Source organism: Thalassobacillus sp. C254 (assembly GCF_001310615.1).
The window spans coordinates 57672-113824 of record NZ_BAXQ01000008.1 but is presented as its reverse complement, the minus strand read 5'-3'; the positions used below and the strand labels follow the sequence as shown (position 1 = coordinate 113824).

Below are 56153 nucleotides of genomic sequence, written 5' to 3'. Positions count from 1 at the left end.
AATTAACGAAACATATCCATTATGTGTTCTGCCTAACTGCTCTAGCACTACGGCCTTCCCGCATGTATCAAGCCGATTCCCCCGTACTCTTCTGGAATGCTGAGGCCAAAAAGCCCTAATTCTTTCGCTTTCTCTACAAGATGCTGAGGTATTTTATCTTCTTCTTCTATTTGCTGAGCATAAGGTTCTACTTCATTTTCCACAAAGTTTCGAATCATCGTTTTCATTTGAGACACTTCGCTAGCTGTAGCTACCATTTTGACACGCTCCTTATCTTCTTTTTCATACACCTTATATATAAGCAAGATTCGTGCCAAATAAAAAAGCGCTATATAACAGCGCTTTCATATTTCAGGTAAAATACAAAGATTCATTTTTGAATTATTTTCTGAATTCACTCTATTTTCTGTAATTCATTTTTGTATTATGAACCAAAATTGAATTACAGAGTTTCCGTATCAATAGAAAGGCCATATTTTTTCAGTTTTCTTACAACTGTTGCCTGGCTGGTTTCCAGGTGTTCTGCAATTTCATAAGTTGTAGACCATTTTTTTACCGCTGTAGATAATACCTTTTTTTCTGCTTCTTCCACACTTTTCTTTAAAGGGAGTAATGTACTCTCGGGGACGTATTCATATCCTTCTTTATATTCGTCTGGAAGGTCGCCAAAGGATAAACTCTTTGCGGGGCAGGTTATCATCATACGTTCAACCAGATTAGATAATTCTCTGACGTTCCCAGGCCAGTGATACCTTAGGAAAAATTCTGTTAATGTACGGTCTGCTGTTTTATTCATTTCATATTTTTTATTGTACTTATTAACTAAGGACTGCACCAAAGGCAGAATATCTTCTTTTCGCTCCCTGAGTGGCGGCACAAAAACCGGCACTACGTGCAGACGGTAATATAGATCTTCTCGGAACGTCCCTTCCTTTACCATCTTTTTTAAATCCTTATTTGTGGCTGCGATTACTCTGACATCTACTTTTTTTGTTTTTGTTCCACCGATTCGCTGAATCTCCTTTTCTTGAAGTACCCTGAGAAACTTCACCTGCAGCGGTTCGGGCATTTCTCCTACTTCATCCATAAATAAAAAACCTCTATCTGCCATTTCAAACAACCCTGGTTTTCCTGAGCGGCTGGCTCCTGAAAAGGCCCCGGCCTCATATCCAAATAATTCAGATTCTAATAGATCTTTAGGAAGAGCACCGCAATTAATTTTAATAAAGTTTCCACTGTCATAGCGATTGCTCACGCGATACAAGTGCCTGGCTAATACATCTTTCCCTACACCTGTTTCTCCTAAAATCAGCACCGTCGTATCTACCTGAGCTAATCTTTCTGCGGTGTTAAAAAGGTCCAGCATCTTTTCGCTTTTAATTACCACCTCAGGATCTTCCTTTGTATAGGCTTTAAGTCTTTCAAGCTGCTGTTCGTATTTTTTATTTAATTGCTGTACTTCGTTTAGTTGTTCATGCAGCTCATTTAGTTCTGACAAGTCTCGAATGTTGGTTACAATTTTCTCAATTTCCCCATTTTCATTAAAAATAGGGCTGCCCGTCATTACCGTTTTTTTCTGATTAAAATTCTTTTGAACGACATTCACCGTTTTTTTTGCTTTCAATACTTTTGTTGTGACAGATTCTTTTAATATCCCTCTTTTCATAAGATCATGGACGTTTTTTCCTATGTAGTAATGCTTGGGGATGCCTGATATTCTTTCTATGGCTGAATTTGTTTTTAATGTATTTCCTTCATGATCTGTGATGTATATCCCATCATAGGAGCTTTCAATGATGGCATCGAGCTCACGGTTTGACTTATTAAGTTCCTTAATCTTCTCCTTCATTCCAGCGTATTCTTCCCCTTGCACTGCTATATAGTTGAAAATACCATGACTAGAAGGATCGTTTGTTTTTCGCATAAAAAATAGAAAACATCGGTCTTGCAGTTTCCCTAAAAATGTTTCTTGGTCCGTGCGAAAATCAGAAAAGACAGAATCAGCTTTGTCACCCGCTGCGACTTTCCCCTGGAAAAGTTCAAATGCAGCATCGTTTAAGGACTGTATGGTAGTTTCGTGATCAGTAGTGAATGAAGCAAACGGGAAATGTAATATACTCATGGGAGCCATCAGCCTTTCCTTACATCTATAAAGGTCAATAAAGAGTAAAGCGTTTCCAAAACAGGCGTATCCACTTCTAACCTTCTTGCCTTTTTAACGAAATATCCGCATAATGCTTCAACCTCCATGGGCTTTCCCTTTTCTCTATCCTGAAGCATAGAGGTTTTGTGATGTCGTACTAAGGCGGCATCAGAGAAAACTTGGTCTATTGCTTTTTTAGTCACTTTAATATTTGCTTTCTTTGCTACTTCTACGATTTCCTTTAATACAAGCTCTGCTGTTTTATTTAATTCAGGAGAATCTAATATCTCGCCTACAGCAGCTCCAGTTACAGCAGACAGAGGATTAAAAGTGACATTCCAAAGAGACTTCGCCATTTTCTTTCAATGATGCGGTCGCTTGACCTTGCATTGATCCCGCTGTTTTCAAACAACTGTACAACCTCTTTTGCCTTTTGGCAGTTATCATCTGATAGGCTTCCAATAAAAAATAAATGGTTTCCTTCTTGTTTCACTGCGCCTGGGGCGGCTACCTGAGCAGAAATATGTGCAGCACCAGATAACACCTGCTTCTCTCCATAAAGATCAGCTAACACTTCTTCGTTGCTCACTCCATTTTGAAAGGTTAGGATTGATGCTTCCTTTTTGACAAAAGGCATCATTTCCCTGGCTGTCTTTAACGTATCCGGTGATTTAACCGTAAACAAAATAAGGTCTGCCCCTTTTATGGCATCCATAGAATCAGTAAACGTTGCTTTTATGGTTTTTTCGTGGTTGTTTGTTTTTAAAGTCAGACCATTTTTCTTCATTTGCTTAAGATGTTCTCCTCTGGCAATCAATGAAACGTTCATGCTTTCATTGCTCAACATGCCGCCAAGATAACTTCCAATAGCTCCTGCCCCAACTACTGCAATATTCATAGCATCCTCCTTACGACTAAAAATGTCATTTACCTTTCTTCTATATGGGAGAAACCATTTCCTTTTATCTATCTTTGTAAAATCTTCGTCTGGCGTTCTCTGCTTTGAACCCAAAGGCTCAAGTGGACAATCCATCCCAGCCTTTCTCTCGCATTCCCGGTGAGATGAGACAACGCTGGTGTGGCACCTGCAGATTCTGCCATAAAACATATCCCTTTATCTGTTACAGAGCCATAAATAAAAGCATACCAGAAGCTTCCAGCATGCTTTCCTTCAGTATTTACTTACTTTAAGAACCGGCCTCGCTGGCGAAGCAGCTCTCTGTGAAGCTGAACATTTTTCTCAAAAGCAGCTCTGCCATGCAGCCAGAATAAATTATTCAGCATAACCAGATTCCCTGTTGGAAGTTTTAACTCAATGACATTTTCATCTTCCTCCATAGAAGAAGAAAGATCTCGTAAATACTTCGCCTGTTGAATAGATTCAGGATAAGCAAATTGGTCGATAAAGCAAATGCATGGGTTGTTATTTTTCAGGAAGAAGGTTTTGCGCTTTACTTCTTCTTGTACATTTTTACTTGCAGGAGCTTTGTAAGTAAATTCATAAGAAGCTAAAGGATCTTTAGTAAAACGATCAAGCTCCTTCCAATCATCCAGGTGCAGAAGCCTTGATTCTCCACCAACGCATGTTCTTCAGCCATTTTCATCATTAGCAGCCAGTCAGTTGGCTCATCTACAAATGTCCCGTCAGTGTGCAAGGTAAACCGCCTATAAGCCTGCCTTAAATAAGAATCACTGTTATCAGTATCCTTCACTGTAAACCTTGCATAGTACTTTCCTGACATAGCATCGAAGTTGGGCTCTCCTATTAAATGACTTAAAGCAGTAGAGAATAGGATATATTCACCTATGTCATTCGTTTGTTCTTTCACCCCAATCGTAAATCCTCCTGATGCCCGGTCATGGAGAATACTGTTAATCGTTTGGGAAAAAGAGGTCCCTGCAATTTCTTCAAGCTTTGCCGCTGCGATAAATCGGTTGTAAGGCACATATTCCAGTCTTTCTGTGCTCATATCCTTTAGCTCGGAAAAGAATTGTCTTATCACAGCATCACTGATTTCAATATGATACAGTCGGTTGCTTTGCGGATGCTTCCTTACTCGAAACGTGTTCTCTTCCTTTACAAAATCTCTTTTTACATCCTGTTCAAGCATACTCATGGTTCATTCCTCCTCTGAAATTAAACATAAAAAGCCAGCTATACTGTGGGGTTGCACAGTACAACTGGCTTTAGATTACTGGTCATGCTCTACGGAAATAGAGTCATAGTAACTAAACAGCTGAAGAGTTATATAGGTGAATTCGCGTATTCCTTCATTCACGATTCTTCAGGTTCTACCCTGAGAAGGTGAGTGGGTAACTGATTACAGTGTAAAACAGCTTAAGCCTATTGTCAACATATATTCAAAATATTCTATCACTTATTATGATTGACTGGTGAGAGCATTTTCTTTCTTCATGCCTATCAACCTTGTCACTTCTTCACCGATTTGGATGGAAGCTGTGGCTGCTGGTGAAGGAGCGTTACAAATGTGAAAGCTGTTTTTCCCAGTCACAATATGAAAATCATCGACAAGGCTTCCATCTGCCTTTAAAGCTTGTGCTCTTACTCCAGCCGGTGCAGGCTCCAAGTCATCTCCGGTTATTTCAGGAATCAGCTTTTGGAGGCTTTCCACAAACTTAGCTTTGCTGAATGAGCGAATCATTTCTTCTGATCCTTCTTTTACATAATTTCTTGCCAGTTTCCAAAAGCCGCTGTACCCCATGACTTCCATGAAATCTTTAAGTAAAAAGTCAGTCTTTCTGTATCCTTCTCGTTTAAAGCTAAGAACTGCATTGGGTCCCGCTTCTACTTCTCCATCTATCATTCTGGTAAAGTGGACTCCTAGAAATGGGAAGTCTGGGTTAGGCACAGGATAGACAAGATTTTTAACAAGTCCCTTTTTTCCTCTTTAAGAGTATAATACTCTCCTCGAAACGGGATCACTTTCATGTCTGTATGATAGCCCGTTTTTCTTGCTATTCGATCACTGTGAAGGCCGGCACAATTAATTAACGTTTTGGCTTGATAGGTGCTGTGCTGTGTCTCTATGGTTACCTGGGACTCCTCTTCTGTAATATTTTGAACCTCAGTATTAAGAAGCATTGTCCCTCCGCCCTTTTCAATCAGCGAAGCAAAAGTCTCACTGACCTGCTTGAAATTAACAATTCCTGCTGAAGGAACATGAATCGCCGCAAGGCCGTTCACGTTAGGTTCCTTTTCCTTCAGCTCTTCCCTGCTTATTTTTCTAATGTTTAAGCCGTTCTCCAACCCACGTTTGTAGAGGTTATCTAAACGTGGCAGCTCCTGGTCATTAGTGGCAACAATAACCTTTCCGCAGACATCATGGTCAATGTTATGCTCTTGGCAAAACTCTACCATCGATTGATTGCCCGCCTTTGCGAACCTTGCTTTGTAGCTTCCCGGTTTGTAATAAATTCCAGAGTGAATAACACCACTGTTATGTCCAGTTTGGTGAGAGGCCCAGCTTTCTTCTTTTTCAATCATTAAAATGGAGGCCCCAGGGAACCTTTTTGTTAGGGAGTGCCCTACAGAAAGGCCAACAATTCCACCACCTATAATCGCATAATCGTACATTAGCTTCCTCCTATTCCCTGATTAAAATGCAAAAAAGCCAGTCTTCTCCCTTTTCAGGCGGGGTGACTGGCTATAACCTATTTGTAAATGCTCTTCACGCTTCTGAAGAATCATAGGCTACTCAGTATGATTCAAAAAATTTTGCCTTTCCCTTCTCTGGCCCTGTCAGGGGCTGCCTGACTAGAAGAGAAGGAGTATCCACCTAATACTGTATACTCCTTTTTAAATTATGTCAATGTTCAGACTTGTTCACTTATTTCTTAGAAAGTGTGTATGAAACTGAATATGTAAATCTTTAATGGCTGCTAAAATTGCGTTCTTTGCTTTTCCATGATAGTGGGTTTCCACCGCTTTTAGTATAATTTCTACACTGTCCTTGAGACTGTATCCTCTTAACAAATGATGAATATATTCCCTTCCATGTTCTGTCGCCAGAGTACAGGAGGCTTGAAGTATCACTCCATACTTTCTGTCTACTTCTGCTGTGACTGTCAACGTATTAAACACACTTTGCGCCGCCATGCCTTCAGGAAGTCTTGCATGGCCGGCAATAAATGCAATGTTGCCATTTTCCATGTACTTTTACTCCTCTCCGCACTTTTATTCTATATTATTACAAATAGAGGAGAGAACCAACTCTACTCTGCCTGCTATGAATCGTTTAATAGAGAGTTTCTCTTTTTGCTGTTAGATAGCTTTCTTTGAATCTACTTCCATGCCGCTCTCCTTATCCTTGCCTTCTGGAAGAACATATGAAAAAGAATCTTTATATTCCTTTAGTTCTACGCTGACATCTATTGATTGAATCCCCTCTAATTGTGATAATTGATGATTCACAAAATGAACGAGGGATTCATTGTTTCTAAAATAAGCCTGTATAATTAAATCATGCATGCCGGAAAAAGCTCCGACAAAACGAACTTCCTGAAAGCTCTTAAGCTTTTTGGCAATATCCTCTTGCTTCCCCAGCTGTGTTGAGAAACCGATAATTGCCTGAACATGCAGGCCCACCTTGTCAGGATTCGTATGAACCACAAATTCAAAGACCCCATTGTCGAGCATTTTTTTAACGCGAGAACGGACTGTCCCTTCACTAACCCCTAGTAAATCAGCAATATTACTGTAAGGGCGTTTCCCATTTTCCTGTAAAAATCCCAGGATAGAAAAATCCACTTTATCCAGCTGTTGCATTTTCCCCACTCCTCATCTCAAGGATGTAATATTTACAATTATAGGTAATCATTTTATGTCTTACAAGGTATTATCCAGCACACTCTTTGAAGCTTTTATTACATACCATACACTATTGAAAAATGTCGAACTTTCTTAGCAACAGACTGACTAAAAAAGCAGACATGAATTCAGCAGAAAGGTACCTTTTTTCCATGTGAACAGTCTCCAGCCTGTCATTCTCTTCTTTCACAATTAAAAAACCTTTCTTCTTCCAGAAAGTTAGTCCCCCCGGCAAAAACTCATGTGTATGAAGATACATTGTTTGATAGCCGGTTTCGCTACAAAACTGGACAGCTCTCTCATATAATCTTGAACCAATGCCTTGCTTGCGGCTATCACTTTTTACGTAACATTTAATCAGTTCACAGGTGTCCGGTAAGCAATACCGACCTTGTAAAGCGGTAATTCTGTCGTCATAGGACCGGACAGCAATTGTTCCCAAAACATTCCCTTCGGAAAAAGCGGCTAAAAAAATGGCTTTATCCCTAGTAATAAACAGCTTTTCCATCTCGGTAATATCTTTTTTAGCATTATCGCTTAAAGGAAAAGGATAAACTTCTGCCATGGTGGGGAGCAAAAATGCGGCTACATTATCAATTTCCTCTGGTTTCACCTCTCGTATTTCAATCATGAGTTCCTCCTGTGCTATGTACTAAAATTCAAGCAAAGTAACCTTTATTCAGTAAAGTAAAAATTACAGCTGACTAACCATTGGCATTATTCCACGTACCTGGTGGATTTCTTGGTTGCCTAGGGATGGCCTTTTTTGTAAGCAGCAATATCTATTACCCTGCAGCTCTCTTCCTATATGAAGCAAACAGATATGGGCATGTGCCGGCAGGACACTTTCAGGTACGATACTAACTCCTGTTTTTTTCTACCATTGAAACAATAGCATGATCATCAGCTAATTCATAAATAATTTTGCTTTTATATGAAATTTTATTTTATCAGTTAAGAAGATGGAGCCGTAGAACGGGCTTAAAGAATTATTATAACAAAAAGATATGTTGTTTCTCTTAATTTTTTAAAGGTATCGTCCCTTCATATTGCAAGTCAAGCGAGTGAGGTTTAGGTATGAGAACTGAAAGGAATTACCATTAATACCTTGAAAAAAAACTTATGTTTGATTAGGAACGTAAAGAGCATTGTCTCACCCTTACATTTACGTTGATACGCTCACGTTCGTTTTTTAATAGCTCACGTTCGTTTTTTAATAGCTCACTCAAAAATACGTTTGATTACTTACCTTCAGGAGGCACACGATGAGATTTGCAGGTGTAGGCTTAGTTATCCTGGCCGCTATATGCTGGGGCATTAGTGGGGGAATTGGAGATATCTTAATGAACAAGGGCTGGGACCTATCGTCATTTCCTTTTACCGAGGGGCTGTTGCTTTTATATGTTTTTTAGCTTGGTTTCTCTTTCGCTTTAGAAAAAATTGGATCTTTTCTACTCGTTTATACATATGGTCCCTGTTGGCAGGGCTTGGTGTTGCCGGAAATTTCACATTTTATTTTCTCAGTATCCAGGCATCAAGCGTCGCTGTTGCTGCTACTTTAATGTACACCGCACCTGTGTTCGTCCTTTTAATTTCCTTTTTATTTCGGCTGGAGCGTTCGACCTGGTTTAAATGGGGATGCATTACCGGTGTGCTTGTGGGGATTATCCTGCTTACAGGTGCCTACAGTACCGATTCGATATCAGTGAGTGTTCTAGGGGCGGCAGCGGGGCTTGCTGCGGGGCTTTTCTATGCATTGTTTATATTCGGGTTTAAAAATGCCTCTTCTACCGGAAATCCGCAAATCACGTTAACCATTGCATTTTTTTCCTTTTGTATCATCCTTTTTCTTTTTGCGGACAATGCAGAAGCCGCTAGTGTGGTGACGTCAAGCGACATAGGATGGTTCCTTCTCTTAGGGATCTTGGGGGCTGGACTTTCATTTATATTTTATGTAATTGGAATTCGGCGGACTACCCCGACAACTGCTTCGATGGTCGCTATGGTAGAGCCGGTAACAGCTTCATTATTTGGCGTTATGCTTCTTGGAGATCATTTGACAACCATTCAACTTTTTGGAATGGTAATCATCCTGCTTACAATCACCGTACTTAGTGTGAAGCAGTCCAATTGAGTATGTTTCCAGTACTTTACATTAACACAGGTCCTCTGTAGTTTCATTAATATAATGGTCGTTCTTCTGCGTCTGGCTTTGTCTTCTCAAGACATGTAAATAGTTTACTTCCCTTCTTGAACGGTATTATTCTTCTTGTCTAGTTTGAGAAAGGAGGATTTTATGCCGCAAATTCAAGAAGGAAAAGAGTATCTAGATGTAAAAGCAGGACGCTTTCGGCTGTATTTTTATAGAAGATATAAGGTCATTACTGTCATTAACGACCTGCTCATTGGCATCTTATTTGTTATTGGAAGTTTGCTGAACTTTTCTTCTCAAACAGAAATATTTGGCATGGTGGCTTATTTACTAGGAAGTATTTTCTTGTTTATCCGCCCTCTTCTTAGACTGATTCGCAATACTTCTTTAAGAAGAGATATAACCGACAAAGACACGTATACCACAGACGGTTAGTTTCGTTTTGAAGGATCCTGCTTTTATGTTTTATCTGCCTTACCCCTCCCAGCTTCCTCCTTCTGAATCTCTTCTTTCTTCTTTATCACCTTTTATAGTACAGTGAGTTGAACTCTTCCTTATCACAGGATTCTCTACACCTGGTGGTTACCATAAAGGTTGTTTCGCAGGAAACGAGGCGTATCAAATTATTGGTGAAGGAGAGGAAACTTCTCCTACATATTAAAGACACTTGCACTGCGTATTGAGGGATAAAATTACAAAAAGAAGAGCGGTGACATAGAAAATGCAGCCGCTCTTCTTAGTTCTGTATAATTATCTTTTTAAGAATACTCTCTCATCAACCGTTCATTTCCCCCACAACGATCGTTAGGTATCTTTCAGCTTATTCTCTTGTTGTTTCACTTGCCATAGTCTATGGAGATGGGTGACAAATACCTTGCTGACGGCATACGTGGGAACGGCAAGGAGCATCCCGACAATACCCAAAAATTGTCCCGCTACAAGCACTAAAATCAATACAGTCACCGGGTGCATTGAAAGCTTTTTGCCCATTACCTGTGGTTGAAGCAGAATGCTTTCAATTTGTTGAATGATCACAATGATAATAATCACAAGCAGAGCCATAAATGGAGATTGCAAGATCCCGACTATTACGGCAGGCACCGCACCAAGCCAAGGACCAACGTATGGAATTACATTGGTCATCATGGCAAAGAGCGCAAGAATTAATGCATAGTCCAACCCAATAAGCGTAAATGCAATGTAACAAAGAATTCCTATAAAGGAACAAACGATAAGAATTCCTTGAATATAATTACTTAACATCTTATCCATACCACTAAGAATACGGCTCGCTTCTTTTTTATTATCTTTCTCCTGAATAAAATGGAGAATACTATTTGGAAACTTTTCTCCTTCTTTTAACAAGTAAAAAAGAATAAAAGGAATAACAAACAGGGCGATTAATACATTAAACACGGCACCGACAAAGCTTAAAGTGTTAGGTACAATATTCGACATAATGTTGTTAATAACAGACCCAGCTTGCTCTATCTGCTCTTCAACTTGAAATAGTTCCGTTAAATCAAATCGTTGTACCAGTTCATGCTGTTGAATCTGTATAAGCAGCTGCTGCATTTCAGAAATAATTACTGGCATGCTGTTGACTAGACTATTCATTTGATTTTCAATCTCGGGAACAATAAGTGAAAGGAGAGCTACAATTAAAGCGGCAAAACCGAAAAACAATAGTAAAATCGCAAGTGTTCTTGGCATTTTCTTACTCAGCCTGTGAACAATAGGTCTAAATATGTAAAATAGTATTCCTGCTATTACAATGGGAAAAAAGACTGTTTGGAAAAATACAAGCAGAGGGATAAAAATCCAGTCAATGAGCGTCCCTAAATAGATAATTAAAAAAATAATAATAATTGCCGACCCAGTTTTTAAAAACTTATTATACATGTAACCACTCCTGCAAAATAAATAGGACAGTATTCAAAGAAACTAAAAAAGCAGGATACCCTTAAAGTCAGGACTCATTTTAGATAAGTCTTGTGCATCTTTTACTAAATATATGACAAATCGGATCAGGAAATCAATGAAACCACGTTCTGCAAAGGAATCTATTTATTAACATACCCCTTAAAGTAACGAATATAGATGTCAAGGATGGAACGAAAAAGGATAGAATGAGTAAAAAGAACAAAAAAACGTAACCTCGACGGTTACGTTGTGATTATGTATGGTGGAGCATAGCGGGCTCGAACCGCTGACCTCTACACTGCCAGTGTAGCGCTCTCCCAGCTGAGCTAATGCCCCATTTCCTATTATTCAGACATGTTTAATTATATAATGTTTCCTGGCAGTTGTCAATTTATAAAATGAAGTCAAGAATCAGCCAGCCAATAGCCCCAAATACAGCCGTAACCGCCGCTTCTCTTACTTTTTCTTTTCTCAGCTTCTTTTCCTTCACCCAATCGAGAAGGATCCACCCTAAAAATACAGCAATCCCAAAAATCAGTGCTTGAATCATTCTCTATCACCCGCTTCCTCTCTGTCCGTTCCTAACTATAGCAGATGAAGGTTGAATGAACAAGAGGTTGGCTATACTGAAGCTACTACTCTTTTTTGGTCTGGAGGATGTATGAAAATGCTTCCTTTTCATAAGCTTACTCAGCAATTTGCTAAGTCTCACTTGCTAACGAGACTATTTTTAGTAATTGGGATTATTATTATTAGTATAAGCTGGCTGATGCACCGGCTGGAACCACATACCTTTCCCACTTACTTTGATGCCGTCTGGTGGGCCATAGTCAGTGCTTCTACAGTGGGGTACGGCGATCTTGTACCTGATAGCACGATTGGGCGCGTTATTGCTATTATCCTTATTTTATTTGGAATTGGATTTGTCACCTTTTTTTGTTACATCCTTGGCTGCCACTACCGTTACAGAGGAAACACAATGGCGCCAGGGCAAGCTTTCCTGCCGTTATGAGAACCACTGCATTGTCATTGGCTGGAATGAAAAAAGCAGGCAGGTGATTAAAGAGCTGCAGAGGCAACATTCCCAAAGAGAAATTGTCCTCATTGACGAAACTCTTCAGCAGCCTCCCTTTCCCCGTCACTCAAGTGTTCACTTTATTCAAGGGAACCCTAACATAGATGAAACCTTGCAGAAGGCGAATATCTCCAAAGCTGCAAGTGTACTCATAACCGCAGGAAGATCAATGAATGAACAAGACAGCGATGCACGGACGATCTTAACTCTTCTGGCAGTGAAAAGCAATAGCGATAAGGCAATGGTAACTGTTGAAATATTAACTCCTGAACTTCTCGCCAACGCAAAAAGAGCCGGTGCAGATGAAGTCATAGAATCGACTTATGTGACCAGCCTTTTGATGAGCGGAAGTACGATTTATCCTGGAGTAGCAAGTATCATAACCGATTTACTTGAGCATGAGGACCAGTATAACCTCAAGATGACTGAAATAAAAGATGAATGGGTGGGGCTTTCCTTTGAAGAGCTTTTACACGAATTCAGAAAAGAAGGCAAGCTGCCTCTCGGTGTAAAAAGACAGGGGAAAATGCTGTTAAATCCTAATGCTCCTTTTTTTGTGTCCCATGAAGACTCCATTCTCTTTGTAGACCATTAGGTTAACAATGTGGCTTCCAGCTCTTCTATTAACAAACGGCCTGTTTCTAAGTACTTGTTAGGAACGGCCGCATCGTTTACAACTGGCTTTTGGAACTGGTTGAATAAGGCATTATAGTTGTAGACGACATCATCAATCCCTTCCTCATATTGATGAGTTAATAAAAACGGGCGTCCAAGCTCCACGGTTACACCTTTTGTTTCAACCTCTCCATCAATAGTCCGAAATGGCAGCCTCAGGAAATGGTATCCATGGTCATCGTCTATTTTATAGTCAAAGTAACCATGATCATAATCCCAATTTCCTCCAATTCCATACCCTAAAGGCTGCAATTTCTCCTTTAATGTTTCCATTTTGAATTTATGTTCTTCAATTCTTGACTGAAGTTGGATCATTGTCGATTACCCCCTTTACCTGGTTAGCTTCGACATTTCTATCCTTTTTCATACATCAAGAAGAACGGGACGTATCAACAGTAAAAAACCCGGTCCTGATCAATCAGAACCGGGCTGGCTGTTATTTTTTCAAGCGGTTTTCAAGCTCTTGCTTCTGCTCTTCAAATCCAGGTTTTCCAAGCAAAGCAAACATGTTTTTCTTATAATCCTCTACTCCTGGCTGGTCAAACGGGTTTACACCTAAAAGATAGCCGCTGATCGCGCAAGCTTTTTCAAAGAAGTAAACCAGGTAACCAAAATGGTACTCATTCATTTCTGGAATCGTAACAATCAAATTAGGTACCTTTCCATCGGTGTGAGCTAAAAGAGTACCTTCAAACGCTTTTTTATTTACAAAGTTCATTGTTTCGCCGGAAAGATAGTTTAAGCCGTCTAAGTCGCTTTTATTTTCTTTTAAGGTAATGTCATTGCCCGGCTCTTCAATTTGCAGGACAGTCTCGAACAGGTGACGGCGGCCATCCTGCACGTATTGTCCCATGGAATGAAGGTCTGTAGAAAAATTAACCGAAGCCGGGAACAATCCTTTTCCATCTTTTCCTTCACTTTCGCCAAATAGCTGCTTCCACCACTCAGAAACATACTGAAGCCTTGGCTCATAATTAACAAGAAGCTCGATCATATTACCTTTTTGGTAAAGAGCATGGCGTAAGGCCGCATATTGGTACGCCTCATTTTTTTCCAGGCTGTCTGTGGAAAGAGCTTCTCGTGCATCTGCTGCTCCTTTCATCATGCTTTCGATGTCAAGGCCGGACGCAGCAATCGGCAGAAGTCCCACAGCCGTTAAGACAGAATAACGACCGCCTACATCATCTGGCACGACAAATGATTCAAACCCTTCTTCAGAAGCAAGCGTTTTTAAAGCTCCTTTTTCTTTGTCGGTCGTCGCATAAATCCTTGACGCCGCTTCTTCTTTCCCATACTTATTTTCCATCCACTCACGGAAAATGCGAAAAGCAATGGCAGGCTCGGTCGTAGTCCTGATTTAGATATTACGTTCAGTGATACATCCTTCCCTTCAATGATGTGAAGCAAATCGTTTACATAAGAAGGACTAATATGATGTCCGGCAAAGTAAATTTCAGGGCCTTTACGCTGTTCTTTTGGAAGCTGATTTCTAAACGTATGGTGTAAGCTCTCCAATGCTGCTTTGGCTCCTAAGTATGAACCGCCAATACCTATCACTATAAGTACATCAGAGTCCCCGCTAATTTTGTCGGCGGCTTGCTGGATGCGTGAAAATTCCTCTTTATCATAATCTGCCGGCAGATCCACCCATCCCAAAAAGTCATTTCCTGCACCTGTTTTATTATGAAGAGCCTCGTGAGCCTGGGTAACGGCTCCTTGCAGCTGACTGATTTCTTCTTCTCTCACAAAATCCAAAGCATTACTGTAATCCAAGTTTAGTTGATTGCCCATAGCATTTTTCCCTCCTATTTCTAACACGTCTTCTATCAATGTAAAGAAGCCAAACTGACAAATCAAGACGTTTTCCAATTGTAATCGTCTTCAGCTGCAAATATATTTTATTTCTCTATAATGAGTCTCTGAGAATTTTTTCGACAACCTCTCTGTCCTGTGTTAAAAACGAACCATACGAGCCATTGACTAAGGCTTATCTGCTATGGTTCCCAAACTGTCTTCTCCAATATTATAATCTTTCAGGCGGCTTGGAGCGCCCAGATTACCCCAGAACTCCTGGAGCTTATCGATTCCTTCCAATGCAGCCTCTCTTTCACTTTTATTGCTCTTATCTACATTAAAAACCTGCTCTGCCAAACGAGACATACGCGTGATTCCTACCTCTTTTTCAATGGTCTGCTTAAGCCAGTTTGGAAATAAAACAGCGAGTCCTCCGGCGTGGGGTATATCATGCACAGCTGAAACAGCATGCTCCAGGTTATGTGTTCCCCAGTCACCGCGGCTCCCATTTGAAGGACGCCATTTAAAGCCATGGTTCCACAGTACATAATTGTTTCCCGGTATTCATAATTTTCTGGTTCAGCCATTAATTTAGGGCCTGTCTCAACGCAAACCCTAAGCAGAGATTCTGCCAATTGGTCTTGCACCGGTGTGTTGGTTTCCACATGGAAATAGGTTTCAATTACGTGGCTCATCATATCAATAATTCCAAATGCTGTTTGATCAGCAGGCACAGAATAAGTATAAACAGGATCCAGTATGGAAAAAGCAGGATAAACAAGAGGATGGGCCACCCATGTTTTTCATTCGTCTCCCAGTTTGTAATTACTGAATTAGCATTCATTTCTGAACCGGTTGCAGCCAAGGTGAGCACTGTGCCCAGCGGCAAAGCTTTGTCCGGCTTTGCTTTTTTCGTGACGACATCCCATACGTCAACATCGCTTGCGGCTCCTACAGCAATAGCCTTGGTGCAATCAATAACACTTCCGCCGCCTACTGCCAGAAGAAGGTCGATATTATTTTCTTTTGCAAGCTGCACTCCTTTATTTACCGTAGAAAGTCTTGGATTTGGCTCAACTCCAGAAAGCTCTGTCACCTTTATATTCTGGCCCTTTAATTCGCTCAGCACTTCATCGTAAATTCCATTTTTCTTAATGCTTCCTCCTCCATATACAAGGAGAACATTGTCACCAAATGATTTCGCTTCTTTTCCCAGGTTGGCAATCATTCCTTTTCCAAAATGCAGTTTCGTCGTGTTTTGAAAAGTAAATTCTTTCATTGCAGCCTCCAGTAAATAGACATATTGATTGTGCCTGTCTTACATTTAATCGAAAAAGCAATCCCTGAACAATGCTATCTTATATAAAATCACAGGGTAAAAAAATAAGATACTCAAAAAAATGAAGGTTACATGCATAAAGTACTTCTCTTTATTTCATTCTATACCTACAGACCCTATTCCCTGCTTATGGGGGAAGTTTTCGTCCTATTTTCTTTAAGATGAAGGGTGGAAAAAGTAAAGGGAGGTGAAGAATAATGAGCGGAATACAACGTACAGCTTTGGTTCTCGCCATGATCGGAGCAATTAATTGGGGACTTATTGGTTTTTTTGGTTTTGACCTTGTCGCAGCAATCTTCGGTGGTCAAGCAGCAGCCATTTCCCGTGTAATCTATGCAATTGTAGGGATTGCAGGGATCTATTGTATCTCTATCTTATTTAAACCTGATAGCGAGCTTCAAAGAAGCCCAGAAACACAACGCTAACACCTGTCAATTGTTCATGGCTTCTTAATTATGTACAGGCCGCCCGGAGCTATCGCTTCGGGCTTTTATGCTTTTTCTTCCTCGTCTGCATAGCTGAGAGCTGAAATGTGCCGGGGGGATTTGAATAAAATTCAATCCTTTCTTCAACTCTGCCCCCTCTCCTGTATCACTGGCTATAAAATAAAAAAGTCCGAGCTTTTACCCCGGACGTTTTTATATTGCTTATTTACGAACTCTTTTGTTCAGGTCTGCTTGAATCTCATTTGATTGCTTCAACCAGTCCTTAAGCTTGTCTTCAAGAGTATTAAAACCCTGACTTTTCTGTTGAGTTCCGGCTGCGGCGCCACTTCGGTTGTTTGGCTTATTGCCGCCTTCGCGACGTGGAGCTCCTTTTCCTTCTGGGGCTGGCTGAGTATCTTTAATAGAAAGGGAAATCTTTCCTGACTCATTATCAATGGATTTGATTTTTACTTGCACTTCATCTCCTACGGATAACACATCATTAATATCTTTCACGAAGCCGTGAGTCACTTCTGAAATGTGTACAAGTCCTTGTTTCTGGTCATCAAGAGCCACAAAAGCACCAAACGGTTTAATCCCAGTTACTTTTCCTTCAACGATACTACCTACTTCATATTGCTGTACCGACATGAAAACATCTCCTAACTATTTTTTAACCTATAAAGTATATCACAGGTGGCTTAACACAGCAATTTGGATATAATACTTATTCCATCAATACAAGTAGTGTAAACACCTTTTGAAAAAGGCCTGCGCTGTGCCTTCCCGGAAAAATATAAAAGTTGACAAACAGTCTCTACATAGCTATTGTGAACCATGTTGAGAATTCAAAAGGAGAGAATATTTTATGGCTAATCGAGGAGAACAATGGTCTTCTAAGATCGGTTTTATTTTAGCTGCTGCTGGTTCGGCCATAGGGCTTGGAGCTATTTGGCGACTTCCTTATGTAGCTGGAACCAACGGTGGCGGGGCATTTTTTGTTATTTTTCTACTTTTCACCTTATTATTAGGGACTACGTTATTACTGGCTGAGTTTGTCATTGGCCGGCGTACCAACAAGAATGCGATCCAAGCGTATAAGGAAATTGCTCCCAACAGCTTGTGGCACGGAATTGGGATACTTGGAGTGGTAACCTCCTTTCTTCTCCTTTCCTTTTACTCAGTGGTCGGCGGCTGGATTCTTACTTACTTTATCCGGAGCTTAACTGGGGGATTGACTGATCCGGCAACCGGAGATTTCGGTGAGTTATTTGGGAGCATTATCTCAAATCACTGGGAAGTTGGTGCTGCCCATCTTGGATTTATGCTTATCACGATCTTAATTGTCCAAGGGGGAATCCAAAAAGGAATTGAGCGGGCAAGCACCTGATGATGCCACTGTTGTTTATCCTGTTTCTTATCCTTGTGATTCGTTCCGTAACCTTGGAAGGCGCAATGGAAGGAGTAACGTTTTTCCTTCAGCCAGATTGGAGCGAAGTGACAAGCGAAACGATTCTTTTTGCACTGGGACAGGCTTTCTTTTCCTTAAGCCTTGGGGTCTCTATTATGGTAACATACAGCTCCTACTTGTCTAAAAAAGACGATCTGGTCCGTTCTGCTACATCCATAGTAGGTCTCAGTGTATTCATCGCTGTTCTTGCCGGCTTGGCGATATTCCCGGGGGTTTTTGCATTTGGACTTGAACCAGATGAAGGGCCTAGTCTCATTTTCACTGTTCTGCCTGCTGTGTTTAGTGAAATGGCTTTTGGCTCTGTGTTTTTATCCATGTTTCTTGCTTTATTATTATTCGCTACTTTGACCTCAGCCTTTTCACTGTTAGAAATTGTTGTAGCTACAACATCAAAAAGCGATCCGGCAAAACGAAAGAAAATGGCTTGGAGCATGGGTCTCATTATTTTCCTCATCGGAATTCCATCTAATTTGTCATTTGGACTTCTTGGTGAATGGCTTATTTTTGGGGATACTTTTTTTAATCAATTAGACTTTCTAGTTTCCAATATTCTGCTGCCTCTTGGCGCATTGCTGATTTCAATATTTGTTCCGTTAAAAATGAGTAAGTCAGCCTTGCAGGAGGAGCTTTTACGCAGTTCTAATTTAGGGTCCGGCTTTTTCAAAGTGTGGTTTATAACGATTCGTTACATTGCTCCAATTGCAATTGCCATTGCTTTCTTAAATGTGCTTGGAATACTTTAAACTGAAAGTGCCAGAGATATTTGGAGCTGTAATCTCCATCATCGCCTGATTGTAAGAGGAAAAGCACCCGCTGAAAAAATTATATTACAGCCAATTTTGGTGCCAGGCACCTTTTTTTAAAAATAGTGGATTATTTTATAGAATTCCGGGAATACTATTAATGCTATTCCCCCTCTTTCATGAGGCAAAGCCCGCTGCTTTGTTTTCTCTGTTGAAGAGGCTGTGAATCCAGTAATCTTTTTCTCCCCTTTCTCCGGTAGTACACTTTAAAAGCTTCCCCCAGCTTTAAAGAAGTAACCGGAAAAAAACCGAAGGCCTGCTGCGTGCAAATGCAGTGAAGCCTTCGTTTTTTTCTTTTTATCAATTTTTCATAAAAAATAGGCCGCTTTATTGTGCGGCCTTTCTTACTAACACTATTTAATTTATTTTGTGACGCTCCAGGAAAGCACCCATTCGTTCGATAGCTGTCCGCAAAGAATCCAGTGAAGTAGCATAAGAGCAGCGGATGTGAGTTTCACCGCCTTCTCCAAATACATCCCCAGGCACCACGGCTACTTGTTCTTCTACTAAAAGCTGCTCAGCAAATTCCTCAGCGTTCATTCCTGTCGGGCTAATATCCGGAAAAGCATAAAATGCCCCTCCAGGAAAATGACAAGGAAGTCCAATCTCATCGAAAGCTTTCACTAAATAGTTCCTTCTTTGTCTATAGCTGGTAACCATGCGACTTACATCTTCCTGTCCGTTTTGAAGAGCCTCAATGGCTCCATGCTGAGCCAGTGTAGATGCACACATCATTGTATACTGATGGATTTTCAGCATAGCTGAAACGATATCTTCTGGTCCACAGATAAACCCAAGACGCCACCCTGTCATAGCGAAGGCTTTGGAAAACCCAGATATCAAGATCGTCCGGTCCCACATTCCCTCACAGCGCGGGAAACTATAATGGGCTCATCATAGCTGAGTTCCGCGTAAATTTCATCAGATAAAACGAGAAGGTCATGCTTTTCCACCAGGTAAGCAATCTCTTTTAACTCATTCTCAGTCATAGTGGCCCCGGTTGGATTATTAGGGAAACAGAGAATGATTGCTTTCGTTCTCGCTGTAATTGCCTCTTCCAATTGGGAAGGTGTCAGCTTGAAATCGTTCTCTTTTTTTGTACCAATAGGTACTGGCACACCACCGGCCAAGGATACAATTGGCGCATAGGAGACAAAGCTGGGTTCCACTACAATCACTTCATCACCTGGATTAACGATGGCCCTGACAGCCAGGTCTATTCCTTCACTGGCTCCGACTGTAACAAGAACTTCTCCCTCAGGCTGGTATGAAACTTGAAAACGCTGCTTCATATATTTAGATATTTCCTGTCGCAGTTCCAGTAGGCCGGCATTTGCCGTATATGCTGTATGCCCTCTCTCCATGGAATTTATGCTTGCCTCACGAACATTCCACGGAGTTACAAAATCAGGCTCCCCAACACCTAAAGAAATAACATTATCCATGGTGGAGGCAAGGTCAAAAAAACGCCGGATTCCTGATGGCTTTATTCGTTGCACTGAGTCCGATAAACGCTGTTTATTTTTAACCGATGAGAAAGTCATGGCGAAACCACGATTCTTTTGTCTTCTTCGCCGTCATCAAACACTACCCCATCGTGTTTATATGTTTTGAGCTGAAAATGTGTAGTTGTGGATATAACTGAATCAAGTGTTGATAACTTACTTGAGACAAAATTGGAAATTTCATTCATCGTTTTTCCCTCTATGACTACTTGAAGGTCATAAGCGCCTGACACAAGGTATAATGCTTTCACCTCAGAAAATCTGTAGATACGCTCAGCTACTTCATCAAAGCCTACTCCTCGCTGAGGTGTAACTTTCACATCAATCATAGCTGTAACCCCAGGGTGATCATCAACCTTGCTCCAGTCGATCACTGCATTGTAGCTTAAGATAATTTTTTCTTCCTGAAGCTTCGCCAGGATTCCATTAACTTTCTCTTCACTCACGTCTACCATCCTGGCCAGTGTAGGTACATCCAATCTGGCGTTTTCTTCAACAAGATGTAAAATTTCTAGTTCCTTCTCCTCCATCTCACTGACTCCTTTCCCAACGTTGCTTCTCAGCCTCTGCCGTTTCTCTCTGTTTTTAAAACCGCAGAGGAAATAGTTTTCGTATCGTTAATCATATCATATTAATACGAAAAACTGAGGTTCCTTTTTAAAAATTCTGAGCACTTCTCTCGTTTTCTCTTCCACCTATTGGGGAATACTAAACTACGCTCTATTTGTGTTAAAACGCTTGTTACGGCTGCGCAATGATATGCCCAGCTCCTTACTATAAAATTGCTATTCTCAAGGCAGGTGACTGAAAAATGGCAGAACATAAACCAGTGGATGCTTCAAAAGAAAGTGAAGATAACCCTGAGCATGTACCTGAAAAAGCCTCTGTTGCTCTTTTATTAATAGACACAATAAATGATATGGAATTTGAAGATGGAGAGAAATTATTTGAACAGTCTCTTCCAGCCGCTAAAAAAATAGCAAAATTAAAAAGAAGAGTAAAGGCTTACGACGTTCCTGTCATTTATGTAAATGACAATTATGGAAGATGGCAAAGTGATTTCAGACAGCTCGTTGACCATTGTCTTGAAAATAACGTACGAGGCAAGCCTATCGTAGAATTGCTTCTGCCAGAAGATGATGACTATTTTGTTTTAAAGCCTCAGTTCTCAGCTTTTTTGCTACTCCTCTTGATCTGCTGCTCGATTATCTAGAAGTAAAAACGTTGATTATTGCCGGGTTTGCAGGCAACATGTGTGTTCACTTTACGGTAAACGACGCCTACATGCGCCACTACCAAACCATTGTACCCTCTGACTGCACAGCCTCTAACACCGAAGAGAGTGACCTGAATTCCTTGGAGATGATGCACGCTCTCTTAAAAACAAACATCACTTCCTCCGACGAACTGGATCTAGTGGAAATTATTCAAAAAGCAAATGATTACTTTAAACAGCAACGAAAGTAAGGTGCCTGGCACCTTACTTGTTTGTAATATACTTGCAATATAAAAGACGCTTCCTCTTTAGGAGAGGAAGCGTCCGTTAATCAAACGTTTGTTTAAAATACTTCTTTCAATGATTCAGCATCCTGTTCAAGCCAGTACTTCATCCATTTTTTTGCACCTTCAAGGTTATGAAGCTTAGCCTGCCCGCACTGTTCTTCGTTAGCGGCCGGCACCTCTTCAAGCTCAATAGAATATTCCATAGTTTTTTTCAGGACATCAATAAGTTCTTCAATTGAAGGCTCACCATTCATAATAAGATAAAAGCCTGTCTGACACCCCATTGGAGAAAGGTCTATCACTTCAAAGTGATCATACTCTTCCGTGAAACGACGGACATTCAAAGCGAGCAAGTGCTCCAGCGTATGAATGACAGGAGGCTGAAGGTTTTGTTTGTTAGGCTGACAAAAACGAATATCGTACTTGTTAACGTGACCGTCACTCCCAACTTTCTGTACGCCTGCATGGCGAATATACGGGGCCTTTACAATATTGTGATCAAGCTCAAAACTTTCTACGCTTGGCATGAAATCACTCCTTATTCTTTAAAGAGGAAATCCTCTTCATATATGCTAGTTTGATTATGATGATACTATGGTTTGCTATCTTAATACAATCATTTAAGATGTTTTTCCTTTATCTTCTGCGATTTCCTTTTTGCCAAACAGTTCACCGGCAAGCTTTACTTGATCGGTAATAAGGCCATCTGCCCCTTTATCCACAAGATCAACCATTCTTTTAGGATGATTGACCGTCCATACATACACAGGCTTTTGTAAGGCATGCATTCTTTTTAAAAAGTTCAGCCTGAGGACACGGTAGTTAGGACAGACTATATCAGCTTTTGTTTTAATTAATCTTCTTTCTGGAAAGATATCCTGCTGGTAAGCCGTCAACCTGAGTCTGTGCTGAAATACATTTTGCCAAGCAAAAGTCCCGTAGGAACGTGAGAGTCAATTTCTTTTACCCTTACTAAAATTTCATCATTAAACGAAGAAATTAACAGGTGTTTAAGAGGAAAACGACCACTGGCCGTTTTGATGATATCTTCTTCAAGACCAGGTTCTTTTACTTCCAAATTCAACCTGATCTTTCCCCTGCATGCGTCAAGAACATCCTCTAATAAAGGAGGAGTCCAGCCAAGAAGACCTGTCTGCATGATCCATTCCTTATAGGTTAACGCCCCGACAGGAACCTTGTTCCATTTCTTATCATGAAAACAAACCAGATAACCATCCTTTGTACGTCTAATATCAGTTTCAACATAATCGGCCCCGCCGGCAATCGCCTGGTTAAAGGATTCAATTGTGTTTTCCTGTGCACCTAAATTGGTTACACCACGATGAGAAATAATGATTGGCGTGGCTAACTCTTTTATCATTTTGATACTTCCCCACTTTTTGTCCTTTTCTTTACCTATCCCCGAATTTTAATTACAATACACTGGTTATAGGTGGAGATTACTGATGGCTTGTGTTTTCTGATACTTTTATTGCGGCTTTGGCAAGTGCCCCCAGGACAACAGCCTTTTCCTGATCCTCCATGTACTTTGCCCTAATATAGGCTTCTCCTTCTGTGGAGCGTACATAATGGGGTGGGAGCTGATTCAGAGCCAGTGCTGCAACGTCCTGCTGACATTCTACACAAGTACATGGTAAATACAAATGATGCACATGTTCCTTTAGTATATGTGCAACAATTCCTTCCATTGCGTTTTTCATTGTATCCATCCTCTCCTGCCCCAGGGAAAGTCCTTTTTTTACAGGTTTCTTATTGGTTCGGAGGGTCTCCATGAATCATCACAGGCACCTGGTGGCTTCGGGCAAATTGCTTGAGAGCTTCATCGTAATCTGCCGGGGTATATTGGATCACACGCCACCTCATCCCTTTATGCAGTCTGATAAGCACACCTTTTTGAGCCCATTTCATGTATAAAATAACCATTTCTTTTATGTTTTCAGGCTCAGCTGTCTTTTCTTTAATTGTAAGATTGAACAATTTGGTTTTGATGCGGATGATGTCCTCGTCTACTTGAAGTTCATATGTAACTAACAAAAAGTAAATAGGTATCAGTGGCAATAAGTATGGTAGAACGGGAATTTGAAACTCAAAATAAAATGCATACCAAACCGTCAGTACAAATAAAAACAACCAGAGCGGTCTGGATTCTGTAGCATGATACACTTTTTCCACAGCCATCCCTTCCTTTCCTTATCATGGTAGCATATCACGCTCAGCAGGTCATAAGACTTTTCATAAAATATTATATAGGGTACAATATTTAGTGAGACGAAATAAACACAGTCATGTGTGATGTATTTTTGAGGGTGATTACTTATTAACTCTGAACGTATTGCAAGCCGCAATTTAAAAATTATGTGGTTTGCCAATTTTTTTGTAGCAGCCAGCGCTACGATGGTTCTTCCTTTTATATCTTTATATATAGAAACACTCGGCAACTTTTCTGATGCCTATGTACAACGCTGGGCCGGGTATGTCTTTGGTGTTACCTTTTTAGTGGCATTCTTTTTTGCTCCTTTATGGGGGCGTTTTGGGGATCGTTACGGCCGGAAGTCGATTTTAGTCATCACGGGACTCGGTATATCCATAAGCATTTTCTTGATGGGTTTTGTTGAATCCGTTATGGGACTTTTTTTTGCTTAGGCTGTTCATGGGGATCGTTACAGGTTTTATCCCCACCGCCATTGCACTGATCTCGGCACAGAGCAGTAAAGAAACAGCTGGTGAGAAGCTCGGCACCCTGCAGACTGGCACGGTTGCCGGGGGACTGCTTGGACCTCTTATGGGAGGAGTATTGGCAGATACGACTGGCTTTGCGTTGACCTTTGTTATTACATCCATTGTTATTGCATTATCGACCGTACTCGTTGCTTTCGGAGTAAAGGAAGTGGTTTACAAGGAGGAAGGAGAAGAAGAAAGAGCCTACAGTAAAAAGGAAATTTTCCGCCATGTTTTACCCATCCTGTCCTGCTTATCGTGATGATTATTTCACTGGTAATGCAAACAGCTAATTTTAGCGTCCAGCCTCTGCTCGCCTTGTATGTAAATGAGTTAAATTCAACTGAAAACATTGCTTTTATGGCTGGTTTTGTTTTCTCCGTAACTGGTCTTGGAAGCTTGGTCGCCGCTCGAAAATGGGGACAACTTGGAGACAAAATAGGTCATGAAAAGGTACTGCTCATATTGCTGATTTTATCTGCCGTCTTTTTTATCCCCCAGGCCTTTGTTACAGAGATATGGCAGCTTGTGTTCCTGCGTTTTTTGTTTGGTGTGCAGGTAGGCGGGTTAATTCCATGCATGACAGCCTATATTCGACAAGCTTGCCCTGTAACTGTGCAAGGGGAGGTAATGGGATATAATCAAAGCTTCCGGTTTCTGGGAAATGTTGTTGGGCCTGTAATGGGGGGAACGGTCGCCTCTTTTTTCCATATCCCATTTGTTTTTATCGTATCAGGGGGGCTCTTTATCATAAGCGCTTTCGTCTTATGGCTCACCATTTCTCGTACCAATCAACACTCTTCTCTCCCTTCAGCAGAAGCAGGCAAAGTCAGATCTTAGGGTATTATAAAAGGGCTGAGCTCAAACATTCACTTTTGAGCTCAGCCCTTTTTTATTGTGCATCTGTAATGTACTTACCGTGAACAAATGTCATGACTGCAAACAAAATGAAACTCACTGCCAGAATTGTTCCCCCGATGATAAACGCCATGAGAGTGACCATTGAGCCTGGTATAAAATAATATGCCCACATGCCTCCGCTCAGGCCAATTGATCCAAAAAATGCTGTCCATACATGGACCGTTGCAAGCTTTGAGGATTTAGGAACAGGAAACATCCGATAATACGCAGCAAATGCAAATAATGACAGCCAGCCCACCACCAAAATATGAGCATGAATTGGCCGTAATGCCATAGAACCCGCGCCTGCCATATGTGATCCCATAATTGTACCAATGACTGCAAAAATAGCTGAAGTCTGCAATAAAAATTTAGTTCGATTCAAATCTATTTCCCCCATGTTTATAATCTCTAAATGGCTTTCAGCTTGTATTATTCCATAAGAGTGATTCGGCGGCAAGATCACTTGCCCTTCGTATTGTGACGTCCCCATGAATCTTCACCGCTTTTCTTCCAGACAAGGTAGAAAGACTGTATTGTTAACCAATATAAAAAATAAGTTGACGAAAGGGCAATATTTAAGTAGGATAAAAATACGACTATGTACTAAGGAAGGTGGTCCCTTGAAATTTAAACCGCTAGACATTATTTTAGTAGCAATGTTTGCTGCTCTCATGGGGGTAGGAGCAAACATCACGGCTTTTCTCGTTGTTGGGGGGGTCCCTATAACCCTCCAGCCTATAATTGCTATACTTGCCGGTATTGTTCTTGGCAGCCGCCTTGGATCCTTATCCATGATTATTTATACGTTAATCGGTCTTGTAGGCATGCCTGTCTTCGCTCAATTTTCCGGGGGATTGCGAACCTTCGTCAGCCCTACATTCGGCTTTATTCTATCATTCATTCTCGTAGCTTACGTTGTCGGAAAATTAATTGAGTCCAAACAAAATCCTGGTTTACCAACATTTTTCATAGCAGCCTTTGTCGGTCTTACAATTAATTATCTATTGGGAACGAATTACATGTATTATGCTTATTTATTTATTGCAGAAGCACCAGAGGGCTTCAGCTATTCAATGGTTTGGGCCTGGATGGCCGCTCCATTAGTAAAAGATATTATTTTCACTGTCCTTTCTGCAGGAGCCGGCTATAAAATATATTATCTAATAAGAAAACGTCACACCCACTTTCAATCACCAAGACAACAATCAGTTTCATAATCCATAAAAAAAAGCTGGGACAAAATCCAGCTAAATAAGAAGGGACTCTCAATCCGGTGAGAGGTCCCTTTTTTTGTTTTCAGTAGTTAGTTGTTCAAAGTGACACTCACTAACGTAGCCAACTGGCACTTTGATCAGGAGAGCGACTCTTTTACTGGTTTTGTCCCGGCTAATGTAATAGTTCTTCCAAAAAAGAAAGTGCCTCATCCAGGCCACTGCAATGTGACCTTATGAGACACCCTCCAATTTATTACCTTAAGCTTCTTCACCAGTAACTTCTTCGATTTCTTCTTCTAACATGTCTAGAATTTCAGCCGCATCTTCGCCGCCATTCTCTCTGAAGTAGTCGCGCATTGGTTCAGCCAGCTCTCTGAACTGCTCACGCTCATCTTCATTAAGCTCATATACGTCAGTTGGATAGTCTTCATTTTCAATAATCGCATCAAGAAGTTCTTCATTCATTTGGTCCTGAAGTTCAAACCCTACTTCCTTCATTTCTTCCACAGTTTCATCAATCATTGCTTGAATATCTTCAGGAAGGTCATTGTAGAAACCAGGATTCACTGTAGTCATAGCTACATAGTTATTATGGTTGGAAATAGTCATATGGTCTTGAACTTCATGGAAGCCTGCATCCTCAATAAAGAAAATTGGGTTTTCCTGGCCGTCAACAGTTCCTTGCTGAAGACCTGTATATAGCTCACTCCAGCTCATCGCTGTAGGATCAGCACCGTATTGACGATAAGACTCCATAATTAACGGAGATTCTTGTGTTCTCATTGCAAACCCCTGGAAATCATCTGGTGTGCGCAGCTGTGTGCTTCCAGTCCATTGCATAGCACCCTCTGTCCAGAAGGATAAGGGCTTAATATTATGTTCTTCGTATTTTTCAGCAAGGTGTGTATTGAGCGCCTCACTTGTTTCAAGCACTTCTTGAGTCTCAGCTACGTCATCCGGGAACAAGAACTGCAGGGCAAACAATTGACCCTCTTCTACCATTGTTCCAGTAAAGCCTGGTGACACAATGGCAAATTCAACAACGCCGCTTTGAAGTTGCTCCACTTGGTCAACTTCACTTCCAAGGCCGCCAAACTCATAGACATCAATGTTAATTTGGCCATCGGATTTTTCATTTAGTCTTTCAGCAAATTCCTCAGCATACTCATATTGAACCTGTCCTTGGTTCTCTTCAGTTACAAAGCGCCATTCATATGTTTCTCCGTCGCCGCCGGCATCTCCATTATCTTCGGCAGCGTCATCCCCGCCGTTTCCGCATCCAGCAATTGCAGCAGTAAGGAGAAAAGCTGAGCCTGCCATTAACCAAGGTTTCTTTCTAAAATCCATCTAAATTACCCCCTATGTTTTTCTTTAATCTATAACTCAACATCTGCCGCTTATAAGAAGCGATAGAAAAGAGAAATCTCTTCAAACATAATAACTAAAATTGACACAATCAGCAGCATTACAATGTAAGGCGGTGTTCCTCGGATAACGTCTAGATAAGACTTATTAAACACCGCACTTGCGGTAAATATGTCCACCCCAAACGGTGGTGTTGCTGAGCCTAGCGCAGCCTGGAACGTAATAACCACCCCTAAATGAACAGGATCAACTCCTGCCTGCATTGCTGCAGGATAAAATATTGGTGTAAGTATTAAGATTACTACTATCGGATCAACAAACATACATCCTATAAAGAAGAAAATGGCCACAATGACTAGAACGTATACAGCCGAAGGATCACCACCGAGAAAAGCATCAGTAATTAACTGAGGAATTCGTGCAAACTGGATGACCCAGGCAAAAGCTTGTCCTCCGGCAACTAAAACAAACACAGCGGATGTAACAAGACCAGTTGATAACGCTATACTTGGAATTTGTGTAATTTTGATGGATCGGAAGATTAAAACTTCTAATATTATTGCATACAGTACTGATATCCCTGCTGCCTCTGTAGGCGTGAAAATCCCTGTATAGATCCCCCCAACAATAATAACTGGGAAACCTAGTGGAAACAGGGCCTTGCCTGTAAGCTTGAATCGTGCATTCCATGTTGTTTTTTCGGCCAATGGAATATTAAAAATCTTCGCATGTATGTATGCATATATCGCAAAGAATAAAAAGATCAGTAACCCGGGGCCAATACCGGCGATAAACAATTCCCCAACCGATGTGCCCGAAATGAGGGCGTAAATGATCATTCCAATACTTGGCGGGATAAGAAGTGCAATATCACTTGCATTAATAATTAAAGCAATCGCACTGGAATCCTTATATCCTACCTTAAGCAGCCTCTCCCTCATTGGCTTACCAATCGCAACAACCGTAGCCTGCGTCGATCCGGAAATAGAGCCAAACAGGGTACAGGCAGCAGCCGTAGTTATCGCATACCCGCCCCGCAAATGCCCCACAAATGCGCCAACAAAATCAAGGAGCCTTTTCGAGGTTTTCCCTGTGGACATAATGTCAGCAGCAAAAATAAAAAGTGGAACAGCGAGCAGCACGTATGATGATATCCCCTCCATCATTTGCTGCACCATAAATATGGGGTCTACATTTGGAAAAAAGAATAGTACAACAACAAGAGGAGCAAGAATCAGTGGAATCATCATTGGAAATCCCAGAAATAAAAAGATTACCATGATGGCTAAGAGTGTAGTAACCATAAGACTTTCCTCTCTCTTTAAATTTTAAATTGCTCCATCTGTTCGATCATAATCTTTCTTATCAGTAGCTAAGTAAACATCTTTCTCTTTGATATTGATCCATGCGTTTCGTAAAAATTGAATACCTCCGAGAACAAACCCAAGGGGAACTGCAATCAGCATCCAATAATAAGGGAAACGCAGAGCGGCGGTAACTCGTCCTGAGTCCCTGACAGAAGCCATGTAGCCGTAAGCATAATAAGCAAGAACAAACAATACAATTGCTGTGACTAAAGGGATAATGATTGCCAAAGCTTTCCTGATCTTATGCGGAGCAAGGTCAAAAAAAGCTGACATACTGATATGCCTCCCTTTTCTTGCTACGTAACTAATACCAATAAAAGTAGCTAAAAAAAGAGCAAAGCGACTGATTTCTTCATTGAACGCCCAGCTTGCTCCCGTGAATGTTCTGCTAAGTACGTTACCAATAACCATTACAGAAATGACAATAATTGCAAAGCTTAAGATAAGCTCCTCTATTTTCATTAAAGACCGATCGAGAATGCTGATTACCCTATTAAACGTATTCATCCAGAGTCTTCTGCCTCCTAACTTCATGAAAGCACAGGGAGTAGCCTGCACTATCTAAAAATCATACTAAATGCCCTGAATTTTCTCAATGCGGTATATCCTCTTTATCCTTTGTATAAGTGTTATCACCATCTCTGTGTGTAAGATAGCTCTTGTGATACGCGTCTATGCACACAAGAACTCTGTCATGCTGTTTTAACGAATGAGTGAAACAGATCTACTACTAAATACCCTGACTCCCCTTTTTTCCATTTAAAACATGAAATAAGGCATTCCCTTAATTCCTTTTTTCAAAACACCGAATTATTGATTCATGTTTTAAGTACTAGATATCTTCTTCATTAATCGCCAAATCCCTTGTAAATTTATCACATTTTTTCTATTTTTATCGCATATGCTCTTAAAAGCTTTGTACTCCTCATATCTTTACTTAATCACCTCATGGATGAGCCCGCCGAGCATATGTTATACTGAGTAGAAACCCTATTTTTATAAAGGCTTTGTTTATTTTTTATGACTTTCTACCATCAAATGACTTATCAAAAATTAAATTCGCCTTTAACAGAGCCATTTATAAAAAGGTGCAAAAATAAAGCCTTCCTCAGAATAAATAAATATTCTAACAAATAGGAATATTTTTTCTTTCTAGTAGTATACCAGCACTCCCTTTAATGATAAAGTTTTAACTTTATTATAATTTGGTATCTATAGAGGAGAACAAAAAACATTAAGTACATCTAGAAACGCCGCCTCACTTTCTGTTTTTTCTCTCGTTTTGAGCGGGATGTACACTCACACTAAATTTTTCTTCAAGAAAGGACGTTCTTCTTTCATGGAAATACTTTCAAATTTTCCTCTATGGGTCGCATTATTTTCTATAATCTTTGCTCAAGCAGTCAAGGTTCCCCTTGCTTTTGCTGCCACAAGAAGATGGGATATGACCCTTGTGACCAGTACTGGCGGAATGCCCAGTTCCCATTCAGCTGCCGTTACAGCGTTAGCCACTGCTGTCGGATTAGATCATGGTTTTGGTTCTTCATTATTTGCAATTACTACCATTTTCGGGGTAATTGTAATGTTTGATGCTACTGGGGTCCGAAGACATGCCGGCTATCATGCAACCGTATTAAACCAGCTAGTTGATGATTTCCACAAGTTTGTTAATGAAGCAAAAACGTGGCAGAAAAAAGAGGAAACAGAGAAGCGAGAAGAGCTAAAAGAGCTTTTGGGACATCAGCCAATTGAAGTTTTCTTTGGAGCCCTTCTTGGAATCATTATTGCTTTAGTAGCTAATGCCATACTAATCCCTTATTAATACGTTAGAAAGGAAGCGGCTATTATGCGCCTTGTTTCTCTTTGTCCCAGTAATACAGAATTAGCAGCATACCTTGGCCTGACTGATTACTTGGTGGGAGTAGATGACTTTTCCGACTGGCCGGAATCTATCCAATCCCTTCCACGACTTGGCCCAGACCTTTCTATTAATATGGAAAAAGTCAGTAAGCTCAAGCCCGATCTAGTTCTTGCCTCCCTCAGTGTTCCAGGGATGGAAAAAAATGTTGAAGCTCTTAAACAAATGGATATTCCCTATATAGTACTTGAACCTAATTCTTTAAATGACATTAAAACAGACATGCTTCTGCTTGGGGAGGCAGTATCAAAAGAACAGGAAGCAAAAAGAATAAATGAACGTTTCGACGAAGTTATTCATTTTTACAAAAGTCGTTCCGCAAAGCTTGAGCCGGCCAGGCTATACTGGGAGTGGTGGCCCAAACCAGTCTTCACTCCAGGAGGAGGCAACTGGCTTTCCACGATCAGCAGGCTTGCCGGAGGGGTTAATATATTTGAACACAAAAAGGAACCAAGCCTCCAAATAACCTGGGAAGAGATAAGAGAGCAGAACCTGACCATATATGCCTGGCCTGGGTAGGAGTTCAGACTTCCAAAATTAATCCAAAAATAGTACGTAAACGTCCAAACTGGCAAGACATGACGGCTGTGCAAAACGGACGAATTCATATTCTTGAAGAACCCTTGTACTGCAGACCATCTCCCCGCCTGTTACTCGGCCTTAAAAAACTTGCTTCTCTTTTGCATCCTGAGCATTTCCCCCCATCAGATCACAAAGATCCTTTATATACTTCCTTTTATAAAAGATAAAACTCGCCCGTTGGGCGAGTTTTTTAGAGTGATGCTTTTATTTGACTGTTAATCTGTATATAATCCTGCTCATCAAGGCGTCCCTTTCCTTCTCTTATTACATAGACTTCAAGCTCACGCTTTCCCCATTCTTCGAATACCTCATCAGTTGTTTCGTAGAACAAGTCAATTTTCATACCCTTTATAGCAGAACCTGTATCAGCCACTACTCCGTAACCATATTCAGGAATATACAGCACAGTCCCAATGGGGAAATGTTCCGGGTCAGCTGCGATTGTCGATACAACATCCCTGCGTGCCTCCACTCCTGAGTATGTAATGCCGTAGGCAGGATGACCGGGACTTTTCCCTGTAGATTCAGGACCTGCTGTATAGCCGGTAGCCACTACATGCTTGGCAGGATAATTTTTCAGCGGCTGTTGACTTAAGGTCATTGTCTCTTTTTCAGATGAAAGACCCGTTTGGTCTTGAAAACTTCCTTTATAGTTAAGCCTGCTGCTTTTATAGCCTGCTTCTTTTATATGATCAACCTGAGGAGCCTTCCAAGGCAAAGGTTGTTCCTCGAGCCAGTTTGATATATCAGCGGGCTTTACACCTGATATCTGATCGACAGTAAACATAAAGGCTGCAAGTACCAGTACACTCATCGTTACTCGTCTTCCCACGGTTTTCATGGGTTCCATTGTAATCACTCCTCTTATCAAAACATCCTGCCCAGATTGACGGACATTTATTCTTTAAAGAGGAGCTCGTTTTTCACCCAGGAAAAAAGAGACTTTCCCAAAAGCTTTTCAGATGAAGTAATCTAAAGGTACAAATTCACCCTCTTACACCTTTCATGTTGTCTTCCAAGCTGCAGAGAACGATTCAGTTCACTGTATTCGCTTCGACTAATCTGCAGCTGTTTCAGCTTAGTTAAAAAGAATGCAGACTTCCTTGTTTTAGAGACAACAAAAAAAGCCTCTCTATTCCATAGAGAAGCTTTCATTTAAAACATTTGGTACCCTCTGACTCTAAGCATTCTAATAATAATTCCTGCAATAATAGCACCAGCCATTCCACATGATAAAATAAGTACATCTGCCATGTGAAGTGCAGCCAGGTCCTGTCCCAATGCAGCAAATGAAGAAACAGGAGCAAGAATATAATCATAGAAACTTATATTATCGACGATCATAATCACGATGATCGGATATATAATTGCCATAATCCAGGTGGAACGTAAAATCATATTGAGCAAAAAACCTATCCCAAAAAACAAAATCAAAAATAAAATCATAGAAATGATCAACTGGGGTAAACTGCTAATCACTACTCTTTCACCTCCGCGTCACTGTTAGTTTACAGAAGGACGCGAGAAGCGTCAATATCTATCAGGCTAGACTTTTCTCCAATTTTGTTACAGTAATTCAACCTTTTATCAAAGACTTTCCTCTCCCTTTTCTTTTCTCGGACTCCAACTACCTTTTTACATTTGAGGTGAGGCCATTTCCACCACAATTATCACACGTTTCAGAACCACCGAGAATTAACTGAAAGTACCCTCTTCCTTCACAATATACACACTTTTCACTATACTTTTCTGCTTTCTGGCTTACGCTCATACTCTTCTCTCCTCTTAATTAGAATTTTCTGATAATATATCATAATCTTATATTCTTAAAAAGAGCATTAGGGAAATTGTAAAAGTTCTGTCATACTTTTGAGGCTCTCCTTGCCAGATCCTCTCCAGATTTAGCTGCAAAAAGGTTCCCGCTCTTTTACGGGAAACTTCACAACACTAAATAAGAGGAGTTTACCAAGAATCTCGGTAAACTCCTCTTTCATTCTGATCCTAGAATGGATTCTTTCCTTTTTTGAGGACCAGGGCTGGTCCGCCAAGAAGGAACAAGTAACGATTATCAATCATTTTTTCATGAAATTAGCAGAATTGCCGTACAGTTTTTTATTCCCTACAACACCGATGGCTTCTTTTCCACCCAAGGAAGCGACGGTTCCTTTAATTTCCGGAGTAAACTCATGCAAAGCATCGTCTTTAATAAGTGCCTTAAGGTTTTTCGCGACTACTGCAGCCTGCTGCATAGCAATTTGAGCAGTTGGAGGATAAGGACGGTTAATTTCTTCATTAATAATTAATGCACAGTCACCGATAATGAAGACATCATCATGTTCCGGTGCTCTAAGATCCTTTTCAACTTTCACACGGCCTCTCATAGCTTCAAAGCCGGATTTCTCGATAACAGGGTTTCCGCGTACACCTGTAGCCCACACGACCGTACCTGCTTTAATTTCTTCTCCGCTTTTTAAGACGACGCCTTCAGAAGTCACTTCACTGATAGGAGTGTTAATTTTAAATTCTACGCCGCGGTTTTCAAGAAGATTCATGCCATACTCAACAAGCTCAGGGTCAAAGCCTGGTAGTGCTGTTGGTGCAGCTTCAATGACATACATTTTTACTTTATTTCTAGGTATATCGTATTCCTGGCATAACTCGGGCACACGTTCACTTAACTCCCCGATAAACTCAATACCGGTAAACCCAGCTCCTGCTACAATAAACGTCAAGCTTGAATCATCCGGCTCTTCTTCATTGTTATATTTTGCAAATTGGTACTCAATGTGATCTTTAATTTGGCGAACACCATCAACAGTCCATTTACTGAAAGCGTGTTCAAACACTCCCGGTACTCCAAAAGTCTCAGGTACAGCTCCTAATCCGATAACTAGATAATCATAATCAATGTCACCTTTGCCTTTTAAAGCCACTTTCTTTTCTTCACGCTTTACTTCCACCACTTCATCTTGCACGAAATTCACTTTGCTCATGTTAAGAACGTCACTGATTTTCATGCGTGTTTTTTCAGGGTGAAGAGTTCCTGCTGCCGGTTCATGAAGCCAGGTTGTTTGGTAGTGGTAGTCATGCTTGTTAACTAAAGTCACGTTTGCCTCGTTAGCGTCTAACTCTTTGTTCAAGCGAGTTGCTGTAATCATCCCAGCATATCCCGCCCCTAAAATTACGATATTTGGTTTACGTGCCACTTTGATCACATCTCCATTTTCCTATGAATATTTTCATTACTCTGCTCTCTCTGCCCATATTACATGTAAGTATAGGGTTGATCTCTCTTTTTAAGTCTTATCCTTCGCACTTGTGAATCGTTTCACGTACAAAAGCGCAAAAAGATAATTTTTCGCAAAATGGTCACAAATCACACCTAATATGATATTTGTTTTTCGGGCTTTTTTCAACCGTTTTTTTAAACTTCCACTATTCTCTAATTTTTTTGTTCTCAAGTGCTAACACTAAAACCATTCATATTTGACTTCTATCGTATCGTTCCTCTTTTAAGCCTTCTATTGTGCGTCTTCCTTTTAATAAAAGGTCTATACGCTTATAATGGCAATAAGTATGACAATAGAAAGAAAAGATTTGTGAATCGTCAGCGGAGGTGGCAATTGTGAAAGAAGATCAGGAACTATATGATATAACCATTATAGGAGGCGGGCCAACAGGACTCTTTACAGCTTTCTACGGTGGAATGCGCCAGGCAAAAGTGAAAATTATCGAAAGCATGCCTCAATTAGGCGGTCAGCTGTCGGCTCTTTATCCAGAAAAATATATTTACGATGTTGCCGGCTTCCCAAAAGTCCGTGCACAGGAACTTGTGGATAACCTTATTGCCCAAATGAATCCATTTAATCCTACAGTCGTCCTTGAACAAGCAGTAGAAGACGTGGAACAGCTTGGCGATAAGACATACAAAGTGAAAACAGATAAAGAAATCCATCACACTCGTACTATCATCATTACCGCAGGGGTGGGAGCGTTCAAGCCAAGAAAGCTTGAAGTTGATGGGGCTGAAGAATATGAAGGATCCAATCTTCATTACTTCGTCCAGGATATTAAGAAGTTCGCAGGTCAAAAAGTAATGATTTGCGGCGGAGGAGACTCTGCTGTTGACTGGGCTAATATGCTCGATCCGATTGCTGACGTTACTCTTGTTCACCGCAGAAGCAAATTCCGCGCCCATGAACATAGTGTTCAGGAGCTCGAAAACTCTGGAGTTAATATTTTAACGCCATTTGCTATTAAAGAGCTTAAGGGAAAAGGAGGAAAAGTCAACCAGGTTGTCTTAAAGGAAGTTAAAGGAGACAGAGAACAAACTGTAGATGTTGACGTTTTGATCGTTAACTTTGGTTTTATTTCTTCTCTCGGCCCAATTAAAGAATGGGGCTTAGAAATCGAAAAGAATGCCATTAAAGTTAATACTAAAATGGAAACAAACCTTAAAGGGATATACGCTGCCGGAGATGTGACAACATATGATGGGAAAGTCAAACTTATTGCTTCAGGCTTTGGAGAAGCTCCCACGGCAGTCAACAACGCTAAAGCATATATGGATCCAGGGGCTAAGGTTCAGCCTGGACACAGTTCACATATGTTCTAAATAAAATAAAGGATTCCGCCTTAAAGCGGGATCCTTTATTTTGTCCATCCAGGCTCATATGTATAAATGACTTTCCCGTAGTGCCCGGCTCTTCCACGAAATGCCTGAAAGTCATCCTGAGCTACCAGGACTTCTCTAAATGACAAAAAATGTTCCTTTGTAACTAAAAGTTCTTCCTTCTCACCTGTCCGCAATTTCTCTAGCTCTTCTTTTGCTTCCTGTTCGTTCACATCTACCTCCTTGTCTTCACAATTTAGTTAAACAGTTAATTTCTCAACCATACATAGTAAAAAAGCCTTTCAACAGAACTGTTCTGCTGAAAGGCTTCAGATCTCTTTGACCTCATCTTCACACCATATTTAGCAATCTTCAGGTGTGCCCGCGTTAGCAGCTGTCCGGAAAGAACTTCCACAGCCGCAGCTTGCTATGGCGTTAGGATTATCTATCGTAAATCCGCCGCCCATCATGTTTTCTTTATAATCAATCTGCAAGCCTTTAATAACAGGCGCGCTTTCTTCATCTACAAGTACTTGCAAGCCATCAATTTCAAGCTCAGTATCTCCTTCTTGGGCTTCATTGTCAAAACCCATTCCATAAGATAAACCGCTGCATCCGCCACCTTTAACACCGATGCGGAGCTTCAGGCTTTCGCCTTCTTCTTCCATCATTTGCTTAACACGGTTAATTGCTGCTTCTGAAATATTAATCAATGGATACCCTCCTTTAAGGATTTCCAGCTGCTTTTACTGCAAGCTTTGAAAACCAAAGTTCTTAACACATATATGATTAAGGTAAGTGTATCGTTTTTAGATAACAGATTCAACCCAAACGATTTATACCATCTGACAATCAGTTAAATTTGAATTTACTTTTTGTTCTTTTGCCATTTCCATCAGCAGATTGTGCTTTGCATCAACTTGTTTGCTGTAATGAAGAACAATGGGGTGATGAATTCCATGTGTAAGAGCAGCGCTCACCATCTTCTCACGCAACTTTTCCAATTGAACTTGTTGCTTTTCATAACTGGCTTTTTCTTTCATCTACTCTCACCCCTTCATTAATCTTCCTTTCTGTTAACAAAGTTATCCACTAATACACTAATTTTATATTAATTTCCATAAAAGTACAATTATAAAATTGGGAAGGAGACGTTTGTTTTGACGAATTTCCATAAAGTAATATTTCGTATCTCTACTCATCTCTCTTTTATTTCCCTGCCTTGAAATGTATAATGTGTTTATACATCTTATTATACTATCTGATTGTTATATACCTTATTTATTATCTCTATACATTGCCTAAGAATATATCTTTTTTATTTTATTTAAAACGGAGGTTTATCATGTCTCTCATCCTCAATGATACCAACTTGAAAGAAATTGCCGATAAAGTTCATAGTGGTGAACGCTTATCTATAGAAGATGGCCTTTACTTATACGATACTCCAGACCTGCTTGGAGTAGCTCAGCTTGCAAACCAGGTAACAGAAAAGAAAAACGGAAACAACGTCTACTTTATTGAAAATATGTACATTAACCCGACCAATGTATGCGAAGCTAATTGCGGCTTTTGCGGGTTTAAGCGCAAACCTGGACAGGAAGGCGCTTATACAATGGATGAAGAAGCCTTACTTAAGTATGTGGAGGAACGGTGGAACGACAATATTCAAGAGTTTCATATTGTCGGAGGTCACAACACCGAAGTCGGTTTTGATTATTATCTTGACACCATAAGGTCTCTTAAAAAGCATTACCCTCAGGCAGCCATCAAAGCTTATACAGGTGCTGAAATTGAGTTTTTCTCACGAATTTCCGGTCTCTCAATGCGTGAAGTTCTTCAGGAATTACAAAAGGCCGGCTTAGATACACTTCCAGGAGGAGGAGCAGAAATCCTCACAGAGCGTTACCGTGCAAAAATGAGCCCTGACAAGGCATCCACTGACCAGTGGCTGGAGGCCCATGAGATTGCTCATGAGCTCGGAATGAAAACTCATGCAACTATGTTATACGGCTCTATTGAGTCCTTTGAAGAACGCTTGATTCATATGGACCGTCTGCGCCAGCTTCAAGACAAAACCAATGGCTTTATGGTGTTTATTCCTCTTGCCATGCAGCCAAGAACAGTGAATGCCAGCTGGACAAGAAGAACCACTGCTTTTGATGATATGAGAACCGTTGCTATTTCCCGTTTAATGCTTGATAACTTTGACCACATTAAAGCGTACTGGATCAACATTGGTCCACAGCTTACTCAGATGGCTCTTACCTTCGGAGCTGATGATATACACGGAACATTAATTGAAGAACGTATTTCCCATTCTGTAGGAGCGTTAACGTCTCAAGGACTAACAAGAAAAGAACTGGTTCACTTCATTAAAGGGGCCAACAAAAAGCCGATTGAACGTGATACCTTCTATAATGTGATTAAAGAATATTAAGCCTATCGAGGGTGTCCCTAAAGTTTATCTTATGGGTCGCCCTCTTTTTAATACCTGGGGATAATACCCAGCTGCTTACTAACCATAAGTACGACTTTCTTTTCGGCTCGTATTATTAGTTCTGAAGAGAGCAGCCAAAAAAGAACGCTGCTTATGCAGCGTCCTTTTTAAATAGCTGTACTATAAGTTCCCTCACACACTGTAACCGCGGGGCCTGTCATCAGGATGTGTCCGTCCTCCGCCCAGGTTATGTGGAGATCACCGCCCAAAAGATGCACAGTTACTTCTTCTCCTTTTTTAGATTTACCATTTAAGACGGAAGCAACGACAGCTGCACATGCCCCGGTGCCGCAGGCCTGTGTAATACCGGATCCTCTTTCCCATACCCTGAAATGGATCTCATTTTCACTCACTTGTTCTACAAATTCAATGTTTGCCCATTCCGGGAACATGGAGTCCTTTTCTAGGCTGGTCCAATTGTTTCAACAGGAGCGTCATTAATGTCATCCAAAAAAAGACGGCATGAGGATTTCCCATGGACACGCCTGTCATGTACATTTTCCTGCCCATAACCTCTACTTCTTCATTGATCGTTTCTTCTTCTGGATTACCTGTCATAGGAAGATCCTTCTTTTTCAGACGGGGAGGTCCCATGTTAATCGTTACTAACTCCACCGTTCCGTCTTTTTGATGAACTTCAGCATTAACAAGACCTCCTAACGTTTCTATCGTGAATTGCTCTTCACTTACATAGCCTTTTTCAAAGGCAAACTTAGCTACACATCTTAAGCCATTTCCACAATTTCTGGCTTCGGATCCATCAGCATTAAATATTCGCATTTTCACATCTGCACTCTCAGAGGGGCCAACCAGAATCAAACCGTCTGAACCGATGCCTTTATTTTTATCAGCAACTGCAATGGCAAGGTAAGAAAGCTTATCCTCCTCCAGTTCCTCTTCAAAAAGATCTACATAAATATAACTGTTTCCCAGCCCGTGCATCTTTGTAAATTTCATCTTCATTCCTCATTTCCGCAAGTGGTCAGTTGTCCAGAAATAATCCTCATCCGCTTTCAGGATAATCATTTTTGTATGACAGCATGGCAGAACCATGTTTGTTTTGATTTCCTCTTTTGCCCGTTCTAAATCCTCTTCACTCATATGGGTGAGGACGTTGTGCTGGTGACAATAAGGCACTCATGAAGATAAATATCCTCCATCATTTTGTCATAAGGCCACGTATTTTCAAAAGGTATCAGCTTCATCTTCCTGCCCTCCTTTTCTTGAAAGTATAACGGAGAAAATAAACTGTGCCAACAGGGGAAGCGCCGGTGCTTAGAGTAATTCCATACTAATTTCCGTATTTTTTGCTTACCCTGTCGCTGAACGCCTGTTTTGCAGCATGAAGAGGAACTTTGTCAAAAAAAAGCGCCTTCTTATACGAAGGGCGCCTAAATTAAAACATTGGATTTTCCTCTAAATACTGGTAAACATTTTGGACTAATTCAGTAGTGCTTTCTCCTGTCACTACTTCTCCATTCACTAAAGCAAACATGTCCATTGCACATTGTCCACAGTTTCCAAGACAGCCGTATTCTATAATATCAAGGTTAGGGTCCTTTTCCAGCTCTTCCATCGCCTTATGAGTACCGCTGGCCAAATTACTTAAACAAAATTCTATAATTGGTCTCAATTTATACTCACCTCTTTACTACTCTCAAATTATCCTACCCTTAGGTCAAGAATAAGTCAATCCATCTCTCCTTTTCCTTAATTTGAAGAAGACGTAAGAAGACGTAAGAATCTAAGGAGCAAGAAGTTACGAAGTTTGTTGTAAAATTGACATAAAATCGTTATAATTTAACTGACTAAGGTCACTTTTTACATAGCAAGAAGGATTGGAATAAAGACTGGAACTGAAATCATTTATTTTTTACCTCAACATACCTTTTAGGCTTTTTGTGAAAACGCCTCAAAAATTTTTACCGTTTTCCTTTTTATTTTTGCCTGGAATGGGAATGGAGAGATATACCAATGAAACGTTCGGAGAAAAAAGAACAGACAAGAAAGAAAATAATTAAAGAAGCTGTGAATCTTTTTCGTGAGAAGGGTTTCGAGCAAACAACCGTCCAGGAAATCACGGAAGCAGCAGAGGTGGCAAAAGGCACCTTCTTTAACCATTTTCCAACTAAAGAGTCAGTAATGCAGGCTTTGGCAGAGCAGCGCTCGATCAGGTGGATCAATATATACATAGGTACGGATTGTACCGTATGTCCTTATCCTCTCAAATAAGGCTCATCTAAATTATTTATTAGGGGATTATAATATAAATCCAGTACTGACCCGGCAAGTCTGGAGACACGTTGTGGAAAGCGATTCGTTATTATTGAGAAGATGGGAACAGCTTCTTGAGCAGGGAATGAAACGCGGAGAATTAAACACCTCCATAAACGTGTCGAGATGGAGCCATATTATTAATAGTCATTTTTATTATCATTTAGCGACATGTGAAGAGCCTACAAGGGAAAAGTTTCTGAATCAGCTTATTCCCTTTATGCAAACAAGTTTAAAAGCCATTACAGAGAAAAGGGGAGTTCAGTCTATGAAAAAGCTTGTCATCTTAGGCGGTGGCTATGGTGGAATGAGAATAATGCAACGGTTATTACCAAATGATTTACCTGACGATGTAGAATTAATTTTAATAGATAAACTGCCGTATCACTGTATGAAGACCGAATATTATGCCTTGGCAGCGGTACTGAATCGGACCAGGAGATACGTGTGCCTTTTCCAGATCACGAACGGCTCAACCTCCACTATGGCACGGTTGAATCCATTGACCTTCAGAACAGAGTCCTACACTTTGAGGGCGATGATACGCTGGAATATGATTACTTAATTATTGGCGTTGGAAGTGAAGATAAATATCACGGTGTTCCTGGCGCAGAGGACTATACATACAGCATCCAAAGTATGGAGGAAACGCGGAGAACTTACGAAGCTCTGAGTAATCTTCCTCCACGATCTGATGTGTCCATTGTCGGTGCAGGATTAAGCGGAGTAGAACTTGCGAGTGAGTTGCGTGAGAGCCGTTCCGACTTAAATATTAAATTGTTTGACCGGGGCGATACAATTCTTCCTATGTTCCCTCAACGTCTAAGTACTTATGTGCAAAATTGGTTTATTAAACATGATGTGGAGGTTATTAGTAACTCTAACATTACTCGCGTTGAACAAGGAGCGTTATACAATCATGAGGACCGGATTGAGTCCCAGGCCATTATATGGACTGCCGGCATTCAGCCTGGTAAGGTTGTACGTGAGCTTGACACTGAAAAGGATAAATCGGGAAGAGTTGTTTTAACACCACATCATCACTTGCCACAGGATGAAAACGTCTTTGTGGTAGGAGACTGTGCAAGCCTCCCTCATGCCCCAAGCGCCCAGCTTGCTGAAGGCCAGGGAGAACAGATTGCCATGGTACTGAAAAAGAGATGGAACAATGAGTCCATCCCTGAAACCTTGCCAACTATCAAACTAAAAGGGGTTTTAGGCTCCCTGGGGAAAAAGCATGGATTTGGGCTTATGGGTGATAAGGCTGCAGTAACCGGAAGAGTTGCGCGTCTGTTAAAAAGCGGTGTTCTCTGGATGTATAAGCATCACTCCGGAGTATAATCAAGCCTGGTTTAGTGGGATAAAGTAAGACATGGCTTCTCTGCCATGTCTTTTTCACTTTAGGACTGGTACAGCTCTTCGATCTTTTTAGAAATTCGGTTTAATCGTGGATCCCCTTCTGCAACAATTTCATTTTCAATTGTTACTAAAGGTACAATAAGTCATTTTCAAAAATCTGCTTTGCGACTTCTTTGTCTATCCCTTCCCCAGGGTTTTCAATGTCAACATAGAAAAATTCAAAGTCCCGCTCCGGGTACTTCCTTGTTATAGCAGCTTCAAGCCACTCTTTCGTCTCCAATGCAGAAGGCATATTAATACAGCTTGGACATTTCTTTTCGGCACCGTACACTTTAATAGTAAGAACTTTGCTCATATGATTTCCCCTCACCCTAACGTTTTTTTCTGAAAAAGAAATGATTATAAAGTTTTAACCCTTTTTTATTGTATCTAACATCTTTAGATAGTAAAATGTTTTATAAGTCACTCAGCTCATAGATTTTTTCATCTGTGGATATTATAATAGAAGTATAGAAAGGAGTTGTTCTTAATGCCAGAAACAACTGACATGCACGCACAAGTGCAAGAAGTATTAGAAAAATTACGCCCGTTCTTGCTTCGTGACGGCGGTGACGTGGAACTAGTAGACGTTGAGGATGGAATTGTTAAAGTACGCCTATTGGGTGCTTGCGGATCTTGCCCTTCTTCTACAATTACGTTGAAAGCCGGTATTGAGCGTGCCCTTCTTGAAGAAGTACCTGGGGTAGTAGAGATCGAGCAAGTATTTTAATATATGAACAGAAAAGGTCAGGCCGAGAAGGCCTGGCCTTTTTTGGTGCCTGGCACCTCGCAGAACATCCGGCCTTTGAAACATTTATCATTGATTCTTCCCCCTTGCCGCACCAAGCCTTCTGTCTGTTTCTCCTTTGTTACACGCAACTGAGGTGCCAGGCACCCTGAACACAAAAGACCAGCTGTCTCCCCTGACAGCTGGTCTTTTGTTAATTAAGAAACTGTGATGTTTTTACGGTTTTTTACGTATTTAACAGTTGAACCAAATGGGGCAGGCCTAGCTGTTTCAACATTAAATTGCGGAAAATCCTCTTGTAAAGCTCTTTGAACTTCAGCTCCCTTTCCGAAAGGAGCAAGACAAATAATTGTAGGACCTGCGCCACTTAATGCTGCTCCGTACGCTCCGTAGTCTTTGACATTTTTCAGTATATCAGTGAGTCCCGGAATAAGCTTGGAACGGTATGGATGGTGAAACACATCTCTGCCCATCATTTTACCAAGCAGAGCCCAATCCTCTTTTAATAAAGCAGCTACCAGGACGTTGCTTAAGCTGCTACCCTTAATCGCTTGATGAAACTCCAGCTGGCGAGGGAGAATACCTCTGGCTTCTTTTGTCATCAGCTCGTTATCGGGAACCATAAGGACGATATCAACATCCGGAACTCCACAAGGAACAATATCAGTGTTGTCCGGAGAATGAGTTCCCACGATTAAACCCCCATACAAACAAGGGCCTACATTATCGGGGTGGCCTTCCCACAGACTGGCAAGGCGAAGCTTTTCAGCTTTTGTCAGTTCTGTTCCAAGCATTTGATCAGCAAGTTCAATAGCAGCAATAATAGCTGCGGCACTGCTTCCAAGTCCTCTGGCTAAAGGAATATCGCTGATCATATGAACATGGCAAGGGGGAAGCTCACGGTCCATTTTCCGTGCTACATACTCCGCAACTTCATAAATCACATTATCTTTGCCGGTTGGGACGCCTTCAAGCACCTTTGATTCCGTGGAAAAATGCCACTCATCTGCTTTCTCAACTTCTAGCGTAATATAGCGGTCAACAGCTAATCCAATCGAATCAAAACCAGGCCCGAGATTAGCAGAGCTGGCAGGTACTCTAATCACCAGCATATCACTTTCCATGAGCTACACCTCCTCTAATATGTTCTAAAAATGCCTCCTCCTTATTTGGAAGAACAGTTGGTTTTACAGTTACCGTATCAATGGCTGTACTTGGATCTTTTAAGCCATTTCCAGTCAGCACGCATACAACCTGCGAACCTTTCTTTACGTCCCCGCTCTTAATTTTCTTCATCAAGCCGGCAATGGAAGCACATGAAGCTGGTTCAGCAAAGATTCCTTCCTTTTGAGCAAGGAGCTGGTAGGCTTCTAAAATTTCTTCATCGGTCACCATGTCAATTTCACCATTTGACTCTTCTGCAGCGTTTACTGCCTGGGACCAGCTGGCCGGGTTCCCAATCCGAATAGCTGTTGCAATGGTTTCAGGTTCTTTAATAACTTCATTTTTCACAATGGCTGCAGCACCTTCCGCTTCAAATCCTCTCATTTTTGGAAGGCCTGTCCCTTTTTGCTCATCATATTCTTTGAAGCCTTTCCAGTAGGCCGTGATATTCCCCGCATTTCCAACAGGGATAGAAAGTACATCAGGGGCTTTCCCTAATACATCGCAGATTTCAAAGGCAGCTGTTTTTTGTCCTTCAATTCTGTACGGATTCACGGAATTTACGAGAGTCACAGCTTCTTTTTCGCTGATGGAACGAACAATATCCAGAGCGTTGTCAAAGTTTCCTTGAATTTCAAACACTTCAGCACCGTACATCACAGCCTGCGCCAATTTTCCTAAAGCGATCTTCCCTTCAGGAATCACTACAATACAACGCAGTCCAGCACGAGCACCATAGGCAGCAGCTGCAGCAGAAGTATTCCCCGTGGAGGCACAAATAATTGCTTTACTGCCTTCTTCTTTTGCTTTAGCGACGGCCATTACCATCCCTCTATCCTTAAAAGAGCCTGTCGGGTTCGCTCCTTCAACTTTCACATATGCCTCTACCCCCCACTCCTCTGAAAGAGTTTCAAGGTGGATCAGCGGGGTGTTCCCTTCATTAAGTGAAAGCGTTGGTGTTTTTTCATTGACCGGCAAATAATCTTTGTATGTGTGAAGCAAACCTTTCCAGCTGCTCATCTTAGTTTCCTCCCTCAACTCGATAAGTACTTTTAACGTCCAGTACAATATCAAGCTCCTCTAATTTCTTGTAGATTTCTTCATAAGTTGCACGAGTAGTCTGATGAGTGATGATCACTACTTCCGCTGTTTCTTCTCCTTTTATCGGCCATTGAAGTAACTTTTCAAAGCTGACGTCATGCTTGGAAAATAAAGAAGTCAAGGTAGCAAATGTGCCGGTTTCATCTTTGACATGAAGACGCAGGAAATATTTAGCTTTAGATTCCTCATCTGATTTCATTTCTTTGCTGTGCAAAGGCCCGGTAATACTTCTTCCATTGACTCCAAGCTTCATGTTTTTCACAACGGTAACCAGGTCAGAAACTACCGCTGTAGCGGTTGGCAATGAACCAGCTCCAGGGCCGTAAAACATCGTTTCACCTACAGCCTCTCCGTAAACGTAAACAGCATTGTATTCGTCATTAACGGAGGCAAGAGGGTGAGAATTAGGAATAAGTGTCGGCTGTACTGTAAGCTCAAGCTTTCCTTCATCGCGCTGGGCTAAACCAATAAGCTTAATAGTATAACCAAGCTGCTCACAATACTCGATGTCTTCTAAAGTAACAGTCGTTATTCCTCTGACTACTACATCTTCCAAATCCACATTTGTTGCAAAACTTAAGTTTGCTAAAATGGTGATTTTCCTGGCTGCATCAAGTCCCTCGACATCAGAGGTAGGGTCACTTTCGGCAAATCCCAGTTCTTTGGCTTCTGCAAGAACTTCTTCATAAGACCTGCCTTCCTGGCTCATTTTTGTCAGTATATAATTAGTAGTTCCATTAACTATCCCCATAATTTTTGTAATGCGGTCTGAGGAAAGGCCTTCTACAAGGCTGCGAATAACAGGAATGCCGCCTGCTACACTCGCTTCATAAAAAATGTCACATTGGTTTTCCGAGGCAGCCTTTAACAATTCCGGCCCGTAAAGTGCCATTAAGTCCTTATTAGCAGTCACGATGTGCTTTTTCTGCTGAAGGGCTTTAAGAATGTATTCTCTGGCTTCATGAATACCGCCCATCACTTCAATGACAACATCCACATCAGGATCTGAAATAACCTCGTCAGGTGAAGTGGTTAACTTATCTGTGTCAATCTCTATTGATCTTTGTTTTTCTACATCCTTAACAAGAACCTTCTCTATTGTAATAGGACTCCCTACTTGGTGTTGAAGCTCTTCCTGGTGTTCCTTAATAATTTGGATCACACCGCTTCCTACCGTCCCTAACCCAAGTAATCCTATACCAACTCTGCTATTCATGGTCTCCCCACTCCTTACTTCATCTATCTCTGCTTTCCTTTTTTCCATTGATGCAAATAATTTATATCATCACACATAACTTAAATCATTGTCAATTTTATGCGGAATGGAAAGAGTGTATATAAGAGACGAACAATTGTCTCACTATAATGGACATTATAGAATTTTCCCGTACTTTTTACAAGAGGGTAGACACTTTTCTCACTTTTTGTTAACTAAAAATATCCTTGTCATTTCTATCTCACTTTCTATTTCTCCACGGAATGTAAGAGCCATATAAAAAAGAGGGGCTATCGCAGCCGTCCCTCTCTTTGAAGAATCCAATCTATTTTCCCAGGCCAATTCCGTCCCAGGTTCCTTCCAAGTTTCCCGAGCTGCTCAAGGTAAGTACCTTCTCGTTCCCATATCTCCTCAACACTCCACTCCATTTCTTTGCCAACAGTGGAGCTTTCATACATATAGTGCTTTTCCACCTGCTCAATATATAAATAAGGAAATACAAGCCTCCCAAACACCATCATCCAATCCTGGTCTGTAAACGCATTGTGCTGAAGGTAGTGGTGTAAAAAGGACTCTATTCGCTGAGTTGGCTCCTGCTGAAAAAACGCCTCTCTCAGCCATTCTGCCACATCTCTTGCAGGGTGGTCGTAAAGCCAGTCGGACGGCAGTTTCACTTCAGTTCTTTCCGGGTCCACTGTCAGCCAAGTTCCCTCTGTAAAACGAAAGTGGCTTATTGATCCACCTTCTTTTGCTGAATACTCCCGACCGCTCTCCATCTCCCTCAGCCATTGAATTGCATTTTCAGTTAATCCCAGGTAATAGGGAAACGTTAAAACGAACCAGCGGTCAAAGGAAGTAAAGTCAGTTTGCTGGCTTACTTTTGCATACCAGCTTTCCAGCTGGTCAATTCTCATCTCCCACCACTGACTCCATCTCATGCCAAACGATACAGTCGAAGAATCCGAAGCATTACCCAGATGACTCCCTTGTTTATGAAACATCCCCAGGGAAGAGCCGGTTTCTGTCATGTGACCGACTGTTCTTTCCTCCTCGGGAATATAAAACAGCATTCTTTCTTCGCCATCAATCGGAATCGTTTCACGGCCATTAACGGATTGAACAAATTGCGCAACCTGTATGCCGCCGTTTTGTTTCAGCATTTCCGCCCAGGAAATTTTTTCTTTCAGGCTCCCTCTTCCTGTTTCCAGTTTCGGCACAAAAATGTATGTTCCGCTGTCAGCTGAAAACCCTTCGTACATACCAGCTGGAACCTTTCTCTGCAGTACAGCCCGTATCCGTCATATACATTCCTTTCAAACAAAGCCCGGTCACCTCTCCTTTTTAGTTCATATAATAGTTTATGACCCATACACGGAAACCTTTCACAAAGAAGGGATATCCTCTCTGCTTTAAGACACACTAAGAGAGCAGAGTCTTGTAAATTCCGGAGAGCAAAAGAATAAAAAAGACAGGTGATATAAATGGTTTATCAGCACCATCCTCTTAAAGAAACAGCAATTTCATTACTAAAAGAAAGAGGAGTCACGACGGATAAGATCGCTGAATTAGTACATTTTCTTCAATCTCAATACTTCCCAGAACTTACGATGGAAGCGTGCAAAGCCAACGTGGAGCATGTACTGGGAAAACGGGAGGTGCAAAACGCTATTATTACAGGGATAGAGCTGGATCGATTAACTGAAAAAAAAGCAATAACCGAGCCGCTGCAGGAAATCTTAGAAAACGACGAAGGCTTGTATGGCATTGATGAGATTATTGCTCTTTCAATTGTTAATGTTTACGGCTCTATTGGTTTTACAAACTACGGTTATATCGACAAAGTGAAACCAGGGATCCTGAAAAAACTTAATGATAAATCCACTGGTGATTGTCATACTTTTCTCGATGACATTGTCGGGGCTATTGCAGCTGCAGCTTCAAGCAGACTCGCCCACCGTGCAGCCAATGTAGAATAATTTTTTAAAAGCCGGAAGCCTTCTGGACCCCTTAATTTTGCCAAGCCGGGATCACCGGTAATCATGGCAACGGTGAAGGGTACCTCTTAAATGTATGGCCTCCTGCACAAGTTGGAACGAGGCTGGTACAAAAAAGCAGAAAGCCGACCCATTTTTTGAATGGTTCGGTTTTCTGCTTTATCGGTTTATGAAGGCAGAGCTGTGTCAAAATGTTTATTTTTTAACCTTGCTTTGTCAATGTCTCTGTCTTTTTAAATCTTCCATTCCTTTAAGGAAGAAACAACATGTGTCGGCTGCTCCTGTTTTTCCTTTAATTGCTCTGCAGTCGTAACACCCGTGTGCACCATTAATGTATCAATGCCTCCATTGATACCTGCCAGGATATCGGTATCATAGTTATCACCGACCATCAGAACCTCTTCTTTAGACAAGTTTATTCTTTCCAGGGCTTGCTCGACAATAATGGATTCCGGTTTTCCAATCACTGTCGGCTCTACACCTGTGGAAAGAGAAATAACTGACACAAAAGAACCATTTCCAGGCAGCAGACCTCTTTCAGATGGCAGCGACACATCCTTGTTTGTCGCAATAAAACGAGCCCCATTTCTTACAGCCAGTGCTGCTTTGGCAAGCTTTTCATATGTAATGCTCCGGTCTATCCCCATCACTACAAACCCTGGTTGATCTTCTTCATAAGTGATGCCCGCCTGCTCAAGAGCCTTTTGGATACCATCTTCACCAATGACGTAGGCGGATTGTTTTTCCCTTTGCTCAGTTAAATAAGATGCGGTAGCCATACTAGAGGTAAAGACATGTTTTGTTTCACAGGGAATGCCCATGTTTTGAAGTTTTTGTGCTACGCTTTCTGGAGTTTCTGATGAATTGTTTGTCACAAACAAGTAAGGAAGATTCTGCTCTTTTAAAGAGCTTACAAATTCTACTGCTTCGGGTATGATCTCTTTTCCTCTGTACACAGTGCCATCTAAATCGATTAAGTATCCCTTGTATGCCGTCATCTATCTCTTCCTTTCTGATCTGCTATGTGTTGAACCTGATGGGAGCTGGCCAGTAATTGCATCACCAGTCATCAGCGCTCCCATACCCACTAGAGCTCTCTATAAAAAAGCTGTTGGTTTTAAAGCCTTTCTATTCTTTTTTTCTTTTTTCCGTAATGCTTTCCCCGCCAAGCCCCCAATTATCGGTGCTGATTTCATTAATTTGAATATCCACTGGCTCATCTCCATGCCCAAGAACTTCCTTTAAAATGCGAATACCTTCTTTTCGTAAGGTATCTTTTTCATCCTCGGTCGGGCGTCCTTTTTCTCTCGTCACCTGATATAAAAGGGCGGTGTTGCCCCTATTTGCTGACTCTTCGTTATTTTCGTGGATGACAACGAGTGTAGTAGCAGGATTTTTCCCCAATGTGTCTTTGAGTACTTCTGTAAACCTTCTGATTAACTGGTTCTTTTTGTTGACAGACAGTCCGTTATGTTGCGCCTTTAATGCAAGGCTCACATATGGCATTTACTTTCCCTCCTTGTTTTCATTTTCAGGCAGAAAAGCAGAAACCGGTCCTAATTCTTTTTCTAAGTATGACCTGACGTGGCCTGGAAAGGCATGCACGACTTCCATGTTTTTCTCCAGCACCTGTTGAAAGTGATGATGATCTATCTTTGTGTAGCTTGATACGAGATCTTTTCGCAGCCGTATCACTTCTTTAAACGATTCCGCCTCGTTTTCAGGAATGACTTTTTCGTCGTTTAATATATCAAAAATATCTTCATAACTGCCTGGGTCCCTCATGATAAAGCCGTCAATCATCTGGTTTCCTACATCAATGAAAGCTTCAATAAAACCATGAGTGATACGCTCTAAGGCTAATTTTCCAACCTCAGAGTCAGTAAGGGTATTTGATTGAAACACTTGACGTAACTCTTCTATATATATAAGGTTGTTTTCAATTTGGTTTCGATCCACAAAATACATTGTCTCCCCCGCTCTCTTATTGATTTATGTACTAGTATAGCATAACTTTTTTGCTCACCTAGCCCCCTCATTTATACAAGCGGCTCATTGACATTACGTACGCGGGACAAAATTATGGTAGGATAGACATGACTTCTTTCACTAACAAATAAACCATTTTATTAAATAAAGTTCGGAGGGTATCAAAGTGGAGCGAGAGTTAGCATTAGAGATTGTACGTGTTACAGAAGCTGCTGCCTTAGCCTCAGCACAATGGCTTGGCCGCGGATTAAAGATTGAAGCAGATGACGCTGCAACAACTGCCATGAGAACCATGTTTGATTCTGTCAGCTGTAAGGGGACAGTTGTGATTGGAGAAGGAGAACTTGATGAAGCACCAATGCTTTACATAGGAGAGGAAGTTGGAAACGGCAACGGTCCTGAAGTCGATATAGCTGTTGATCCACTTGAGGGGACAAACATTGTTGCCAAAGGACACCCTAACGCTATGGCGGTCATTGCTGTAGCTGATAGAGGAACACTTCTTCATGCTCCGGATATGTATATGGAAAAAATCGTGGTTGGCCCAAAAGCTGCCGGCCTTGTTCGTATTGATGATCCTATTGAAAAAACAATTGATATTATAGCCAAAATGAATAATAAGCGTGTTCGTGACCTTACTGTTATTATCCAAGAACGTGAACGTCATGATGAAATTGTGGAACGAGTACGAAAAAAGGAGCAAGAGTCAAGCTGTTTGGAGATGGTGATGTAGGAGCCTCCATTGCAACTGCCCTGCCCCAAACGGGAATTGACTTATTTGTGGGTACAGGCGGCGCGCCTGAGGGTGTTATTTCCGCTGCCGCTATCAAAGCATTGGGAGGAGACATGCAGGCTCGCCTAGTACCATCAAATGAAGAAGAAGAGCAGCGATGCCGAGATATGGGACTTGAAGATCCTACCCAGGTGCTCCAGCTCAATGACCTTGTAAAAGGTGATGATGCCATCTTTGCAGCATCAGGGGTTTCATCCGGGGAACTCCTGCAAGGTGTCCGCTTTCTAGGCGGAGACCTGGTCGAAACAGATTCTATCGTCATGCGTGCCAAAACCCGCACAGTCCGATATATTAAAGCACATCACCACCTGGAGAATAAGCCTCACCTTATTATGGAGGAAGAGTAGATTCTCTTCTTTCCCTCATAAAGGAGGACATTAGATGTCAGAAGAAAGATTTTTCTATATGACGATATCGAAGAAACAAAAACGAGGTTTGTAAGCTTCATGGGTGAAAGCCAACGCTTCGACCTGGCAATCATTTCAAGCGGCCGTCATTACGGAAAACAAATTGTCCTTGATATGCAATCAAACCGTTTTGCCATTGTTGGATCCGATGATTTAGAGGAACCGGGATATATTGAGCACGCCTACCGTTTAAATGAAGAAGAAGCTTCTGAACTCCGCTCTTTCTTATATGAAGTTGTATAAAAAAGGTTAACGAAGCCTTCAGCAAGTACTTGCTGAAGGCTTCTTTTTTGACATAAGAAAAGTGTCTCCTTGGAAGGCCTATATTGCCCAAGGATCAGTCTCTCCTTACCTTGATGAATAATTTCATTCATCCTGACTAACTAATAAGAATAAAAAGATGGAGGAGACTGCTGCTATGAAGAAACAATCGCTTTCTGAAAAGAGGGACCCGTATTATACAGATCCCTCAAACCATGAAAAACAACGAACCGATGAACAAGCGGGCCCAGGTAAGGGCACCTGGCCGGATGAACCATATAGAGACCTTGAGTATGAACGAGCAAATCATCCTCCCGCCACTTCTTAACCAAAGGCTTGTTACATTCGACTGCCCCTAAAGGACCAAGCGCGATTTTCATTCATGTTTCATACCATTATTCACCGTGTCTTTCTTAACTAAAGCATGCCTCAGCTGCCAAGGAAGCACCACCCTGTGGGGACTCAAGCTCTACTGTTCCCGCCGAAGACGTTTCGCGCGTTTATCTACAATCAAAAGACTTTTAAAAATTCTCCTTTACCAGAGCCTAACTAAAAAATCCGGCTCCTAGTCGGAGTTCCGGATTTTTTCAAGACAAAATAAGCACAGCCAAAATTGCAGTATTCATATATATATTCATCTAATGTACTAATTTTTGTATCAAATGTCGCCTTTTTGTGGGTATCTTCAAAAAAGCCTCTCAGTCGAAGCTGGCTATGCCCCCAGTCTCCAACGATGTAGTCATACTTATTTAATACTTCACTGTACCGGCCGATAAACTCTTCCTCATTCCAGCCGTTCCTGAAATCATTAATCACTTCATATTGCTGGTTTTGAATGCTTACCACACTTCTCACCTCGCTTACCTTTGTCTATTGTACCACAATCTATTCATTGCTAAAATTTTTGATTTCATTAATTATTGCAACTTTCCATTACAGCTCAATGTCTCCTCATTAATGCTGAGTCCTAGTATTTACCATCATGTTTTTCTGAGCTGAGAAGAATACTACAAGTAAGGAGGTGTTTCAGATGAAAAAAGGAGTTTTAACCGCTGCTGTTTTATCTGGCTGTCTTATGCTGGGCGGCTGTGGTCAAATGTTCGGGGAGAAGCTCAGCCCAACCCTCTTCAGGTACATGAGCCGGAGAATCACCTTAATTACGTCACCGACGAAACCCAGGGAGATCCTCAGCACTTTGGGATGGTAAGGCATAAGAAAAACGAAGAAGCACTCGAACACACGCCAAAAACAACAGATTATATAAATCGCCAGCAGTCTGCTGAAGGGATTAGTCAAATGCTTGTCAAAACCACACCGGTAGAGGAAGCATGTGTTCTTGTTACAAACCATCATGTATTAGTTGCATATGACACAGAACGGGACGACCGGGATGTTGTAGCTCAGCAGACCAAGATGGTGGCAGAAGCAATGGTGCCCTACTATTATGAAGTCTATATCACAGATAACCCAGCGATGATGGAAGACATTGAGCGTTTTCAAACCGTAGGCCCACAAACAAGAGATATTCAAAAAGTCCTCTCCCAAACCATTGAAGATATGGTGGAATCAACAGAACAGCCACCATCCACAAAGTATTTGGATAACAGATTTGATGCAGAAGAAGACGGAGAATTAGCAAGAACCGCTCCCATTCAATAAATAGGAGCGGTTCTTTTTCAAGACAGAAAAGGAATCCCTTTAAAATTGCTGTTCTGCCTGATATTTTTGAGCTTCTTCATTCACCTGTGCTTCGTTAACCTGTTCATCTGCGTGATAAGACGAACGAACAAGCGGTCCGGCTTCACAGTGCTTAAATCCTTTGGACATAGCAATTTCTCTTAGCTCGGCAAACTCATCTGGATGGTAGTATTTCTGAACCTTCAGATGCTTTTTAGATGGCTGCAAATATTGTCCGATTGTCATTATATCCACATCATGTGCCCGCAGATCATCCATTGTTTCAATAATTTCTTCTTTTGTTTCCCCTAGACCGATCATCAAGCTGGATTTTGTCGGGATGTCAGAATGCAGCTCTTTTGCGTAGCGCAGAAATTCAAGTGAACGATCATAGGTAGCCCGTGCTCTTACTCTTGGAGTAAGGCGTTTTACCGTTTCGATATTGTGATTTAAAATATTTGGCCGTGCTTCCATTAGAGTTTTTAAATTCTCTTCCATTCCCATCATATCAGAAGGCAGCACTTCAATCGTACAGAATGGGTTCCGCCGGCGTACTGCACGGACAGTTTCCGCAAACACAGCTGCTCCACCATCCTTTAAATCGTCGCGGGCTACTGCTGTAATTACTGCATGTTTAAGCCCCATTTGCTCAACAGACTCAGCTACTCGTTCTGGTTCATCCCAATCCAATTCAGTAGGCAGGCCCGTTTTTACTGCACAAAAACGACAGGCTCTTGTACATACATCGCCAAGAATCATAAAGGTAGCCGTTTTTCGTTCTGCCCAGCACTCATGAATATTAGGGCACTTTGCTCCTCACACACGGTATGGAGGTTTTTTTCACGCATCATCTTCTTTAAGCCTTTATAGGATTCGTTTGTATTAAGCTTAATCTTCAACCATTCTGGTTTCCGAATGTATTCTTCTTGCTTAGCCAAGCTTCATCACTCCAGTAAATTGTACTGTTTTGGAGGAAAGGCAGAGCGCTATGTAAACGTAATGGAACTCTCTGCTTCCTGTTCTTTTTATACTTTAACACGTTCAGAACTTTTCTACCAAACATCCTGTTTGTTTCCAATGATTGTCTTTATCTTTTTTATATAAATAGGTCACACTAACAAGCAGATACCGTTTCTGAAAGGTAGGAGTCTAGATATGAAACGATTTTTCCTTATTTTTATATCAGCTATAATCATTTGTCTTTCTTTGCCTCTCCATCAAGGTATTGCAGCAGAAGAAATGTCAGCTGATGATATTTATAAAGGACGTATGACCCTTTATAAACAGATGGAAGCTGTTACTTACGTTCCCTGGTACTGGCTGGCAGCGTGGACGCTTATGAAAGAGGAATACGGCGGGCCAGAAAAGACAGAGAAGAAACGGAAGGACTTATCAGCATTTACTATGCTCCCAAAGAGTGGGCGGGGCCGTTAAACCCTGATTGGGAAGATGAAGACCCTTACTCATTAGCCTTATTTGAAGGGATTGGTCTTGATGGAGATCAGGATGGAAAGGCTTCCCGGGTAAACGACATGGATATCTTATTTACCTTTGCCAGCTATTTAGCCTCTTACGGCCATGATGACGATAATATAGAAATCGGCTTGTGGGATTACTATCAGCGGGACCAGGCAGTCAATATCATTAAAGGCCATGCAGATCTATATAAGAAACATCAAAAACTTGACCTCGATGACCGGGTTTTCCCTGTCCCTTTAAACTATAACTATAGTTACCGCAGTACTTGGGGAGATCGCAGAGGCTGGGGCGGAAGAAGAATACATGAAGGAACCGATATTTTTGCAGGGTACAACACGCCGGTTCGCTCTACCACATATGGTGTCGTGGAACTAAAAGGCTGGAACAGGTTTGGAGGCTGGCGGATAGGAATCAGGGACAACAATAATGTGTATCATTACTACGCACATTTAAGCGGTTTTGAAAAGGACATTAAAAAAGGGACACTTGTTGAACCAGGTACTGTTATTGGGTATGTTGGAAGCTCCGGATACGGAAAGCCGGGCACCCAGGGAAAATTCCCTCCTCACCTCCATTACGGGATGTATAGGGATAATGGCTACACTGAATGGTCTTTTGACCCATACCCAAACCTTCGTTCCTGGGAAAAACAAGAAAGAAGAAAAAAATAAAGCAGGGGAGAAAAGCTCCCCTGCTTTTTTAACGATTATTTTTTGATACTCTGCGGGCGTGGATTATGCTTCCTGCCATACCGCCCCAGATAATCATCATCCCTAAAATCATCATAAACAGTGCGCTGCCAGTCATAGCTATCAA

At 41.3% G+C, this 56153-nt stretch carries 55 protein-coding genes, 1 tRNA gene and 17 pseudogenes (2 of these 73 cut by a window edge); 23 read left to right on the top strand and 50 right to left on the bottom strand.

The genetic code is table 11. The features are described 5' to 3' along the window. From JCM19033_RS28145 to JCM19033_RS09980, 10 genes and pseudogenes are all read right to left on the bottom strand, one after another. Window positions 1-257: pseudogene (locus tag JCM19033_RS28145) on the bottom strand (acyl-CoA dehydrogenase family protein); it reaches 894 nt to the left of the window's first position. A gap of 185 nt (window positions 258-442) precedes the next feature. Then, on the bottom strand, window positions 443-2122 hold the full coding sequence (locus JCM19033_RS10015; protein ID WP_083465381.1) for a sigma-54-dependent Fis family transcriptional regulator: 1680 nt from the start codon (window positions 2120-2122) through the stop codon (window positions 443-445). 8 nt (window positions 2123-2130) lie between these two features. Continuing rightward, window positions 2131-2499, bottom strand: coding sequence for a ketopantoate reductase C-terminal domain-containing protein (locus tag JCM19033_RS22155; RefSeq protein ID WP_083465380.1), 369 nt, complete (start codon window positions 2497-2499; stop codon window positions 2131-2133). Then, the gene (locus tag JCM19033_RS10005) at window positions 2451-3041 is read right to left on the bottom strand and encodes a ketopantoate reductase family protein (protein ID WP_054636205.1); all 591 of its coding nucleotides are present in this window, start codon (window positions 3039-3041) and stop codon (window positions 2451-2453) included. The genes JCM19033_RS22155 and JCM19033_RS10005 overlap by 49 nt, the downstream gene beginning before the upstream one ends. A gap of 68 nt (window positions 3042-3109) precedes the next feature. After that, window positions 3110-3244, bottom strand: a complete 135-nt coding sequence (locus JCM19033_RS25570; RefSeq protein WP_269758112.1) for a hypothetical protein — start codon at window positions 3242-3244, stop codon at window positions 3110-3112. Window positions 3245-3325: 81 nt separating this feature from the next. Continuing rightward, a pseudogene (gene glaH, locus JCM19033_RS10000) lies at window positions 3326-4260 on the bottom strand (glutarate dioxygenase GlaH). Window positions 4261-4524: 264 nt separating this feature from the next. Next, window positions 4525-5738 (bottom strand): annotated as a pseudogene (gene lhgO, locus JCM19033_RS09995) (L-2-hydroxyglutarate oxidase). A gap of 249 nt (window positions 5739-5987) precedes the next feature. Continuing rightward, window positions 5988-6314 (bottom strand): DUF3870 domain-containing protein, encoded by a 327-nt coding sequence (locus tag JCM19033_RS09990; RefSeq protein ID WP_054636204.1) that lies wholly within the window; start codon window positions 6312-6314, stop codon window positions 5988-5990. A gap of 111 nt (window positions 6315-6425) precedes the next feature. After that, the gene (locus JCM19033_RS09985; protein ID WP_054636203.1) at window positions 6426-6929 is read right to left on the bottom strand and encodes an Lrp/AsnC family transcriptional regulator; all 504 of its coding nucleotides are present in this window, start codon (window positions 6927-6929) and stop codon (window positions 6426-6428) included. Window positions 6930-7041: 112 nt separating this feature from the next. Further along, window positions 7042-7602, bottom strand: a complete 561-nt coding sequence (locus JCM19033_RS09980) for a GNAT family N-acetyltransferase (RefSeq protein ID WP_054636202.1) — start codon at window positions 7600-7602, stop codon at window positions 7042-7044. Window positions 7603-8236: 634 nt separating this feature from the next. Between JCM19033_RS09980 and JCM19033_RS09975 the strand changes: the two are divergent. Both JCM19033_RS09975 and JCM19033_RS09970 read left to right on the top strand, forming a co-directional pair. Continuing rightward, window positions 8237-9105, top strand: a pseudogene (locus JCM19033_RS09975) (DMT family transporter). Between the two features lie 162 nt (window positions 9106-9267). Continuing rightward, on the top strand, window positions 9268-9558 hold the full coding sequence (locus JCM19033_RS09970; RefSeq protein WP_054636201.1) for a YrhK family protein: 291 nt from the start codon (window positions 9268-9270) through the stop codon (window positions 9556-9558). A 369-nt stretch (window positions 9559-9927) separates the two neighbouring features. Here JCM19033_RS09970 and JCM19033_RS09965 read toward each other — a convergent pair whose 3' ends face one another. From JCM19033_RS09965 to JCM19033_RS24255, 3 genes are all read right to left on the bottom strand, one after another. Next, window positions 9928-11025 carry an AI-2E family transporter gene (locus JCM19033_RS09965; protein WP_054636200.1) on the bottom strand — a complete coding sequence of 366 codons (1098 nt, stop codon included), beginning with the start codon at window positions 11023-11025 and terminating at the stop codon, window positions 9928-9930. 281 nt (window positions 11026-11306) lie between these two features. Continuing rightward, window positions 11307-11382: transfer RNA gene (locus JCM19033_RS09960), tRNA-Ala, on the bottom strand. Between the two features lie 55 nt (window positions 11383-11437). Continuing rightward, window positions 11438-11596: a hypothetical protein gene (locus JCM19033_RS24255; RefSeq protein WP_198153474.1), complete on the bottom strand. Its 159-nt coding sequence runs from the start codon at window positions 11594-11596 to the stop codon at window positions 11438-11440. 51 nt (window positions 11597-11647) lie between these two features. Here JCM19033_RS24255 and JCM19033_RS09955 point away from each other — a divergent pair, with 51 nt between their 5' ends. Together JCM19033_RS09955 and JCM19033_RS09950 are read left to right on the top strand one after the other, a co-directional pair. Beyond that, the gene (locus tag JCM19033_RS09955) at window positions 11648-12058 is read left to right on the top strand and encodes a potassium channel family protein (RefSeq protein ID WP_054636199.1); all 411 of its coding nucleotides are present in this window, start codon (window positions 11648-11650) and stop codon (window positions 12056-12058) included. Continuing rightward, the gene (locus tag JCM19033_RS09950; protein ID WP_198153473.1) at window positions 11970-12716 is read left to right on the top strand and encodes a TrkA family potassium uptake protein; all 747 of its coding nucleotides are present in this window, start codon (window positions 11970-11972) and stop codon (window positions 12714-12716) included. The genes JCM19033_RS09955 and JCM19033_RS09950 overlap by 89 nt, the downstream gene beginning before the upstream one ends. Here the strand turns inward: JCM19033_RS09950 and JCM19033_RS09945 are convergent. The 3 genes and pseudogenes from JCM19033_RS09945 to JCM19033_RS09935 form a co-directional block, all read right to left on the bottom strand. Next, the gene (locus JCM19033_RS09945; RefSeq protein WP_054636197.1) at window positions 12713-13111 is read right to left on the bottom strand and encodes a YugN-like family protein; all 399 of its coding nucleotides are present in this window, start codon (window positions 13109-13111) and stop codon (window positions 12713-12715) included. The genes JCM19033_RS09950 and JCM19033_RS09945 overlap by 4 nt on opposite strands. Window positions 13112-13232: 121 nt before the next feature. Then, a pseudogene (locus JCM19033_RS09940) lies at window positions 13233-14587 on the bottom strand (glucose-6-phosphate isomerase). A gap of 115 nt (window positions 14588-14702) precedes the next feature. After that, window positions 14703-15869, bottom strand: a pseudogene (locus tag JCM19033_RS09935) (iron-containing alcohol dehydrogenase). Window positions 15870-16126: 257 nt separating this feature from the next. On the opposite strand from JCM19033_RS09935, the gene JCM19033_RS09930 reads away from it, so the two are divergent. Beyond that, on the top strand, window positions 16127-16354 hold the full coding sequence (locus JCM19033_RS09930; protein WP_054636196.1) for a DUF378 domain-containing protein: 228 nt from the start codon (window positions 16127-16129) through the stop codon (window positions 16352-16354). Window positions 16355-16576: 222 nt separating this feature from the next. Here JCM19033_RS09930 and yugI read toward each other — a convergent pair whose 3' ends face one another. Then, entirely contained in the window at window positions 16577-17005 is a 429-nt protein-coding gene (gene yugI / locus JCM19033_RS09925; protein ID WP_054636195.1) for a S1 domain-containing post-transcriptional regulator GSP13, read from the bottom strand. Between the two features lie 217 nt (window positions 17006-17222). On the opposite strand from yugI, the pseudogene JCM19033_RS09920 reads away from it, so the two are divergent. Further along, window positions 17223-18568, top strand: a pseudogene (locus tag JCM19033_RS09920) (sodium-dependent transporter). A 417-nt stretch (window positions 18569-18985) separates the two neighbouring features. On the opposite strand, the pseudogene JCM19033_RS09910 reads toward JCM19033_RS09920, so the two are convergent. Together JCM19033_RS09910 and JCM19033_RS09905 are read right to left on the bottom strand one after the other, a co-directional pair. Continuing rightward, a pseudogene (locus JCM19033_RS09910) lies at window positions 18986-20172 on the bottom strand (aminotransferase). Next, on the bottom strand, window positions 20169-20663 hold the full coding sequence (locus JCM19033_RS09905; RefSeq protein ID WP_054636193.1) for an Lrp/AsnC family transcriptional regulator: 495 nt from the start codon (window positions 20661-20663) through the stop codon (window positions 20169-20171). Before JCM19033_RS09905 ends, JCM19033_RS09910 begins: the two are co-directional and overlap by 4 nt. Before the next feature lie 281 nt (window positions 20664-20944). On the opposite strand from JCM19033_RS09905, the pseudogene JCM19033_RS28140 reads away from it, so the two are divergent. Then, a pseudogene (locus tag JCM19033_RS28140) lies at window positions 20945-21600 on the top strand (cysteine hydrolase family protein). Between the two features lie 92 nt (window positions 21601-21692). On the opposite strand, the gene JCM19033_RS09895 reads toward JCM19033_RS28140, so the two are convergent. The 5 genes from JCM19033_RS09895 to JCM19033_RS09875 all read right to left on the bottom strand — a co-directional run bounded on the left by JCM19033_RS09895 (window position 21693) and on the right by JCM19033_RS09875 (window position 23829). Then, window positions 21693-22163 carry an S-ribosylhomocysteine lyase gene (locus JCM19033_RS09895; protein ID WP_054636192.1) on the bottom strand — a complete coding sequence of 157 codons (471 nt, stop codon included), beginning with the start codon at window positions 22161-22163 and terminating at the stop codon, window positions 21693-21695. A gap of 93 nt (window positions 22164-22256) precedes the next feature. Then, the gene (locus JCM19033_RS09890; RefSeq protein WP_054636191.1) at window positions 22257-22532 is read right to left on the bottom strand and encodes a glycerophosphodiester phosphodiesterase; all 276 of its coding nucleotides are present in this window, start codon (window positions 22530-22532) and stop codon (window positions 22257-22259) included. Next, window positions 22529-23017 carry a glycerophosphodiester phosphodiesterase gene (locus tag JCM19033_RS09885; RefSeq protein ID WP_054636190.1) on the bottom strand — a complete coding sequence of 163 codons (489 nt, stop codon included), beginning with the start codon at window positions 23015-23017 and terminating at the stop codon, window positions 22529-22531. The genes JCM19033_RS09890 and JCM19033_RS09885 overlap by 4 nt, the downstream gene beginning before the upstream one ends. A 79-nt stretch (window positions 23018-23096) precedes the next feature. Next, entirely contained in the window at window positions 23097-23366 is a 270-nt protein-coding gene (locus JCM19033_RS09880; RefSeq protein WP_198153472.1) for a late competence development ComFB family protein, read from the bottom strand. Between the two features lie 40 nt (window positions 23367-23406). Further along, entirely contained in the window at window positions 23407-23829 is a 423-nt protein-coding gene (locus tag JCM19033_RS09875) for a hypothetical protein (protein WP_269758110.1), read from the bottom strand. A gap of 183 nt (window positions 23830-24012) precedes the next feature. Here JCM19033_RS09875 and JCM19033_RS09870 point away from each other — a divergent pair. Further along, window positions 24013-25215 (top strand): annotated as a pseudogene (locus JCM19033_RS09870) (MFS transporter). Window positions 25216-25267: 52 nt separating this feature from the next. On the opposite strand, the gene JCM19033_RS09865 reads toward JCM19033_RS09870, so the two are convergent. Beyond that, complete coding sequence (locus tag JCM19033_RS09865; RefSeq protein WP_306301301.1) at window positions 25268-25768, bottom strand: hypothetical protein; 501 nt, start codon at window positions 25766-25768, stop codon at window positions 25268-25270. A 166-nt stretch (window positions 25769-25934) separates the two neighbouring features. Between JCM19033_RS09865 and JCM19033_RS09860 the strand changes: the two genes are divergently transcribed. Further along, the gene (locus JCM19033_RS09860) at window positions 25935-26495 is read left to right on the top strand and encodes a biotin transporter BioY (protein WP_054636228.1); all 561 of its coding nucleotides are present in this window, start codon (window positions 25935-25937) and stop codon (window positions 26493-26495) included. A 255-nt stretch (window positions 26496-26750) separates the two neighbouring features. On the opposite strand, the gene JCM19033_RS09855 is transcribed toward JCM19033_RS09860, so the two are convergent. From JCM19033_RS09855 to JCM19033_RS09845, 3 genes are read right to left on the bottom strand one after another with little or no spacing between them, the layout of a single operon-like run. Beyond that, entirely contained in the window at window positions 26751-27839 is a 1089-nt protein-coding gene (locus tag JCM19033_RS09855; protein ID WP_054636187.1) for a DctP family TRAP transporter solute-binding subunit, read from the bottom strand. Between the two features lie 50 nt (window positions 27840-27889). Then, window positions 27890-29161, bottom strand: a complete 1272-nt coding sequence (locus tag JCM19033_RS09850; protein WP_054636186.1) for a TRAP transporter large permease — start codon at window positions 29159-29161, stop codon at window positions 27890-27892. A gap of 24 nt (window positions 29162-29185) precedes the next feature. After that, window positions 29186-29731 (bottom strand): TRAP transporter small permease, encoded by a 546-nt coding sequence (locus JCM19033_RS09845; protein ID WP_054636185.1) that lies wholly within the window; start codon window positions 29729-29731, stop codon window positions 29186-29188. A gap of 832 nt (window positions 29732-30563) precedes the next feature. On the opposite strand from JCM19033_RS09845, the gene JCM19033_RS09840 reads away from it, so the two are divergent. Together JCM19033_RS09840 and JCM19033_RS09835 are read left to right on the top strand one after the other, a co-directional pair. Continuing rightward, the gene (locus tag JCM19033_RS09840) at window positions 30564-31046 is read left to right on the top strand and encodes a divergent PAP2 family protein (protein ID WP_054636184.1); all 483 of its coding nucleotides are present in this window, start codon (window positions 30564-30566) and stop codon (window positions 31044-31046) included. 24 nt (window positions 31047-31070) lie between these two features. Beyond that, a pseudogene (locus JCM19033_RS09835) lies at window positions 31071-31891 on the top strand (cobalamin-binding protein). Window positions 31892-31914: 23 nt separating this feature from the next. Here JCM19033_RS09835 and JCM19033_RS09830 read toward each other — a convergent pair. The 4 genes and pseudogenes from JCM19033_RS09830 to JCM19033_RS09820 all read right to left on the bottom strand — a co-directional run bounded on the left by JCM19033_RS09830 (window position 31915) and on the right by JCM19033_RS09820 (window position 34882). Next, the gene (locus JCM19033_RS09830) at window positions 31915-32574 is read right to left on the bottom strand and encodes a 3D domain-containing protein (RefSeq protein WP_054636183.1); all 660 of its coding nucleotides are present in this window, start codon (window positions 32572-32574) and stop codon (window positions 31915-31917) included. 305 nt (window positions 32575-32879) lie between these two features. After that, entirely contained in the window at window positions 32880-33203 is a 324-nt protein-coding gene (locus JCM19033_RS09825; protein ID WP_269758109.1) for a YuiB family protein, read from the bottom strand. 148 nt (window positions 33204-33351) lie between these two features. Then, on the bottom strand, window positions 33352-33495 hold the full coding sequence (locus tag JCM19033_RS24250) for a YuiA family protein (RefSeq protein WP_198153471.1): 144 nt from the start codon (window positions 33493-33495) through the stop codon (window positions 33352-33354). Window positions 33496-33725: 230 nt separating this feature from the next. Continuing rightward, window positions 33726-34882: pseudogene (locus JCM19033_RS09820) on the bottom strand (NAD(P)/FAD-dependent oxidoreductase). Between the two features lie 467 nt (window positions 34883-35349). On the opposite strand from JCM19033_RS09820, the gene JCM19033_RS09815 reads away from it, so the two are divergent. Next, on the top strand, window positions 35350-36339 hold the full coding sequence (locus JCM19033_RS09815; protein ID WP_054636182.1) for an NAD(P)/FAD-dependent oxidoreductase: 990 nt from the start codon (window positions 35350-35352) through the stop codon (window positions 36337-36339). Window positions 36340-36374: 35 nt separating this feature from the next. On the opposite strand, the gene JCM19033_RS09810 is transcribed toward JCM19033_RS09815, so the two are convergent. The 3 genes from JCM19033_RS09810 to JCM19033_RS09800 form a co-directional block, all read right to left on the bottom strand. Beyond that, entirely contained in the window at window positions 36375-36569 is a 195-nt protein-coding gene (locus tag JCM19033_RS09810) for a hypothetical protein (protein ID WP_054636181.1), read from the bottom strand. A gap of 129 nt (window positions 36570-36698) precedes the next feature. Then, window positions 36699-37049 (bottom strand): iron-sulfur cluster assembly accessory protein, encoded by a 351-nt coding sequence (locus JCM19033_RS09805; RefSeq protein ID WP_054636180.1) that lies wholly within the window; start codon window positions 37047-37049, stop codon window positions 36699-36701. A 123-nt stretch (window positions 37050-37172) separates the two neighbouring features. Beyond that, window positions 37173-37379 (bottom strand): aspartyl-phosphate phosphatase Spo0E family protein, encoded by a 207-nt coding sequence (locus JCM19033_RS09800; protein ID WP_054636179.1) that lies wholly within the window; start codon window positions 37377-37379, stop codon window positions 37173-37175. A 302-nt stretch (window positions 37380-37681) separates the two neighbouring features. Between JCM19033_RS09800 and mqnE the strand changes: the two genes are divergently transcribed. After that, window positions 37682-38776, top strand: coding sequence for an aminofutalosine synthase MqnE (gene mqnE / locus JCM19033_RS09795; RefSeq protein ID WP_054636178.1), 1095 nt, complete (start codon window positions 37682-37684; stop codon window positions 38774-38776). 167 nt (window positions 38777-38943) lie between these two features. Here the strand turns inward: mqnE and dapF are convergent. The 3 genes and pseudogenes from dapF to JCM19033_RS09780 all read right to left on the bottom strand — a co-directional run bounded on the left by dapF (window position 38944) and on the right by JCM19033_RS09780 (window position 40469). Beyond that, window positions 38944-39793: pseudogene (dapF, locus tag JCM19033_RS09790) on the bottom strand (diaminopimelate epimerase). A 9-nt stretch (window positions 39794-39802) separates the two neighbouring features. Next, window positions 39803-39973 carry a hypothetical protein gene (locus JCM19033_RS09785; RefSeq protein WP_306301300.1) on the bottom strand — a complete coding sequence of 57 codons (171 nt, stop codon included), beginning with the start codon at window positions 39971-39973 and terminating at the stop codon, window positions 39803-39805. A gap of 259 nt (window positions 39974-40232) precedes the next feature. Continuing rightward, window positions 40233-40469, bottom strand: coding sequence for a YuzB family protein (locus JCM19033_RS09780; RefSeq protein WP_054636177.1), 237 nt, complete (start codon window positions 40467-40469; stop codon window positions 40233-40235). A gap of 341 nt (window positions 40470-40810) precedes the next feature. Between JCM19033_RS09780 and JCM19033_RS09775 the strand changes: the two genes are divergently transcribed. Both JCM19033_RS09775 and JCM19033_RS09770 read left to right on the top strand, forming a co-directional pair. Further along, a complete protein-coding gene (locus JCM19033_RS09775) occupies window positions 40811-41068 on the top strand; it encodes a TetR/AcrR family transcriptional regulator (protein WP_054636176.1) in 258 nt (85 codons plus the stop codon). A gap of 310 nt (window positions 41069-41378) precedes the next feature. Beyond that, window positions 41379-42451 (top strand): annotated as a pseudogene (locus JCM19033_RS09770) (NAD(P)/FAD-dependent oxidoreductase). 145 nt (window positions 42452-42596) lie between these two features. On the opposite strand, the gene JCM19033_RS09765 reads toward JCM19033_RS09770, so the two are convergent. Continuing rightward, a complete protein-coding gene (locus JCM19033_RS09765; RefSeq protein ID WP_306301299.1) occupies window positions 42597-42824 on the bottom strand; it encodes a DUF1462 family protein in 228 nt (75 codons plus the stop codon). Between the two features lie 174 nt (window positions 42825-42998). Here JCM19033_RS09765 and JCM19033_RS09760 point away from each other — a divergent pair, with 174 nt between their 5' ends. Further along, a complete protein-coding gene (locus JCM19033_RS09760; protein WP_054636175.1) occupies window positions 42999-43238 on the top strand; it encodes a NifU family protein in 240 nt (79 codons plus the stop codon). A 215-nt stretch (window positions 43239-43453) separates the two neighbouring features. On the opposite strand, the gene thrB is transcribed toward JCM19033_RS09760, so the two are convergent. From thrB to yutH, 4 genes are all read right to left on the bottom strand, one after another. Next, window positions 43454-44380, bottom strand: a complete 927-nt coding sequence (thrB, locus tag JCM19033_RS09755) for a homoserine kinase (protein ID WP_054636174.1) — start codon at window positions 44378-44380, stop codon at window positions 43454-43456. Further along, window positions 44370-45440: a threonine synthase gene (thrC, locus tag JCM19033_RS09750; protein ID WP_054636173.1), complete on the bottom strand. Its 1071-nt coding sequence runs from the start codon at window positions 45438-45440 to the stop codon at window positions 44370-44372. Before thrC ends, thrB begins: the two co-directional genes overlap by 11 nt. 1 nt (window position 45441) lies before the next feature. Beyond that, on the bottom strand, window positions 45442-46737 hold the full coding sequence (locus tag JCM19033_RS09745; RefSeq protein ID WP_054636172.1) for a homoserine dehydrogenase: 1296 nt from the start codon (window positions 46735-46737) through the stop codon (window positions 45442-45444). 290 nt (window positions 46738-47027) lie between these two features. Then, complete coding sequence (gene yutH, locus JCM19033_RS09740; protein ID WP_269758116.1) at window positions 47028-48020, bottom strand: spore coat putative kinase YutH; 993 nt, start codon at window positions 48018-48020, stop codon at window positions 47028-47030. 198 nt (window positions 48021-48218) lie between these two features. Between yutH and JCM19033_RS09735 the strand changes: the two genes are divergently transcribed. Continuing rightward, on the top strand, window positions 48219-48713 hold the full coding sequence (locus JCM19033_RS09735) for a phosphatidylglycerophosphatase A (RefSeq protein WP_054636170.1): 495 nt from the start codon (window positions 48219-48221) through the stop codon (window positions 48711-48713). Window positions 48714-48964: 251 nt separating this feature from the next. Here JCM19033_RS09735 and JCM19033_RS09730 read toward each other — a convergent pair whose 3' ends face one another. The 3 genes from JCM19033_RS09730 to JCM19033_RS09720 all read right to left on the bottom strand — a co-directional run bounded on the left by JCM19033_RS09730 (window position 48965) and on the right by JCM19033_RS09720 (window position 50699). Further along, complete coding sequence (locus JCM19033_RS09730) at window positions 48965-49729, bottom strand: TIGR01457 family HAD-type hydrolase (protein WP_054636169.1); 765 nt, start codon at window positions 49727-49729, stop codon at window positions 48965-48967. Between the two features lie 130 nt (window positions 49730-49859). Further along, the gene (locus JCM19033_RS22150; protein WP_083465369.1) at window positions 49860-50237 is read right to left on the bottom strand and encodes a tautomerase family protein; all 378 of its coding nucleotides are present in this window, start codon (window positions 50235-50237) and stop codon (window positions 49860-49862) included. Continuing rightward, on the bottom strand, window positions 50238-50699 hold the full coding sequence (locus JCM19033_RS09720) for a DUF86 domain-containing protein (RefSeq protein WP_054636168.1): 462 nt from the start codon (window positions 50697-50699) through the stop codon (window positions 50238-50240). A gap of 187 nt (window positions 50700-50886) precedes the next feature. On the opposite strand from JCM19033_RS09720, the pseudogene glpX reads away from it, so the two are divergent. The 3 genes and pseudogenes from glpX (at window position 50887) to JCM19033_RS23415 (ending at window position 52509) form a co-directional block, all read left to right on the top strand. After that, window positions 50887-51860: pseudogene (gene glpX, locus JCM19033_RS09715) on the top strand (class II fructose-bisphosphatase). 48 nt (window positions 51861-51908) lie between these two features. Next, window positions 51909-52163 carry a DUF3055 domain-containing protein gene (locus JCM19033_RS09710; protein WP_054636167.1) on the top strand — a complete coding sequence of 85 codons (255 nt, stop codon included), beginning with the start codon at window positions 51909-51911 and terminating at the stop codon, window positions 52161-52163. Window positions 52164-52338: 175 nt separating this feature from the next. Continuing rightward, window positions 52339-52509 (top strand): hypothetical protein, encoded by a 171-nt coding sequence (locus JCM19033_RS23415; protein ID WP_157049831.1) that lies wholly within the window; start codon window positions 52339-52341, stop codon window positions 52507-52509. Between the two features lie 221 nt (window positions 52510-52730). On the opposite strand, the gene JCM19033_RS09705 is transcribed toward JCM19033_RS23415, so the two are convergent. Beyond that, window positions 52731-53027 carry a YutD family protein gene (locus JCM19033_RS09705; RefSeq protein ID WP_054636166.1) on the bottom strand — a complete coding sequence of 99 codons (297 nt, stop codon included), beginning with the start codon at window positions 53025-53027 and terminating at the stop codon, window positions 52731-52733. 184 nt (window positions 53028-53211) lie between these two features. Here JCM19033_RS09705 and JCM19033_RS23410 point away from each other — a divergent pair, with 184 nt between their 5' ends. Further along, window positions 53212-53388, top strand: a complete 177-nt coding sequence (locus tag JCM19033_RS23410) for a hypothetical protein (RefSeq protein ID WP_157049830.1) — start codon at window positions 53212-53214, stop codon at window positions 53386-53388. Further along, on the top strand, window positions 53382-53840 hold the full coding sequence (locus tag JCM19033_RS09700) for a YhcN/YlaJ family sporulation lipoprotein (RefSeq protein ID WP_054636165.1): 459 nt from the start codon (window positions 53382-53384) through the stop codon (window positions 53838-53840). The genes JCM19033_RS23410 and JCM19033_RS09700 overlap by 7 nt, the downstream gene beginning before the upstream one ends. Before the next feature lie 39 nt (window positions 53841-53879). Here the strand turns inward: JCM19033_RS09700 and lipA are convergent. After that, window positions 53880-54796: pseudogene (lipA, locus tag JCM19033_RS09695) on the bottom strand (lipoyl synthase). Window positions 54797-55013: 217 nt separating this feature from the next. Here lipA and JCM19033_RS09690 point away from each other — a divergent pair. Next, window positions 55014-56008, top strand: a pseudogene (locus JCM19033_RS09690) (M23 family metallopeptidase). A gap of 28 nt (window positions 56009-56036) precedes the next feature. Here the strand turns inward: JCM19033_RS09690 and JCM19033_RS23405 are convergent. Together JCM19033_RS23405 and JCM19033_RS09685 are read right to left on the bottom strand one after the other, a co-directional pair. Next, entirely contained in the window at window positions 56037-56144 is a 108-nt protein-coding gene (locus tag JCM19033_RS23405; protein ID WP_157049829.1) for a methionine/alanine import family NSS transporter small subunit, read from the bottom strand. 5 nt (window positions 56145-56149) lie between these two features. Then, window positions 56150-56153: the final stretch of a sodium-dependent transporter gene (locus JCM19033_RS09685; protein ID WP_054636164.1), read on the bottom strand. It continues 1526 nt past the right edge of the window; the window shows 4 of its 1530 coding nt (coding positions 1527-1530); the start codon falls outside the window, past its right edge; it ends in the stop codon at window positions 56150-56152.

Coding starts and splice junctions, on each gene's coding strand:
- JCM19033_RS23405 (WP_157049829.1), bottom strand. CDS start 56,144: ATGACTGGCAGCGCACTGTTTATGATGATTTTAGGGATGATGATTATC.
- JCM19033_RS09720 (WP_054636168.1), bottom strand. CDS start 50,699: ATGTATTTTGTGGATCGAAACCAAATTGAAAACAACCTTATATATATA.
- JCM19033_RS09850 (WP_054636186.1), bottom strand. CDS start 29,161: ATGGTTACTACACTCTTAGCCATCATGGTAATCTTTTTATTTCTGGGA.
- JCM19033_RS09885 (WP_054636190.1), bottom strand. CDS start 23,017: ATGATAAAAGAGTTAGCCACGCCAATCATTATTTCTCATCGTGGTGTA.
- JCM19033_RS23410 (WP_157049830.1), top strand. CDS start 53,212: ATGAAAAAAGGAGTTTTAACCGCTGCTGTTTTATCTGGCTGTCTTATG.
- JCM19033_RS10005 (WP_054636205.1), bottom strand. CDS start 3,041: ATGAATATTGCAGTAGTTGGGGCAGGAGCTATTGGAAGTTATCTTGGC.
- JCM19033_RS09730 (WP_054636169.1), bottom strand. CDS start 49,729: ATGACGGCATACAAGGGATACTTAATCGATTTAGATGGCACTGTGTAC.
- mqnE (WP_054636178.1), top strand. CDS start 37,682: ATGTCTCTCATCCTCAATGATACCAACTTGAAAGAAATTGCCGATAAA.
- JCM19033_RS09775 (WP_054636176.1), top strand. CDS start 40,811: ATGAAACGTTCGGAGAAAAAAGAACAGACAAGAAAGAAAATAATTAAA.
- JCM19033_RS09930 (WP_054636196.1), top strand. CDS start 16,127: ATGAGCGGAATACAACGTACAGCTTTGGTTCTCGCCATGATCGGAGCA.
- JCM19033_RS10015 (WP_083465381.1), bottom strand. CDS start 2,122: ATGAGTATATTACATTTCCCGTTTGCTTCATTCACTACTGATCACGAA.
- JCM19033_RS09880 (WP_198153472.1), bottom strand. CDS start 23,366: ATGGATACAATGAAAAACGCAATGGAAGGAATTGTTGCACATATACTA.
- JCM19033_RS24250 (WP_198153471.1), bottom strand. CDS start 33,495: ATGAGCGTAAGCCAGAAAGCAGAAAAGTATAGTGAAAAGTGTGTATAT.
- JCM19033_RS22155 (WP_083465380.1), bottom strand. CDS start 2,499: ATGGCGAAGTCTCTTTGGAATGTCACTTTTAATCCTCTGTCTGCTGTA.
- JCM19033_RS09905 (WP_054636193.1), bottom strand. CDS start 20,663: ATGGAGGAGAAGGAACTAGAAATTTTACATCTTGTTGAAGAAAACGCC.
- JCM19033_RS09760 (WP_054636175.1), top strand. CDS start 42,999: ATGCCAGAAACAACTGACATGCACGCACAAGTGCAAGAAGTATTAGAA.
- yugI (WP_054636195.1), bottom strand. CDS start 17,005: ATGTCGGTACAGCAATATGAAGTAGGTAGTATCGTTGAAGGAAAAGTA.
- JCM19033_RS24255 (WP_198153474.1), bottom strand. CDS start 11,596: ATGATTCAAGCACTGATTTTTGGGATTGCTGTATTTTTAGGGTGGATC.
- JCM19033_RS09800 (WP_054636179.1), bottom strand. CDS start 37,379: ATGAAAGAAAAAGCCAGTTATGAAAAGCAACAAGTTCAATTGGAAAAG.
- JCM19033_RS09985 (WP_054636203.1), bottom strand. CDS start 6,929: ATGCAACAGCTGGATAAAGTGGATTTTTCTATCCTGGGATTTTTACAG.
- JCM19033_RS09895 (WP_054636192.1), bottom strand. CDS start 22,163: ATGCCAAGCGTAGAAAGTTTTGAGCTTGATCACAATATTGTAAAGGCC.
- JCM19033_RS09700 (WP_054636165.1), top strand. CDS start 53,382: ATGGTAAGGCATAAGAAAAACGAAGAAGCACTCGAACACACGCCAAAA.
- JCM19033_RS09965 (WP_054636200.1), bottom strand. CDS start 11,025: ATGTATAATAAGTTTTTAAAAACTGGGTCGGCAATTATTATTATTTTT.
- JCM19033_RS09765 (WP_306301299.1), bottom strand. CDS start 42,824: ATGAGCAAAGTTCTTACTATTAAAGTGTACGGTGCCGAAAAGAAATGT.
- JCM19033_RS09855 (WP_054636187.1), bottom strand. CDS start 27,839: ATGGATTTTAGAAAGAAACCTTGGTTAATGGCAGGCTCAGCTTTTCTC.
- JCM19033_RS09865 (WP_306301301.1), bottom strand. CDS start 25,768: ATGGGGACGTCACAATACGAAGGGCAAGTGATCTTGCCGCCGAATCAC.
- JCM19033_RS09980 (WP_054636202.1), bottom strand. CDS start 7,602: ATGATTGAAATACGAGAGGTGAAACCAGAGGAAATTGATAATGTAGCC.
- thrC (WP_054636173.1), bottom strand. CDS start 45,440: ATGAGCAGCTGGAAAGGTTTGCTTCACACATACAAAGATTATTTGCCG.
- JCM19033_RS09840 (WP_054636184.1), top strand. CDS start 30,564: ATGGAAATACTTTCAAATTTTCCTCTATGGGTCGCATTATTTTCTATA.
- JCM19033_RS09845 (WP_054636185.1), bottom strand. CDS start 29,731: ATGAATACGTTTAATAGGGTAATCAGCATTCTCGATCGGTCTTTAATG.
- JCM19033_RS23415 (WP_157049831.1), top strand. CDS start 52,339: ATGAAGAAACAATCGCTTTCTGAAAAGAGGGACCCGTATTATACAGAT.
- JCM19033_RS09860 (WP_054636228.1), top strand. CDS start 25,935: ATGTTTGCTGCTCTCATGGGGGTAGGAGCAAACATCACGGCTTTTCTC.
- JCM19033_RS09970 (WP_054636201.1), top strand. CDS start 9,268: ATGCCGCAAATTCAAGAAGGAAAAGAGTATCTAGATGTAAAAGCAGGA.
- JCM19033_RS09945 (WP_054636197.1), bottom strand. CDS start 13,111: ATGATCCAACTTCAGTCAAGAATTGAAGAACATAAATTCAAAATGGAA.
- JCM19033_RS09735 (WP_054636170.1), top strand. CDS start 48,219: ATGGTTTATCAGCACCATCCTCTTAAAGAAACAGCAATTTCATTACTA.
- JCM19033_RS09745 (WP_054636172.1), bottom strand. CDS start 46,737: ATGAATAGCAGAGTTGGTATAGGATTACTTGGGTTAGGGACGGTAGGA.
- thrB (WP_054636174.1), bottom strand. CDS start 44,380: ATGGAAAGTGATATGCTGGTGATTAGAGTACCTGCCAGCTCTGCTAAT.
- JCM19033_RS09990 (WP_054636204.1), bottom strand. CDS start 6,314: ATGGAAAATGGCAACATTGCATTTATTGCCGGCCATGCAAGACTTCCT.
- JCM19033_RS09830 (WP_054636183.1), bottom strand. CDS start 32,574: ATGGAACCCATGAAAACCGTGGGAAGACGAGTAACGATGAGTGTACTG.
- JCM19033_RS22150 (WP_083465369.1), bottom strand. CDS start 50,237: ATGCCATATGTGAGCCTTGCATTAAAGGCGCAACATAACGGACTGTCT.
- JCM19033_RS25570 (WP_269758112.1), bottom strand. CDS start 3,244: ATGGCAGAATCTGCAGGTGCCACACCAGCGTTGTCTCATCTCACCGGG.